The following is a 56,114-nucleotide window of genomic DNA, read 5'->3' on the forward strand; positions in this document are numbered from 1 at the left end:
GATCTGCCGCACCGCTTCCGGCGTGGAACGGGCGCGGTCGGTGTCCTCGATGCGCAGCAGGTACTGCCCGCCATGGTGGCGCGCGAAGAGGAAGTTGAAGAGGGCGGTGCGCGCCCCCCCGATGTGCAGATACCCGGTCGGGGAGGGGGCGAAACGGGTGCGTACGGTCATTGCTCGGCCAATTCCTTCGAGCCGACGCTTCTACCACCGCCGGGCGCTGCTGTAGAGTGCGCGCAATGGTTGATAAACCGTGACCGTCTTGATCGCCTCCATGCCGGTGCTGCGCGGCTTTGCCGCCTCCTGGCGTCGGGGAGCCTTGCTGGCGGCCCGTCTCGAGGCCCTGCTGGCGCCGGAATGGCAGCGCCTGCCGCTGTGGCTGCCGGTGGCGCTGGGCGCCGGGGTGCTGGCCTATTTCGCCGGGCGGGCGGAGCCGGGGCGGGGCTGGCTCTGGCTGCCCTGGCCGCTGCTGCTGCTGGCGGTGCTGCTGGGCTGGCGCGGCCGGCGGATGGCGGCCTGGCCGGTGGCGCTGGCGGGCATGGCGGCGCTCGGCTTCGCGCTGCCGCTCTGGCATGCCGGGCGCCTGCCGCCGCCGCTGGATCTGCCTTCCCGCGCCGTCATCCTGGAAGGCCAGGTGGATGCCGTGGAGGCCCTGCCGCAGGGCCTGCGCGTGACCCTGGCGGCGCCGCGCCTGGATGGCGCCGAGCCCCTGCCGCGCTGGCTGCGCGTGCGGCTGCGGGCGAATGATCCGCTGCGCCCCATCCCCGGCGACCGCATCCGCCTGCGCGCGCTGCTGCGTGCGCCCTCCGCCCCCGCCTATCCCGGCGCCTGGGATTTCCAGCGGGAGGCCTTCTTCAAGGGGCAGGGCGGCTCCGGCTTCGCCCTCGGCCCGGCCGAAAGGCTGGCGGAATCCGGGGCGCCGCAGCCTTTCGCCGCGCTGCGCGCCGGGATCGAGCAGCGGGTGATGGCGGCGCTGCCGGGCGGAGCCGGGGCCATTTCCGCCGCGCTGCTGACCGGTGGGCAGAGCGCCATCCCCCCCGCCGACATCGTGGCGATGCGCGATTCCGGGCTGGCGCACCTGCTCTCCGTCTCGGGCCTGCACATCGCCATCGTCATGGGGCTCGGCTTCGGCGTGCTGCGCTTCGGCGTGGCGCTGTGGCCCTGGCTGGCGCTGCGGATGGAGGGCACGCGCCTTGCCGCCCCCGGCAGCCTGGCGCTCGGTGGCGCCTACCTGCTGCTGACCGGGGCGCAGGTGCCGATGCAGCGCAGCTTCGCCATGGCCGCGCTGGTGACGCTGGGCCTGCTGGTGGGCCGGCGGGCGCTCTCGCTGCGGGCGCTGGCGGTGGCGGTGGCGGTGGTGCTGGCCTTCAACCCGGCCTCGCTGCTCGGCCCCTCCTTCCAGATGAGCTTCGCCGCCGTGCTGGTGCTGATCGCCGGGGCTGAGGCGATGGCGCCCTGGCTGGCGCGCCTGCGTGCCGCGCCCGGCTGGTGGCGGCGGCCGGCGGTGCTGCTGCTGGGCATGCTGGCCACCTCGCTGCTGGCCGGCATCGCTACCACCCCCTATGGCCTGCACCATTTCGGCCGGCTGCAGCTCTACGGCGTGGTGGCCAACATGGTGGCGGTGCCGCTCACCTCCTTCCTGGTGATGCCGGCCGGGCTGGTGGCGCTGGCGCTGATGCCCCTGGGCCTGGAAGCCTGGGCGCTGGCGCCGATGGGCTGGGGGGTGGAGGCGGTGCTGCTGGTGGCGCGCGGCGTGGCCGCCTGGCCCGGCGCCGCGCTCCAGGCCACGCCGATGCCGGGCTGGGGGCTGCTGCTGGCCTCGGCAGGTCTGGTCTGGCTGTGCCTGTGGCGCGCGCGCTGGCGGCTGCTGGGCCTGCCCATGCTGGCGGCCGGGCTGGCCAGCGGCGCCTTCGTCACGCCGCCCGACCTGCTGGTCTCGGCCGACGCGAAGCTGATCGCGCTGCGGACCCCGGCGGGGGTGGTGGTGCAGAAGGCCAGCGGCGGCTCGACCTTCGTGCGGGATGCCTGGCTGCGCGGCTGGGGGGAGGATGAGGCGGACACCCTGCGCGATGGCGAGGCCGCCCCCCCCGGGCTGGACTGCACGCCGCAAGCCTGCCGCTTCCAGCCATATCCGGAGGGGCCCGCGGCCCTGCTGCTGCGCGCGCCGAAGCCGCGCCGGAACGAGACGGCGCCGCCGCTGCTGGCCGCGCCGCATTGCGCCACGGGCGCCGCGCTGCTGGTGGCGGCGGAGCCGATCCGCGGCCGCTGCCCGGGCACGCCCTGGGTGGACCGCTTCAGCGTCTGGCGGGATGGGCCGCATGCCGTCTGGCTGCGGCCGGGCGAGGCGCCGCGGGTGGTCTCGGACCGCGCCTGGCGGGGGGCGCGGCCGTGGGTGCCGCCGCCGCCCCGTCCGCGCGCGTTTGCGGCTCAGTAGCGGCGCAGCAGCCCCACCAGCCGGCCCTGCACCTTCACCCGGTCCGGCCCGAAGATGCGGGTCTCGTAGCGCGGGTTGGCGGCCTCCAGCGCGATGGAGTTGTTGCGGCGGCGCAGGCGCTTCAGCGTCACCTCCGCATCGTCCACCAGCGCCACCACCACGTCGCCGCTGTCGGCGGTATCGCCCCGGCGGATGATCACCGTGTCGCCATCCAGGATGCCGGCCTCGATCATCGAATCGCCGGACACCTCCAGCGCATAGTGCTCGCCGCTGCCCAGCAGCCCGGCCGGCACGCCGACATTGGTGCCCTGGTCGCGCAGCGCCTCGATCGGCTGGCCGGCGGCGATGCGGCCATAGAGCGGCAGGCTCACCGCCGCCGCCTCGTTCGCGCCCTTGGCCACGCCGGCCAGGTTGGAGGCGAAATTGCCGCGGATGACATTGGCCGCGAAGCCCGGCCGGGGCGGCGCGGCCTCCTCCGGCTGGAGGATGGGCGGCAGGGGGGCGGGCGCCACGCCTTCCGGCAGGCGAATCACCTCCAGCGCGCGGGCCCGGTGCGCGCGGCGGCGCAGGAAGCCGCGCTCCTCCAGCGCCGTGATCAGGCGGTGGATGCCGGATTTGGAGCGCAGCTTCAGCGCGTCCTTCATCTCCTCGAAGGAGGGCGAGAAGCCGGTGCTGCGCAGGTGCCGGTCGATGAACATCAGCAACTCGTGTTGCTTGCGCGTCAGCATTGGAGGGCTCCCTGCAGCCAGAACAGTGTCGCGAACAAAGCGGCAACCATTCGGGTGTTCTACGAAGGTTCCAATACGTTGGTCAACAAGCGAATGCCGTATTTTCCGCCACTTGGTCCCGATGGCTGAGGTGCAGGTCGGCGCGGCGGCACTGACGTCGGCGTGGCGGAGCCGGGCGGAGGCGGGGCAGGAAGTGTTCTTCTTCCTGAAGTCCTTCCCGGATCTTCCGCAGCGGTCTCAGAAAGACCGCCTTTCGCGTTGTTCCTGAAGCTTTCCTGCCCGCATGCTGCTGACGGGGCGCATGCCCTCAGCCACGTTCGGACAAGGCGAGCTGTCCCGCCAGGCGGGCGTAGCGGTCGCGGCTTGCCGTCAGGTGGCGGCGCATGGCGGAACGCGCGGCAGCCGCCTGGCCAGCAGCGATGGCGGCGGCGATTCGCGCATGTTCCTCCCGCACCCGCACCAGATAGGCGGTGCGCGCCGAAGGCTCCTCCATATAGGGCCGCACCGTCTGGCGCGGGATCAGCATCGGCCCCAGGAACTCCAGGAAGCGCGGGAAGAAGCTGTTGCCCGTGGCGGCGAAGATGGCGCGGTGGAACTCCAGGTCCTGCGTCACCGCGCTCTCGCCCGCATCCACCGCCCGGTCGAACACGGCGGCGGCCTGGGTGATGCGCTCCAGCGCCGCCGGGTCGCGCCTCTCGGCCGCCAGACCGGCCGCCTCGGTCTCAATGGCGATACGCAGTTCAATGACTTGCAGCACGTCGTTGAGAGAGCGCATCTCGCCCGGATCGATGCGGACCTGGCCGCGCGCCGCCGGGTCAGCCACGAAGGCGCCGACGCCCTGGCGCGTCAGGACCAGCCCTTCGGCGCGCAGCGCGGCCACGGCCTCCCGCACCACGGTGCGGGAGACGCCGGCCTGCCGCATCAGCGCCTGCTCGGTGGGGAGGCGGTCGCCGGGGCGCAGCCGCCCGGCCCGGATCTCGGCGGCCAGCCGGCGGACGAGCTCCGCCGTCAGGTTGGCCGGCGGCGAGAGCGGTGCCAGCTCGATCCCAGGCGTGGCTTCAGCCTCGCTGCGTCCGTCCATGATGATGGCCTCCTCCTCCGGCCGTTCCGGCCAGGACGTCATCTTATCATATGAGAGAGTCGGCGGCGAGGGCACCCCATCGGCCGAAACCGCTTGCTTGCCGCATTCCCCTCTCCGGAGCAATGCCGGGGGGGCGGTGTGGCCGGGCGCGGCGGCCGGTGGCATGGTGGCCGGCCCATTCCGCCGCAGCCCGCAGGAGCCGCATGCCCACGCCCGAGGACCTCGCCCCGCTCGCCCCCGCCATGACCGCCTGGCGCCGCGATCTGCACGCCCATCCGGAGCTGGGCTTCGAGGAGCACCGCACCGCCGCCTTCGTCGCCTCCGAGCTGCGCGCCGCCGGCATCGAGACGGCGGAAGGGCTGGCCGGCACCGGCGTGGTCGGCACGCTGCGTGGCCAGGGCGGCGGCGCGGAGGGCGGCAGGGGCGGCAACCGCGCCATCGCGCTGCGGGCCGACATGGACGCGCTGGCCATGACCGAGGCCACCGGGGCGCCCTATGCCTCCACCGTGCCCGGCCGGATGCATGCCTGCGGCCATGACGGCCACACCGCCATGCTGCTCGGTGCCGCGAAGTGGCTGGCGGCCAACCGTCGCCGCTTCGCCGGCACGGTGCACCTAGTGTTCCAGCCGGCCGAGGAATCGCGGGGCGGTGGCCAGCGCATGGTGGCGGAGGGGCTGTTCTCGCGCTTCCCGGCCGATGCGGTCTATGCCCTGCACAACCTGCCGGGCCTGCCGCTCGGCCATGTCGCCGTGCCCAAGGGGCCGGTGCTGGCCTCCTCCGACACCTGGGAGACCGTGTTCCGTGGCCGTGGCACCCACGGCGCCAAGCCGCATCTGGGCACCGACGCCACGCTGGCGGCGGCGCAGTTCGTCGCCGCCCTGCATTCCATCGTGGCGCGCGAGCTGGACCCGATGGGGGTGGGGGTGGTCAGCGGCGGCCACATGGCGGCGGGCCATCCGGAGGCGCCGAACGTCATCCCGGCCGAGGTGCGCCTGCGCGGCACCGCCCGTGCCCTCACCGCCGCCAACCGCGACCTGCTGGAGCGCCGCATCGGCGGCATCGCGCGCGGCATGGCGGCCACGCACGGGGTGGCGGTGGACTATGCCTACACCCGCCGCCTGGGCCCGACGGTGAACCATCCGGCGCAGGCGGCGCTGATGCACCGCGCCGCCGCCGCCACGGTGGGCGCGGCCGCCGCGCTGGACGACTACCCGGCCATCACCGCCGGCGAGGATTTCTCCGCCATGCTGGAGGTCCGGCCCGGCGCCTATGCCTGGCTCGGCACCGGCGCGCCCGCCCACCCCGAGGGCTACCACCACAACCCGCATTTCGACTTCAACGACGATGCCCTGGCCGCCGGTGCCGCCTTCCTGGCCAGCATCGTCGAGACGGAGCTGCCCGCATGACCGCCGCACCGCGCACCATCCTGCTGGATTGCGACCCCGGCACGGATGACGCCATCGCGCTCTGGCTGGCGCTTGCGTCGCCGGAGATCGACCTGCGGCTCGTCACCGTGGCGGGCGGCAATGTGGGGCTGGAGAAGACCCTGCCCAACGCCCGCGCCGTGCTGGGGCTGGCCGGTGCGCGGGGAAGCGCCGTGCCGGTGGTGGGCGGCGCCGACCGGCCGCTGGTCGGCGCCTTCCGCTCGGAGACCCAGGTGCATGGCGAGGACGGGCTGGGCGGCGTGGTGCTGCCCGAGGGGCCGGCCGCCGCCCCCGGCCTCGCCGCCGACGTGCTGCGCGAGAGGCTGCGCGCGGCGCCGCCGGAGAGCGTCACGCTGGTGGGGCTGGGGCCGGCCACCAACCTGGCGCTGGCCCTGGCCACCGAGCCGGTGCTGGCCGGGCGGGTGGCGGAGATCGTGCTGATGACCGGCGCGGTGGGCGAGGGGAACTGGACCCCCGCCGCCGAGTTCAACGCCGCCATGGACCCCGAGGCGCTGGCCGTGCTGCTCGGCTGCGGCCGGCCCGTCACGCTGGCCACGCTGGACCTCACCGCGCAGGCGCTGGTGACGCCGGCGCGCGTCGCCGCCCTGCGCGCCTGCGGCGGCGGCCGCTGCCTGCGGGCGGCGGCCGACATCCTCGCCGCCCTGCCGCCCTCCCGCCGGTTCGACGGGCGCGGCGCGCCGCTGCACGACCCCTGCGCCGTGGCCTGGCTGGTGGCGCCGGCGCTGTTCACGCACCGGTCCGTCTCCGCCGCCGTGGTGCTGGAAGGGCCGGACCGTGGCCGCACCCGCATCGACCGCTGGCAGCGCGGCCCGGCCCCGGCCAATGCCCGGCTGCTGGAGCGGCTGGACGCCGACGCCTTCTTCGCCCTGCTCGGGGAGCGCCTAGCCACCCTGGGCTGAACGCCGCCGCCGGCGGAGGTCTCAGCCCTCCGCGGCGGGCTCGACCATGGGGTGGCCGAATTGCTGGGTCACCCAGCCGCGCAGCGCCGGCACCGTGGCGTCCAGCGTGGCCTGCACCCGGGCCAGCGGCTCGTTGAGGGAACCGGACTGCGCCACGGTGCGCTGCAGATCCTCCAGCGCCCGCGACAGGCGCCGCGCCCCGATGGTGCGGGCAACGCCCAGCAGGCGGTGCGCGGTGGGGCGGATCTCGCTCACGTCCAGCGTATGCAGCAGCGTCGCAACGCTTTCCTGGCCGCGCCCCAGCTCGGCCACGAACTCCCACAGCACGGCGCTCGCCGCCGGGCCGAGGTCCGCGGCCAGCGCGGCGCAGGCGGAGGTGTCGACCAGCACGGCCTGCTCCAGCGCCCCGTCCGCCTGCGGCGTGGCGCCGGGGCGGGTGCGCCGGTCGTCGGCGTATTGCTGCACCAGGCGCAGCAGCGTCTCGCGGTCGATCGGCTTGGCCAGATGGCCATCCATGCCGGCGGCGCGGCAGGCCTCCACCTGCTCCGGCATGGCCGAGGCGGTGACGGCGATCACCGGCACGCGGCCGCGCGGCGGCGGCAGGGCGCGGATGCGGCGGGTGGCCTCCAGCCCGTCCATCACCGGCATCTGCAGGTCCATCAGCACCAGGTCGAACTCGCCCTGCTGCACGGCCGACAGCGCCACCGCGCCATCCTCGACGCAGGTGACGTGGTGCCCGGCACTGGTGAGCATGGCGCGGGCCACCAGCCGGTTGGCCGGCACGTCGTCCGCCACCAGCACCTGCAGTGGCATCCGGCTGGCGGTGTCGGACTCGGCCGGCGCCGGCCCGGCATTGCCGGGCGGAGAGTGGGCGGGCGCGGGCAGGGCGGTGGGCAGCGGCAACTCCACCCAGAAGGTGGCGCCCTGGCCCGGCGGGCTGTCGCAGCCGATGCGGCCGCCCATCAGCTCCGCCAGCTGCGCCGCGATCGCCAGCCCCAGCCCGGTGCCGACGCCACCTTCCGGCGTCTGCGCGCCGGGGCTGGCGAGCTGCACGAAATCGCGGAACAGCAGGTGCTGCTGCTCGGGCGGCACGCCGGGGCCGGTATCCTCCACCTCGAGGCGGATGCCGTCCGCGCCGGGGAGGGACCGCGCCCGCAGCGTCACCCGGCCGCCGGAGGGTGTGAACTTCACCGCGTTGGACAGCAGGTTCAGGATCAGCTGGCGCAGCCGCATGGCGTCCACCAGCACGCTGGCGGGCGTGCCCGGCGCCAGCTCCAGCGCGAAGCGCAGCGATTTCCGCTGCACCTCCGGCGTCAGCAGCGCGGCGCTGCGCTCCAGCAGCGGCATCAGCTCGGTGGGGGTGGGGTGCAGCTCCAGCCGGCCGGCGGCGATCTTGGAGAGGTCGAGCAGCCCGTTCACCAGCTCCAGCAGGTGGCGCGCGGCCTCGTGCAGGGTGCGCAGCTGGTCGCGCTGGTCGGCGGCCAGGCGCGGGTCGTTCAGCAGCACCTGGGCGAAGCCCAGGATGCCGTTCAGCGGCGTGCGCAGCTCATGGCTCATCCGCGCCAGGAACTGGCTCTTGGCCTCGCCGGCGGCGGCGGCGGCGTCGCGCGCGGTGGCCAGCTCCTCCATCGCCTGCTTCAGCTCGGTGATGTCGGTGCGGATGCCCACCGTGCCGCCACCCGGCGTCGCCCGCTCGGTGATCAGCACCCAGCGCCCGTCGGGCAGCAGCCGCTCCATCGGCGGGTTGTTGCCGCGGTGCCAACGGCGCATCTCGGCCAGGAAGGCCTGCAGGTCGTCGCCCGCCTGCGGGTACTGGCCGCGCAGGAAGCCCTCCCGCATGATGTCCTCGAAATGCGCGCCGGGCTCGATGAAGGGCGCACTGACGCGGTAGAAATCCTTGTAGCGCGCATTGCAGGCGATGAGCCGGTCGTTCGCGTCCCACATGACGAAGCCGTCCGTCATGGAGTCCAGCGCATTCTCCAGCGTGGCGCGCCAGCGGATGCGCTCGGCCTCCACCTTCTCGCGCTGCCGCATCGCCATCGCCAGCGCGCCCCCCAGCGCCGCCACCAGGGCGGCGAAGCCAAGGGAGATCACCATCGCGCGGAAGCGTTCCTTCTCCCACTCGGCCAGGGCGGCGGAGAGCTTCATGCTCGCCGAGAGCGACAGGGCAGGGTAGAGCAGCGGCCGCACCGCCGAGATGACGCGCTCATTCTCGAAGCGGCTGTTCATCTCGGTGGCCGCGGTGCCGGTGGCTTCCTGCAGCCGCTGCGCCGCGCCAGGGCTGAGCCGCGTGCCAATGCGCGTCTCATCATGCGGCAGGCTGGCCAGCAGCGTGCCGTCGTCGCGCTCCAGCGTGATGCGCAGCCCCGCCCCTTCGCCGCCCACGGCCAGCAGCGTGCCGAGCACCGGCACCGGCATCTCCGCCACGGCCAGCAGCAGCCCATGGCCCGGCAGCGCGACCCGGCGCGCCATGAAGAGCGACCACTCCCCGGTGGCGGGGTTGCGGAACGGCCCGCCGATCAGCACGGCGCCCGGGCGCGGCGCGCTTTCGAAGAAGCTCTTGTCCAGCGCCAGCGGCAGCGGGCGGCGGCGCGAGACGGCGAGGCCGGTGGCCAGCGGCACCCCGTCCGGCCGCACCAGCAGGATGTCGCGGAAGGTGAAGTTCTGGTTGTTCAGCTCGCGCAGGATGCGGTCGAGCAGGGCGCTGTCCAGGCCGCCATTCGTGGCGAGCGGCGTGATGATGGCGGGCAGCCCCGCCAGCACCGCATCCACCTGCACGAAGTTGCGGTTCAGCGAGGCCTCGACGGCGCGCGCCACGCGCTGGACGGTGTCGCTGGCCACGCCGATGGCCGCCTCGCGGGAGCGGCCGATCAGCATGGCCGTGGCGAACCACTGCGCAAGCAGCAGGGCAACCGCGGCCAGCAGAATGGCCAGCCGGATCCGTCGGAATTGCAGCATGTCAGTCGGGCCGGGTCAGGATGCCCAGCGAGGGCCCCAGATAGGTATTCCAGGCACTGGAGCAGCTTTCGCCGCAGCGGTCGATCCAGCGGGGCAGCACCGTCTCGATCAGCAGCTGGCGGCGGCGCTGCTGGTCGGCCGGCGTCACCGGCACCACGGTCATGCGGCCGGGCCGCCCGGTGGTGCAGCCGGGCCGGCCGGCGCTGCAGTCGAGGCCCTCGCCCGTCTGCTGCGCGGCGGCGTCCCAGATGGAGGTCTCCAGCTCCGCCAGCCCCTGCCGGATGGTCTCCCGCAGATCGGCCGGCAGCGAGTCCCAGGTTGCCTTGTTGGCGCCGAACATCGAGACGCCCCAGGTCAGCGCCATGCTGTGCACATGGCTCGTCACCTCGTGCAGCCCGACGGTGTAGCCGGAGAGGGTGCCGGTGACGGCGCATTCCACGACGCCCGCCCGCAGCGCCGCCACCGTATCGGCGAAGGGGATCACCACGGAGGTGGCGCCGAGCGCCTCGAACATCTCGGCCTGCCCCACCGAGGAGGTCCGCACCCGCCGCCCGGAGAGATCGCTGAGGCCGTTGAAGGGCCGCGTGCACCAGGTGACCTGCGCGGGGTAGGTGTAGATCGAGAGCAGCTCGACCCCGTAGCGCTCCTGCAGGATGTCGCGCAGGTGCGGGCGGTAGAGGCGCACCGTCTCGCGCAGCCGGCCGATATCCGGGTTGAGCGCCGGCAGGTCGACCGCGTTGAACTCCGGCTCCTCGCTGGAGACGACGGCGACGAGCGCGGTGCCGAAGGGAACGACGCCGAGCCGCATCAGCGGCAGCACCTCCTCGGCACGGAAGCCGGCGCGGTCGAACGGTGTGATCTCGGCCGTGACGCGGCCCTTGGTCAGTTCCGTGACGCGGTGGCGCCAGAACGGCTCCTCGTACCGGGTGTACTGCGACACGCCGGCCAGGCCGCCCACCACCTTCAGGGTGATGGTCTCCTGCGGTTCGGCCGCCAGCGGGGGCGTGCACAGGGCGGGCGTGCAGAGGGAAAGCGCCAGGCCCAGCGCGGCCATCGCGGGGCGGAACGGACGGCGGCGCGGGGCGCGGCGCGCGAGCATGGCCGGCCCGGCCGAGCGCGGCTTCAAGCCAGCCTGGTGCGCAGCCACTCGCCGGCCTCCGCTGAGAGGCCATCCCAGTTGGCGCTGGTGACCGGCGCGACGAGCAGGGCGCCATCCAGGCCCGCCCGGCGCATCGCACCCTTCAGATGCTCCACCAGGTAGCGCGCCGAAACCGCGCTTTCCACCAGGAGCGAGCCAGGAAGGGCGAGGTGCGACTCCGCCAGTTGCCATACGGCGTCCTCCAGCGCGAGGGCGCCATCGGGCGACTGATCGTGGGCAACCAACAGCAGGGGCATGTCACGACCTCCCGGAGAGCTTCAACCAATGATACAAGGCTGCACACCGTTGCGCCAGAAGCCATGCTGCGGCAGAGAAGCGTGGCCATGACCGAACCCGCCCCCCGAACGGCCGCTCCGGCCGGCGCCGGCACCGCCATCGTCAGCCATCGCGGCGGCGCCTTCCTCTGGCCCGAGAACAGCCTCGAAGCCTTCCGCAACACCCTCTCCCTGGCTGTGGAGCAGGCGGAGTGCGACGTGCACCTCTCGGCCGACGGCGTGCCGGTGGTGATCCATGACGCGACGCTGAACCGCACCACGGAGGGCGACGGCCCCGTGGCGGCGCGCCCGGCGGCGGATCTGGCCGCGACGCGGCTGCGCGGGGCCGGGGCGGGGGGTGCCCGCGTGCCGTTGCTGGCCGATGTGGCGGCGCTGTTCCGGGAACGTCCGATGCAACTCCAGGTGGAGCTGAAGACGGCTCCCGGCGTGGCGCCGGACCCGGCCCTGCTGCCCCGCACCCTCGCTGTTCTGGATGCCGCCGGCATCCGCCCGCAGAGCCGCATCATCGCCTTCGAGGCGACGCTGGCGGCGGCGGCGATGCAGGCTGGCGGGCTTGCGGGAGTCATCTGGCTGTTCGAGCCGGCCCTGCTGCGGCAGATCGGCGCCGAGGGCGTGACCGGCGTCGCCCGCGCCTACGGGTTCGACATGGTGGAGACGCATGTCGCCGCCCTCGATGACGGGCTGATGCGCAGGCTGCGCGCGGCCGGGCTGAAGGTGGGGGTGTGGGGCGCCAACCATGCCGCCAGCATCGAGCGCGCCCTGGCCCTGGGCGTGGATGCGATGGCCACGGATGATCCGGTGCTGGCCCTGCGCCTGCGCGGCTGCTGACAGGCTGCCGGCGACAAGGCTGCCGGCAAGGCCGCGGATCCTGCCGGGAGGCAGGATCAAGAAAGCGCCACAAGCCGTTGATTACAAAATTTAAGGCGCAGCCAGGATGCCGGTGCAGGCGGCCGGCAGCGCGGGTGGCGGCGCCGGCTTGCCGGGGCGCGGCGCGGGCTGGCGGGCCTCGGGCGTGAACCACCAGGCCAGGCTGGAATCGCATCCGTCGCCGGGCGGCACCGGCGCCTGGGGCTGGCAGCCCGGCTGGCCGTCCGGGCAGCGCAGCCGGATGTGGAAGTGTGAATCATGACCCCGCCAGGGCCGCACGCGGCGCAGCCAGGCGGCGCCCGGCATGGCCTCGCACAGCGCCTGCTTGATCGCCGGGTTGACGAAGATGCGGTCCACCGCCGGGTGCTCCGCGGCGAGGCGGATCAGCAGCGCATGGGCCGGCGTGAAGCGCGCGGGGTCCACGCGCATCCCATCCTCCCGCACCACCGAGGGCACCTCGATCCGCTCGCGGGCGGCGGGGGGCAGGGCGGGCTTGGGCCGCAGTTCGAGCCAGATATCGGCGTCGAGCCCGATCTGGTGGCTGGCATGGCCCCAGGGCATGGGGCCGCCGCGCGGCTGGCCGAGATCGCCGACCCAGAAGGGCGGCAGCCCGGCGGCCTGGGCGCGTGCCCCCAGCCCGCGGAGATAGGCGATGAGGTCGGGGTGGCCCCAGAAGCGGTTGCGGGAGAGCCGCACCACCTGCCAGCCCGGCCCATCGGCCGGCAGCGCCACGGCGCCGGCGATGCAGCCCAGCCCGTAGCCGCCGGCGATGCGTGGCGGCCCGGCGGCGGGGCGGGAGGCTTCCGCCCAGTCCCGCGCCGCCTGTGCCACCGCGCCGCCGGGGAGGGCGGCCAGCAGAAGGCACGCCAGCAGCGCCGGCCGCACGCGCCGCATGGCCGCGCCGGCGCTCAGCCGGAGAAGCGGAAGGAGCCCGGCACCGCCTGCGGCTCCGGCGCGGCGGGCTCGGCGGGCGCCGCCTGCTGCTGCGCCTGCTTCACCTTGGCGTCGATCTGCTTCAGCAGCGCCACCACGCTGTTGGCGAAGGCCGGCAGCTGCACCACCGGGATCATCAGCTGCCCGCAGGGCACCGGCTTCCCGTCGGAGCCCGTCTGCGCCAGGGTGATGCGGGTCACGCCGTAGTTGACGCTGGCCTCGAGGACGCCATCGGCGAACAGGACGGGCTTGTCGGTCATCGGGTGGAATACTCCTGCGAGTCTGGGCTTACTGTTCGCGGAAGGCGCGGTGGAAGCTGTCGAGCACCGGCTGCATCATGTAGCGGAAGAAGCTGCGGCTCCCGGTCTGGATCTGCGCCTCGACCGGCATGCCGGGTCGCAGCGCCACATTCTCCAGCCGGGCCAGCTGATCCGGCTCGATGGCGATCTGCACCCGGTAATGGCTCATGCGGGTGCGTTCGTCCAGGGTGACATCCTCGGCGACATAGGTCACCTCGCCATGCAGGTAGGGCACCAGGCGCTGCTTGAAGGCCGGCAGCCGCACCTCGGAATGCAGCCCGGGATAGACCACGTCGATGTCGGTGGGGGAGAGGCGCACCTCGGCCACCAGCCGGTCCTCGGCGGGGACGATCTCCATCACCGGCTCGCCGGCGCGCACCACGGCGCCGAGGTTGAAGAAGCGGCTGCCGACGATGGTGCCGTCCTCCGGCGCGACGATCTCGCGCCGCTGCGCCACGTCGCGGGCGGCGCGCAGCTTCTCCTCCGTCTCGTTCAGGCGGTTGCGCGTCTCGCGCGCCTCGGCGGAGATCTCGGCCATGATCTGGTCGCGGGTCTGGCGGATCTGGTTGCGCGCCTCATCAACCGAGGCGTTGGCGCGCTCCACCTGGCCCATCAGGTCGACCATGTTGCCTTCCAGGGAAGCGACGTTGCGCTGCAGCGCCAGCAGGCGCGGCATCCGCTCCAGCCCCTGGCGCACCAGGGTCTGCACGTCCTGCTCCTCGCGCCGGATCAGCGCGAGCTGGCGCCGCTGGCTGGCGATCTGCCCCTGGGCGGAGGTGGCGGTCGCCTCGTGCTGGGAGATCCGTGCCTCCAGCACCTGGAGCTGGCTGTTCAGATGCGCCCGGCGGGCGGAGAACAGGGTGCGCTGCCCGGTCATCGCCTCCAGCACGCGCGGGTCGGAGCTGCCGGACAGGTCCGGGGGGAAGGTGATGTCGGGCGCGCCGGCGGCCTCGGCGCGGAGCCGCGCATCCTGCGCCAGCAGGGCCCAGCGCTGGGCGCGCAGCGCCTCCAGCCCGCTGCCGGACTGGACCTCGTCCAGCCGCATCAGCACCTGGCCGGCCTTCACCTTGTCGCCGTCCCGCGCCAGGATCTCGCGCACGATGCCGCCCTCGAGGTGCTGCACGGTGCGGCGGTTGCCCTCGCTGCGGATCTCGCCGGGGGCGATCGCCGCCTCGGCCAGCGGCGCCGTCACCGACCAAGCGGTGAAGCCGCCGACGAACAGCACGGTGGCCGCCAGCCCGAACAGCATCGTGCCGCGGGTGCGCGGGCGCGGCGCGTCCAGGGTCAGGTCGGGGGCGACGGGGGGAAGGGTGCTGGGGCCGGCCTTCTGCAGCTCGCCGCCCGGGGGAAGGGTGGTGACGCTCATGCCGCGCCTCCGCTGTTGGTGTTGGCCAGCCGGGGCTGGGCCGGGGGGGCGGCCACCTCGGCCGGGCGGGGCGGCGCCATCAGGCGCTTCAGCACCTCGGCGCGGGGGCCGAACATCTCCACGGCGCCGTCCTTCAGCAGCAGCACCTTGTCCACGCCCTGCACCAGGGCCGGGCGGTGGGAGACCAGCACCACCGTGGTGCCCTGGGCCTTCAGCGCATCGAGCGCGCGCTGCAGGGCGGCCTCGGAATCGCCGTCGAGGTTGGAGTTGGGCTCGTCCAGCACCACCAGCTTGGGCCGGCCGAACAGCGCGCGGGCGAGGCCAATCATCTGCCGCTGGCCGCCCGAGAGATGCTGGCCGCCCTCGCCGATCTCGGTGTCGTAGCCGGCGGGCAGGCGCAGGATCATCTCGTGGCAGCCGGCCATCTTGGCGGCCTCGAACACCGCGTCGGGCGTGGCGTCGCCCATGCGGGCGATGTTGCTCAGCACCGAGCCGTCGAACAGCTCCACATCCTGCGGCAGGTAGCCGACATGGCGGCCGAAATCCTCGCGCTGCCAGGTGTAGACATCGGCGCCGTCGAGCCGGACATTGCCGGCATTGGGCTGCAGCGTGCCGATCAGCAGGCGGATCAGCGTGGTCTTGCCGGCGGCGGAGGGGCCGATCACGGCCAGGCTCTCGCCCGGCTGGAGCGCGAAGTTGACGCCCTTGATGATGGCCACCGCCATGCCCGGCATGCCGTAGGAGACGCGCTCGACCGAGAGGCGGCCGACCGGCTCGGGCAGCGGCAGGCCGGGCGGGCGGATGCGCGGCAGGGCCAGGAAGGCGGAGAGGCGCTTCAGCGCCTGGCGCGCCTGCACCAGCCCCTTCCAGCCGCCGATCAGCTGCTCCACCGGCGCGAGCGCGCGGCCCATGATGATCGAGCCGGCGATCGAGGCGCCCGAGGTGAGCTGCTGCTGCAGCACGAGATAGGCGCCGACGCCGAGGATGGCGAGCTGCACGGCGAGGCGGAAGAACTTGGTGGCCGAGAGCAGCACGGCGGCGCGGTCGGCCGCCTTCTCCTGCGGCACCACGGTGTCCGCCACGGCCTGGCGCCAGCGGCGCATCACCGAGGAGGTCATGCCCATGCTGTCGATCACCTCGGCGTTGCGGGCGATCGCGTCGGCGCGGCGCTGGCCGGCCATGCTGGCGGTGTTGGCCTCGCGCAGCAGGGCGGAGGTGGTCAGCTCGTTCACCAGGGTCAGGATGAACAGCAGCACCGCGCCGCCGAGGGCGATGAAGCCCATCACCGGGTGCAGCATGAAGATGGCGGCCAGGTAGATCGGCACCCACGGCACGTCATAGAGCGCCAGCGCCCCGGGCGAGCCGAGCCAGGAGCGGCAGAAGCCCAGGTCGCGCAGCGCCTCCATGCGGTAGGGGCGGCCGCGGAGCTGGGATTCCAGCGCGCGCTCGAAGCCCTCCGGCGCCACGCGGGCCTCGATCCAGGCGGCGCTGCGCTGCATGATGCGGCTGCGCACCGCCTCCAGCAGCGCCAGCAGCAGCAGGGCCAGGATGGCGATGAGGCTGAGGAACAGCAGGGTGTCGATGCTGCGGGTGGCCAGCACCCGGTCGAACACCTGCATCATGTAGATGGAGACGGTCAGCTGCAGCAGGTTCACCATGCCGCTGAACAGGCCGACGGCGATGAATTCCTTGCGGCAGGCGGCGATGGCGCGCGAGAGCGGCGTGACCGGGGCGGCGCCGGGGCGGGGGGCGAGGGCCATGGCGCTCAGCCCTGCCCCTGCGGGAAGGGCAGCGCGGGAAGGTGCAGGCCGAAGGCCAGGGCCACCCAGGCCAGCGCGGCGAACAGCAGCAGCCCCGCCAGCACCGCGGCCACCAGGGTCAGGAAGCCCGGCGGCGGCCGCTGCCCGGCCAGCGCCTCGCGCGCCGCCTCGGCGCGGAGCCGCTCCAGGTGGTTGTGCAGGTGGCGGTAGGCCCAGTCCTGCATCAGCCGCTCGGCCTCGGCGCGGCGGGCGGGGGCGGCCTCGGCTGTGGGCGCGGTGCCGGATTCGACCGCCAGCGCATAGCTGAGCAAGGCAGGCAGCCTGTCCTCGCCGGCGGCGGGGCGGAAGCCTTCGGGAAGGCCGGAGGCGGGGCTCTCGGTCTGGTCGGCGGAATCCGCCTGGGTGGCCGACTCTGGCCGAATGCGCTGGGGCGCGGACATGTCCGGCTGGTACTCCAACATAAAAAAACGCGGCTTGGCAGTGTGCCGCAAGTGGACGCACCTTACCGTGATGCGCGCTGCGAGGCACGCATCAATCCATCATCTGTTTCATTCCTCATTTTACTGTAAAGCTGAAGTTGCAGCCGGCGCCGTGCTCTCCGGCGCCGGCGGCGCGGGTATGGCGAGATAGGCGATCCGCTTGGCCTCCTGCCGCCCGCGCGTCACCGTCTCCAGCACCAGCCCGACGGCCAGGGAGAGGAAGGACAGCAGCAGGAAGGCCACCGAGGCCAGGAAGGTGGGCAGGCGCGGCACCAGCCCGCTCTCCAGGTAGGTGGAGAAGACCGGCAGGAAGAAGCCGAGCGAGGCCAGGAAGAGCAGCCCCCCCAGCCCGCCGAAGAAGGGCAGCGGCCGCTCCCGCTGCAGCAGGCCGAGGATGGTGCCGAGGATGCGCCAGCCGTCGCGCAGCGTCCGCAGCTTGGAGGCCGAGCCGGCGGGCCGGGCGGCGTAGGCCGTCACCATCTCGCCCACCGGCATGCGCAGCTCCAGCGCGTGGACGGTGAACTCCGTCTCCGTCTCGAAGCCGGTGGCCAGGGCGGGGAAGGATTTGACGAAGCGGCGCGAGAACACCCGGTAGCCGGAGAGCATGTCGCTGACGCGGCGGCCGAAGACCAGCCCCACCAGCCCGGTGAGCAGCCGGTTGCCGAACTGGTGGCCCGGCCGGTAGGCCGCCGTCTCGTGGCTGACGCGCAGCCCCGTCACCATGTCGAGCTGCCGCTCGCGCAGCAGGCGGATCATGGCGGGCGCGGCGGTGGGGTCGTAGGTGCCGTCGCCATCGACCAGCACATAGATGTCGGCCTCGATGTCGGCGAACATGCGGCGCACCACATGCCCCTTGCCCTGCAGCGTCTCGCTGCCGACCTGCGCGCCCGCCGCGCGGGCCACCTCCCGCGTCGCGTCGCTGGAATTGTTGTCATAGACATAGACGCAGGCCTGCGGCAGCGTCCGGCGGAAGCCGGCCACCACGCCGCCGATCGCCACGGCCTCGTTGTGGCAGGGCACCAGAACCGCGATGCGCGGCGCCGGGGCGGCGGGAAGGGTGGCGTCTCTGGACATCGGGGCGTTTCCGCAAAGCCCATCGCAGATGGGGCGGCTCAGGCGCCGCGGAAGACAAAGCGGCGGCTCAACAGGAAATTCCCCGTCATGCCGGCGAGAGACCCGGCAGCCACCGCCACCACCGGATGCGCCGCGGCAAGCGGCCACAGCGCCACGAGGGTGGCGTAGGTGCCGTAATTCGCCACGAAGCCCACCAGGTTCACCAGCAGGAACAGCGCCCATTGCCGCGCCGCGCCGGCGCGCCCGGCGGGGCGGCCGGCGGCGCGGAAGGTCCAGGCGCGGTTCAACGCCCAGTTGCCGCTGGCCGCCGCCAGGTAGGAGAGCACCCGCCCGCCATACAGCCCGGCGCCCAGCCACAGCGCCAGGTAGAGCGTGGCGGTATCGACGATGAAGCCGATGACGCCGACGACGCCGAAGCGCAGCGCCTGCCCGAGCAGCGCGCCATGCCGGGACCGGGCCTGCCGGAGGCGTCGGGTGAGGGCGGGAAGCATGTGGCGCGGGATAGGCCGGCCCGCTCCGCCTGCCAAGAGTTGGCCGGCGGCGCCGCTTCCGCACATCGCCTCTTGCACAGGAGCGGGGCCTCGGCTTCCCTTCGCGCACAGGATGGGCCGAACCCTCCGGGGAGACCGAAAGACATGTATCGACGCCACTTGCTGGGCGCCACCGCGGGCCTCGCCGCCGCCACCGCGCTGCCGCGCTTCGCCATCGGGCAGGGAACCGGCGGCAGTGCCGCGCGGGTGCTGAAGTTCGTGCCCCAGGCCGACCTGGCCGTGGCCGACCCGATCATCACCACCGCCTATGTGACGCGGAACCACAGCTACCTGATCTGGGACACGCTGTACGGCTTCGACGAGGACTACAAGCCGCAGCCGCAGATGGTGCAGGGCCATGTCGTCGAGGAGAATGGCCGCCGCGTCACCATGACGCTGCGCGACGGGCTGAAGTTCCACGATGGCGAGCCGGTGCGGGCGCGCGACTGCGTCGCCTCGATCCAGCGCTGGGCGAAGCGCGACGCGCTGGGCCAGGTGATGATGACGGTGGTGGACGAGCTCTCCGCCCCCGACGACAAGACCATCCTGTTCCGCCTGAAGCAGCCCTTCCCGCTGCTGTTCGAGGCGCTGGGCAAGCCCTCCACGCCGGTCTGCTTCATGATGCCCGAGCGGCTGGCCAAGACCGACGCCACCACGGCGGTGAAGGAGATGATCGGCTCCGGCCCGTTCCGCTTCAAGCCGGATGAGCGGGTGCCGGGCGCGCGCGTCGTCTATGAGCGATTCGCCGACTACGTGCCGCGCGCCGACGGCCCGGTGAGCTGGACGGCCGGCCCGAAGAAGGTGAATTTCGACCGCATCGAATGGCATGTGATGCCGGATGCGGCGACCGCCGCCAACGCCCTGCAGAACGGCGAGGTGGATTGGTGGGAGCAGCCGCCGGGCGACCTGCAGGCGCTGCTGCGCCGCAACCGCAACGTCAACCTGGAGATTCAGGACCCGACGGGCCTGATGGGCATGGCGCGGTTCAACCACCTGCACCCGCCCTTCAACAACCCGGCCATCCGCCGCGCGCTGCTCGGCGCCGTCAGCCAGGCCGATTTCATGACGGCGGTGATCGGCACCGACAAGAGCCTGTGGCGCGAGGGGGTGGGCGTCTTCCCGCCGGACACGCCGCTGGCCACCGATGCCGGCATGGAGGTGCTGACCAGCCGCCGCGACTACGACAAGGTGAAGGCCGACCTCGCCGCCGCCGGCTACAAGGGCGAGAAGGTGGTGCTGATCGCCGCCTCGGACTTCCCCTCGCTCAACGCGCTGGCGCAGGTCGGCCACGACATGCTGAAGAAGTGCGGGCTGAACGTCGAGTTCGTCTCGACCGACTGGGGCAGCGTGGTGCAGCGCCGCGCCAGCAAGGAGCCGCCGGAGAAGGGCGGCTGGAGCATGTTCTTCACCTTCTGGTCCGGGGTGGACATGTTCAACCCTGGCGTGCAGCAGGCGCTGCGCGGCAACGGCCAGTCCGCCTGGTTCGGCTGGCCCACCGCGCCGCGGCTGGAGGAGCTGCGCAATGCCTGGTTCGAGGCGCCCGACCTCGAGGCGCAGAAGGCCATCGCGCGCGATATCCAGCTCCAGGCCTTCCAGGACGTGCCCTATCTGCCCTGCGGCCAGTATTTCCAGGCCTGGGCCTATCGCCGCAACCTGACGGGTGTGCTGAAGGGCCTGCCCATGTTCTGGAACGTGCAGCGCAACGCCTGAGCACAATTTGGCTTTGCGCCGGAAAGGCCCCGACCGGGGCCTTTTTGCGTTTTTGTGGCCTTTTCGCGGCAAGGGCGCTTGCAGCCGCCGCCGCCGCCTGTTCCACTCGCGAAGGGGAGAGCACGGGCAGGCGGGGGTGACGCTCCGATCCCGTGCGGGAGAGGCGGAGGCGTTGCGCCATCCGCCCGGCCGGCCATGCGCCGGCGCTGCCAGCACGCAGGAGGAGAGGGCGCCACGCGCCCGGAACCCGAGGGGGATGGCAATGACGGAACTGTCTCGCAGAAACATGCTGGGGGCCGGTGCGGCCCTGGCGGGAGTGGCGCTGGCGCGCCCCGGCCTGGCGCAGGGCGTGGCGGCGCGTACGCTGCGCGTGGTGCCGCAGGCCAACCTCACCAGCCTGGACCCGTTCTGGACCACCGCCGTGGTGACGCTGAACCATGGCTACCTGGTCTATGACACCCTGACCGCCGTCGATTCCCGCAACCAGCCGCGGCCGCAGATGGCGGAAGGCTGGGTGGTGGAGGATGACGGGCGTAGCTGGACCTTCACCCTGCGCCTCGGCCTGAAGTTCCACGACGGCGAGGCGGTGCGGGCGAAGGATTGCGTCGCCTCCATCACCCGCTGGGCGCGGCGCGACGCCTTCGGCCAGGTGCTGTGGATGTCGCTCGACGAGCTCTCCGCGCTCGACGACCGGCGGTTGCGCTTCCGGTTGAAGCAGCCTTTCCCGTATCTTGCCCTCGCCCTGGGCAAGAGCCCGTCCCCCGCCTTCATCATGCCCGAGCGGCTGGGGCAGGTGGACGCCTTCACCCAGATCCGCGAGGCGATCGGCTCCGGCCCCTTCCGCTTCCTGCCGGATGAATGGAACCCGGGGCAGAAATCGGTGTGGGAGAAGTTCGCCGGCTACGTGCCGCGCGACGACGCGCCGGATGGGCTCGCCGGCGCCAAGCGGCCGCTGCTGGACCGCGTGGAATGGACCGTGATCAGCGACCCGGCCGTTGCCTCCAGCGCCATGCTGACCGGCGAGCAGGATTACTGGGAATATCCGCTGCACGACCTGCTGCCGCTCCTGAAGCGCAACCGCGACGTGGTGGTGGAGCAGCGGCTGAGCGAGGGCACCTATGGCTGCCTGCGGCTGAACCACCTGCACCCGCCCTTCGATAATCCTGCCATCCGCCGCGCCGTGGCCATGGCGGTGGACCAGCGTGACTACCTGCGCGCCGTGGCGGGCGAGGCGCCCGAGGCCTGGGGCGAGTGCCCCGGCGTGTTCACCTGCGGCTCGGCGCTGGAGACCGAGCAGGGCAGCGGGATCCTGAAGACGCGCAACCTGGAGCGCGCGCAGGCCGCCCTGAAGGAAGCCGGATATGCCGGCGAGAAGGTGGTGCTGCTAGCGCCAGGCGATTACCCGCAGATCAACGCGCTGTCGCTCGTCACCGCCGACCTGCTGCGGCGGCTCGGCATGAATGTCGAATTTGTTTCAGTGGATTGGGGGACGTTGGTGCAACGGCGCGCGAACCGCGAGCCGGTCGAGAAGGGGGGCTGGAGCGTGTTCCACACCACCTCGCTCGGCACCTCCTTGAACCTTCCGCCGATCCATCTGATGCTCCGTGCCAATGGAAAGGATGCATGGTTCGGCTGGCCGGACGATCCGGAGATCGAGCGGCTGCGCGCCGCGTGGCTCCGCGCGGGCGACCCGGCCGAGGCGAAGCGGATCGGTGATGCGCTGAATGAGCGGGCGATGCAGACCATCCCCTACGTCCCGCTCGGCTATTACTGGCAGCCCTCCGCCTGGCGCCGGACCCTTCGCGGCGTGCAGCGCTCGCCCTCCACCGTGTTCTGGAACATCGAGAAGGCCTAGCCGCGCCGGACCGGCGCGTTCCGGCCCGGATGGCACCGGCTTGGATGGCACCGGCTCGGATGGCACAAAACATGCTGGCCCGCCGCCAGCATCTCCCGGGCACAGGGCCGGGGGTCGGCGGGCCGGCAAACGGCCGGAACGGCCAAATGCTGGAAGACGAAGGATCATGACGATGGAACGCAGGTCTTTCCTGAAGCTCGCGGCGGGGGCGGGCGGCGCCACGGCGCTGGGCGGCGGCCTCGCCGCGCCGGCGCTGGCGCAGGGGGCGGGCGCGCGCACGCTGCGCTTCGTGCCGCAGGCGAATCTCGCCAATTTCGACCCCATTTGGGGCACGCAGTATGTCGTCCGCAACGCCGCCATGCTGGTGTGGGACACGCTCTACGGCTTCGATTCCAAGCTGCAGCCGCAGCGCCAGATGGTGGAGAGCGAGGAGGTCTCGGCCGACGGCCTGACCTGGACCTTCAAGCTGCGCTCCGGCCTGAAGTTCCACGATGGCGAGCCGGTGCTGGCCAAGGACGCGGTGGCGAGCATGGCCCGCTGGGCGGTGCGCGACCCGATGGGGCAGATGATCCGCGCCATCCAGAACGAGCTGGTGGCGGTGGACGACCGCACCTTCCGCTGGTCGTTGAAGCAGCCCTACCCGAAGATGCTGCTGGCGCTGGCGAAGAACAACTCGCCCTGCAGCTTCGTCATGCCCGAGCGCATCGCGAAGACCGATCCGTTCCAGCAGATCACCGAGTATGTCGGCTCCGGCCCCTTCCGCTTCGTGAAGGACGAGTGGGTGCCGGGCGCCAAGGCATCCTTCGCCAAATTCGATGGCTATGTGCCGCGCGAAGAGGCAGCCGACTGGATGGCCGGCGGCAAGCGCGTGATGGTGGACAAGGTGGAGTGGGTCATCATGCCCGATCCGGCCACCGCCTCCTCCGCGCTGCAGAATGGCGAGGTGGACTGGTGGGAGAACCCCATCGCCGACCTGGTGCCGCTGCTGAAGCGCAACCGCAACGTCAATGTCGACATCGCCGATCCGCTGGGCAATGTCGGCAGCTTCCGCATGAACCACCTGCACGCGCCGTTCAACGACCCGCGCGCCCGCCGCGCCGTCATGATGGCGCTGAGCCAGGAGGACTACATGCGCGCGCTCGTGGGCGACAACCCCGAGCTGTGGAAGTCCATGCCGTCCTTCTTCACCCCCGGCACGCCGCTCTACACCGAGGTGGGGGGCGACATCCTGAAGGGCAAGCGCGACTACGAGGGCGCCAAGAAGCTGCTGAAGGAGGCCGGCTATGACGGCCAGCCCATCACCATCCTGGTGGCGCAGGACCAGCCGATCACCAAGGCCTTCGGCGATGTCAGCGCCGACCTGCTGAAGCGGATCGGCATGAATGTCGATTTCGTCGCCACCGACTGGGGCACGGTGGGCAGCCGCCGCGCCATGAAGAACCCGCCCGGCCAGGGTGGCTGGCACATCTTCCACACCTGGCATGCCGGCGCCGACTGCATCAACCCGGCCGCCTACACGGCGATCCGCGCCAATGGCGACGGCGCCTGGTTCGGCTGGCCGAAGAGTGAAGCCATCGAGGCGGCGCGCGATGCGTGGTTCGCCGCCCCCGACATGACCGCGGAGAAGGCCGCGATCGACAAGCTGAACAAGGAAGCCATGGATTTCGGGCTCTACGCCCCGACCGGCTTCTTCCTCTCTTACCAGGCCTGGCGGAAGAACGTGTCCGGCGTCGTGAAGGCGCCGATCCCGTTCTTCTGGGGCGTCACCAAGAGCTGATCGAAAAGCATGTTCGCCTACATCGTCCGACGTGTCCTGGCGACGATCCCCGTGATGGCGATCGTGGCCCTGTTTGTCTTCAGCCTGCTCTACATCGCCCCCGGCGATCCGGCGGCGGTCATCGCGGGTGACCAGGCCACGCCGGCCGATGTGGAGCGGATCCGCGCCAGCCTCGGCCTCGACCGCCCCTTCCTGGTGCGGTTCGGGGAGTGGGTGTTCCGCATCCTGCGGGGCGACCTCGGCGTCTCCATCTTCACCAACCTGCCGGTGACGCGGATGATCGCCCAGCGCATCGAGCCGACGCTCTCGCTGATGGTGGTGACGCTGTTCCTCGCCATCAGCATCGCCGTGCCGATGGGCGTGGTCGCCGCCTGGAAGGCCGGCTCCTGGATCGACCGCGCGGTGATGGCCTTCGCCGTGCTGGGCTTCTCGGTGCCGGTCTTCGTGGTGGGCTACCTGCTGGCCTACTACTTCGCGCTGGAACTGGACTGGTTCCCGGTGCAGGGCTACACCCCCTTCGCGGAGGGGCTGGGGCCGTGGCTGTCCAACCTCGTGCTGCCCTCCGTGGCGCTGGGCGGCGTCTATATCGCGCTGATCGCCCGCATCACCCGCGCCACCATGCTCGAGGTGCTGCAGCAGGACTATATCCGCACGGCGCGCGCCAAGGGCGCGGGGCAGGGCACCATGCTGTTCGTGCACGCCCTGAAGAACGCCGCCGTGCCGATCGTCACGGTCATCGGCATCGGCGTCGCGCTGCTGATCGGCGGCGCGGTGGTGACGGAGAGCGTCTTCGCCATCCCCGGCCTCGGCCGGCTGACGGTGGACGCCATCCTGCGCCGCGACTACCCGGTGATCCAGGGCGTGATCCTGCTGTTCAGCTTCGTCTACGTGCTGGTCAACCTCCTCATTGACCTGAGCTACACCCTGTTCGACCCGAGGATCCGGTATTGAGCACCACCATCCTGCCCCCGGGCGCCGTGTCGCGTCGGGACGTCGCCGCGGCGGCGCCCACGCCGGACGTCATGCAGCCGAAGCAGCCGCGCAAGGGCTTCCTCGGCTACCTGATGCGCCACCCCACCATCGCCTTCGGCGGCGCACTGCTGCTGCTGATGATCGGCGTCGCCGTCTTCGCCCCCTTCCTGTGGACGAAGGACCCGACCGCGCTGGCGCCGGTCATGCGCACGCGCGACCCCTCGGCCGCCCACTGGTTCGGCACCGACATGCTGGGGCGCGACGTCTATTCCCGCGTGCTCTACGGCACCCGCGTCTCGCTGATCGTGGGCTTCGGCGTGGCCTTCTTCGCCTCGGTCATCGGCCTGTTCATCGGCCTCGTCTCCGGCTTCGTCCGCTGGGCCGACAGCATCATCATGCGCGTCATGGACGGGCTGATGTCGATCCCCTCCATCCTGCTCGCCATCGCGCTGATGGCGCTGACGCGCGGCTCGGTCGGCAACGTCATCCTGGCCATCACGGTGGCCGAGATCCCGCGCGTCTCGCGCCTGGTGCGCGGCGTGGTGCTTTCGCTTCGCGAGCAGCCCTATGTGGATGCGGCGGTGGCCTGCGGCACCCGCACGCCGGTCATCATCTGGCGCCACATCCTGCCCAACACCCTGGCGCCGATGACGGTGCAGGCCACCTATATCTGCGCCAGCGCCATGATCACGGAGGCCATCCTCTCCTTCATCGGCGCGGGCACGCCGCCCATCATCCCCTCCTGGGGGAACATCATGGCCGAGGGCCGGGCGCTGTGGCAGGTGAAGCCCTACATCGTGTTCTTCCCCGCCATCTTCCTTTCCATCACCGTGCTGGCGGTGAACCTGCTGGGCGACGGCCTGCGGGATTCGCTCGATCCGCGCGCGGCGAAGCGGGTGTAACGCCATGGCGCTGCTCGAAGTCGAGAACCTCCAGACGCATTTCCGCACCCCCGATGGCGGCGTGAACCGCGCCGTCGACGGGCTCTCCTTCTCGGTGGAGGCGGGCGAGACCGTCGCCATCGTGGGCGAGTCCGGCTGCGGCAAGTCCGTCACCTCCATGTCCATCCTGCGGCTCATCCCCGAGCCGCCGGGCAAGCTCGCCGGCTCCATCCGCTTCGAGGGGCGGGATCTGCTGAAGCTGTCGGAGCGCGAGATGCGCGCCATCCGCGGCAACGAGATCAGCATGATCTTCCAGGAGCCGATGACCTCGCTGAACCCGGTGCTGACCATCGGCCAGCAGATCGGCGAGGCGCTGCGGCTGCATCAGGGGCTCTCCAAGTCCCAGGCCGAGGCCAAGGCGGTGGAGATGCTGACGCTGGTCGGCATCCCGGCGCCCGCCAAGCGGGTGAAGGAATATCCGCACCAGCTCTCGGGCGGCATGCGCCAGCGCGTGATGATCGCCATCGCGCTCGCCTGCAATCCGAAGCTGCTGATCGCCGACGAGCCGACCACCGCGCTCGACGTGACGATCCAGGCGCAGATCCTCGACCTGATGCGCGACCTCAAGCGCACCGTCGGCGCCGCCATCGTGCTGATCACGCACGATCTCGGCGTGGTGGCCGAGGTGGCCGAGCGCGTCATCGTCATGTACGCCGGCCGCAAGGTGGAGGAGGCGCGGGTCGAGGACCTGTTCCGCACGCCCAAGCACCCCTACACCCAGGGCCTGCTCGGCGCCGTGCCCAAGCTCGGCTCCTCGCTCGATGGCACCACCGAGCGCCTGGCCGAGATCCCCGGCCTGGTGCCCAGCCTGAAGCAGAAGATCCAGGGCTGCGTCTTCGCCAGCCGCTGCCCGTACGCCACCGATCTCTGCCGCGAGGTGGCGCCGGCGCTGGAAGAGAAGGCGCCGCGCCATGTCGCCGCCTGCCACTACGCGGTGAAGGAGGCCGTCGCCGCATGAGCATGACCATGGGTACCCACCCCGCCCACGCGAACGCCCACCCGGCTGCCCAGGCGAACGCCCACCGGGGCGCCCGGCCGCTGCTGGAGGTGAACGACCTCAAGAAGCACTTCCCCATCAAGGGCGGCTTCTTCGGCGGCACCACCGGCCAGGTCTATGCCGTGGATGGCGTGACCTTCCACATCGACAAGGGCGAGACGCTCTCGCTGGTGGGCGAATCCGGCTGTGGCAAGTCCACCGTCGGCAAGGCGCTGCTGCGGCTGTTCCCGCCGACGGCCGGGCAGGTGGTGCTGGACGGCCAGCGCATCGACGACCTCAGCGCGGGCAAGCTGCGGCCGCTGCGCCGGCGCATCGGCGTGGTGTTCCAGGACCCCTTCAGCAGCCTCAACCCGCGGATGCGGGTGAAGGACCTGCTGGCCGAGCCGATCCGCAATTTCGGCCTGGCCAAGAACAGCGCCGACCTCGACGAGCGGGTGGCGAAGCTGATGGACACGGTGCGCCTGCCGCGCGACGCCGTGAACCGCTGGCCGCATGAATTCTCGGGCGGGCAGCGGCAGCGCATCTGCATCGCCCGCGCCCTGGCCGGCGAGCCGGACCTGATCGTCTGCGACGAGGCGGTCTCGGCGCTCGACGTCTCGGTGAAGGCGCAGATCGTCAACCTGCTGCAGGACCTGCAGAAGGAGCTCGGCCTGGCGATGCTGTTCATCAGCCACGACCTGGCCATCGTCGAGCACATGACGCACCGCGTGGCGGTGATGTATCTCGGCAAGATCGTCGAGATCGCGCCGCGGCGGGAGCTGTTCGGGGCGCCGAAGCACCCCTACACCGAGGCGCTGCTCTCCGCCGTGCCGGTGCCGGAGCCGGGCGCGGCGCGCGAGCGCATCGTGCTGACGGGCGACGTGCCGAGCCCGATCAACCCGCCCACGGGCTGCCGCTTCCACACCCGCTGCCCCTATGCCTTCGACCGCTGCCGCAGCGACGAGCCCAAGCTGCAGCAGACCACGCCGGGGCAATGGGCCGCCTGCCACCTGCATGATCTGCCGGCGGAGAAGAACCCGCTGGCGCGCGGCGTCTCGGCCACGCTGGCCTGAGGCGCGGGGAAGGGGGCCATGGCCCCCTTTTTCCCGGCCATGAGATGAGAACGATTCTCAATCGCGTCGTGCTGTGCTAAACGTCACGCCCAGGATACATGCGCCCGCTTGACGGGCTGCCCGTGCTTGGATGACCCTTCCCCCAGGGACGCCGCGTCGCGCGGCGCCGTCTGCATGGGGGAGACGCGGCATGCCGCAAGTCACGCTGACCGTGAACGGCAAGAGCCACACCGTTGAAGTGGAAGCCCGCACGCTTCTGGTCGAAGTGCTGCGCGAGAAGCTGCGCCTGACGGGCACGCATGTCGGCTGCGACACCAGCCAGTGTGGCGCCTGCGTGGTGCAGATGGGCGAGGACAGCGTGAAGTCCTGCACCATCCTGGCCGTGCAGGCCGATGGCGCGCAGGTCACCACCATCGAGGGGCTGGCCGCCGCCGATGGCACGCTGCACCCGATGCAGGAGGCCTTCCGCGAGTATCACGCCCTGCAATGCGGCTTCTGCACGCCGGGCATGGTGATGAGCGCCATCGACCTGGTGAAGAAGCACCCGCAGGGCCTCTCCGAGCAGGAGATCCGCGAGGGGCTGGAGGGCAACATCTGCCGTTGCACCGGCTACCACAACATCGTCAAGGCGATCGCCGCCGCCGCCGATGTGATGCAGGGCCGCACGCCGGAGCTGGCGCGCGCCGGCTAGGCCGCGCGCAGCCGCCGCTGACGACGATGACCGGCCACATAAGGCCGGCGCGAGACAGAAGCGTTCCGCACGCCTTTGGGAGGCGAAATCCATGAATGTCACCACCCACCCCTCCGAGGGGATCGGGGCCAGTGTCCGCCGCCGGGAGGATCTGCGCTTCCTCTCCGGCCGCGGGCAGTACACGGACGATCTCAACCGTCCCGGCCAGCTGCATGCCTGGATTCTCCGCAGCCCCTATGCGCATGCGCGGATCGACGGCATCGACACCGCCGCGGCCGCCGCCATGCCGGGCGTGCAGGCCGTCTACACGGCGGCCGACATCGAGGCGGCCGGGCTTGGCGGCATCCCCTGCGGCTGGCAGGTGACGGGCAAGGGCGGCCAGGTGATGGCCGAGCCGATGCACCCGGTCCTCGCCAGCGGCAAGGTGCGCCATGTGGGCGACCCGGTGGCCGTGGTGGTGGCCGAGACCCGCAACCAGGCGCGGGACGCGGCGGAGGCCATCGCCGTCTCCTACACGCCGCTGCCGGCGCTCTCCACCATGGCGGCGGCGCTGGCGCCCGGCGCGCCCCTGCTGCACGACGACGCGCCCGGCAATGTCTGCTTCGACTGGGAGATCGGCGACGCCGCGGCGACCGACGCCGCCTTCGCCACGGCGCACAAGGTGGTCCGCTTCGAGACCACCAACAACCGGCTGGTGCCGAACGCCATGGAGCCGCGCGCGGCCATCGGCGACTACGACCCGCACAGCGGCGAGCACACCCTCTACACCACCAGCCAGAACCCGCATGTCATCCGGCTGCTGATGGGCGCCTTCGTGCTGAAGGTGCCGGAGCACCGGCTGCGCGTGGTGGCGCCCGATGTGGGTGGCGGCTTCGGCAGCAAGATCTACCACTATGCCGAGGAGGCCATCGTCACCTGGTCGGCGGCGCAGCTGAAGCGGCCGGTGAAGTGGACCTGCGAGCGCAGCGAGGCCTTCCTCTCCGACGCGCATGGGCGCGACCACGTCACCACCGCCGAGCTGGCGCTGGACCGGGAGGGGAAGTTCCTCGGCCTGCGCGTCTCGACGCTGGCGAATATGGGCGCCTATCTCTCCACCTTCGCGCCCGCCGTGCCGACCTATCTCTCGGCCACGCTGCTGGCCGGCGTCTACACCACCCCGGCCATCCACGGGCAGGTGAAGGCGGTGTTCACCTCCACCGTGCCGGTCGATGCCTATCGCGGCGCCGGGCGGCCCGAGACGACCTACCTGCTGGAGCGCCTCGTCGACGTCGCGGCGCGCGAGATGGGGATGGACCGCATCGAGATCCGGCGGAAGAACTTCATCCGACCCGACCAGTTCCCGTACCAGACGCCGGTCGCCCTGCAATATGACAGCGGCGACTACGAGGCGACGTTGCGCGAGGCGCTGCGCGGCGCCGACTATGCCGGCTTCGAAGCCCGCCGCGCCGAGGCGAAGGCGCGCGGCAGGCTGCGCGGCATCGGCGTCTCGACTTATCTGGAGGCCTGCGGCATCGCGCCCTCCAAGCTGGTGGGGCAGCTCGGCGCGCGGGCGGGGTTGTACGAGGTGGCCAATATCCGCGTCCATCCCACCGGCAGCGTCTCGGTCTTCACCGGCACGCACAGCCACGGGCAGGGGCATGAGACCACCTTCGCCCAGCTTGTCTCGGAGCAGCTCGGCGTGCCGCTCTCGCAGGTCGAGATCGTGCATGGGGATACCGGCAAGATCCCCTTCGGCATGGGTACCTACGGCTCGCGCAGCCTGGCCGTCGGCGGCAGCGCCATGGTCAAGGCGATGGACAAGATCATCGCCAAGGGCAGGAAGATCGCCGCCCACCTGCTGGAGGCCTCGGTCGAGGATATCGAGTTCAGCAACGGCCAGTTCCGCGTCGCCGGCACCGACCGCGCCAAGGCCTTCGCCGAGATCAGCATGGCGGCCTACGTGCCGCACAACTACCCGATCGAGGAGATCGAGCCCGGGCTGGAGGAGACCGCCTTCTACGACCCGAAGAACTTCACCTATCCCGGCGGCTGCCACATCTGCGAGGTTGAGATCGACCCGGAGACGGGGGAGGTGGCCGTGGTCGCCTTCACCGCCTGCGACGATGTCGGGCGCGTCATCAACCCGATGATCGTCGAAGGGCAGATCCAGGGCGGGCTGGCCCAGGGCATCGGCCAGGCGCTGATCGAGAACACGGTCTACGATGCCGAGGGCCAGCTGCTCTCCGCCAGTTTCAACGACTACGCCATGCCGCGCGCCACGCAGATCCCCTCCTTCGGCGTCTCCACCAGCACCACGCTGTGCACGCACAACCCGCTCGGCGTGAAGGGCTGTGGCGAGGTGGGCGCCATCGGCTCGCCGCCCGCCGTCATCAACGCGGTGGTGGACGCGCTGCGTGATTATGGCGTGACCCATGTCGAGATGCCGGCGACACCGCTGAAGATCTGGTCCATCATCCATGCCAAGGACGGCGCGGCCCTGCCCGCCGCCGCCGAGTAGGGAGCCCCTCGCGATGTATGATTTCGCCTACCACAAGCCGAGCAGCCTCGCGGATGCGGTGAAGCTGCTGGCCGAGGATCCGGATGCCAAGCCGATCTCCGGCGGCATGACCCTGCTGCCGGCGCTCAAGCACCGGTTGAACATGCCGACGGCGCTGATCGACCTCTCCGGCATCGCCGAGCTGCGCGGCATCAAGCGCGAGGGCGATGCCATCGTCATCGGCGCGATGGTCAAGCATTTCGAGGTTGCGACCGACCCGCAGATCATGGCGGCGATCCCGGCGCTGGCGCGCATGGCGGCGACGATCGGCGACACCCAGGTGCGCAACCGCGGCACCATCGGCGGCAGCCTGGCCAACAACGACCCGGCGGCCGACTACCCCGCCGCCGCGCTCGCCCTCGGCGCCACCCTGATCACCGACCGCCGGCAGATCCCGGCCGACGATTTCTTCGTCGGCATGTTCACCACGGCGATGGAGCCGGGCGAGCTGCTCATCGGCGTCTCCTTCCCGATTCCCGAGAAGGCCGGCTACGCCAAGCTGCGCAACCCGGCCAGCCGCTACTCGATGACGGGCGTCTTCGTCGCCAAGGGGCCGAAGGGCGTGGGCGTCGGCGTCAACGGCGCCGCCTCCTGCGCCTTCCGCCAGAAGGAGATGGAAGCCGCACTCGCCGCCAACTGGTCGCCCGAGGCCGTGGCCAATATCCGCCAGCCGGCCAACGACCTGAACAGCGACATCCATGGCAGCGCCGAGTACCGCGCCAACCTGGTGACGGTGATGGCCAAGCGCGCCGTGGCCGACGCCGGCTGAGGCGATTCCGGGCCGGCCCTATGGCCGGCCCCCTTTCGCCCGCGCGCGTGCTGCGGCACGCTGCACCTCCTGGTTCCTGGCAGCGGAGGGGTGCTCGCGTGCAGATCGACGATCCGGCGGTGATTGCGGAAGTCCGGGCGGTGTTCGACCGCTACGAGGACGCGCTGATGAACAACCGCACGGAAATCCTGGACGGCATCTTCTGGGCCGATCCGCGCACCGTGCGCTTCGGCATCGGCGAGATCCTCTACGGGCACGACGCCATCCGCGCCTTCCGCGCCTCGGTGAAGGCCTATGCGCAGCGGGTGCAGCGGACGGTGCACATCGTCGCCTTCGGGCAGGATTTCGCCGCCACCCATCTGGAATATGAGCGCGTCGGCACTGGCCTGATCGGGCGGGAGACCAAGATCATGGCGCGGCTGCCGGAAGGCTGGCGCGTCGTCTCCGCCCATGTCTCGCTGCTCGGGCGCGACGCCGCGCTGCAATCGCGGTGAGCGGCGCCATGCGGGGCCATGCCGCGATCATCGGCGCCGGGATCGTCGGCGCCGCCACCGCGCTGGCGCTGCGGCGCGAGGGCTGGGATGTCACCCTCATCGATCCTGGCGAGCCGGGCGGCGAGCAGGCGGCGAGCTATGGCAACGGCGCCTGGCTCTCGCCGCAATCCGTCATCCCGCCCGCCATGCCGGGGACATGGAAGAAGGTGCCGGGCTTCCTGCGCGATCCGCTGGGGCCGCTGGCCATCCGCTGGGGCTACCTGCCGCGCGTGGCGCCCTGGCTGCTGCGCTATCTCTGGGCCGGCTGGACCGAGGCCAAGGTGCTGCGCACCGCGCGGGCGCTGAAGCCGCTGCTCGACGGCGCGCCCGCGCTGCACCAGGCGCTGGCCGAGGAGGCCGGGGTGCCGGAGCTGATCCACCGCACCGGGCTGATGTACATCTATCCCAGCCGCGCCGCCTTCGAGGCGGAGGCGATGGCCTGGCGCATCCGCGCCGAGGTCGGCCTCGCCTGGCGCGAGGTGGGGGAGGAGGAGCTGCGCCAGCGCGAGCCCACCCTCGACCGCCGCTACACTTTCGGCATCCTGGCCGAGCAGGGTGGCCACTGCGCCGACCCCGGCGCCTATGTGGCGGCGCTGGTGGCGCTGGCCGAGCGGGAAGGGGTGCGCCGCGCGCGCAGCGCCGCCACCGGCTTCCGCGTCGAGGGCGGAAGGCTGCGCGCGGTGACGACGCAGGGCGGCGAGATCGCCGCCGACCGGGCGGTGATCGCCGCCGGTGCCCATTCCAGGGTGCTGGCCGCCGCCGCCGGCAGCCGCGTGCCGTTGCAGACCGAGCGCGGCTACCACGCGGTGATCGCGAATCCCGAGACGGGGCCACGCATTCCGCTGATGCCGTCGGACGGCAAGATGGCCATCACCATGACCCGCGCGGGGCTGCGCGTCGCCGGGCAGGTGGAGATCGCCGCGCTCGACGCGGCGCCCAACTGGAAGCGCGCCGAGATCCTGCGCGACCACCTGCTGCGCTGCTTCCCCGGTCTGCCGCGCGACCTGCCGGCGGAGCGGGTGAAGGTCTGGATGGGCAACCGTCCCAGCATGCCGGACGGCCTGCCCTGCATCGGCCCGGCGCGGAATTCGGGCGATATCGTGCTGGCCTTCGGGCATGGCCATGTGGGGCTGGTGGCCGGCCCGCGCACGGCCGCGCTGGTGGCCGCGCTGCTGGCCGGCCGGCGCCCGGATATTGCGCTGGAACCCTACGATCCACGGCGATTCGACTAGCAATCGGGACGCTCTGGTGCGAGGATGGACCATGCCGGCCCTGCATCCCGTCGGGCCGCACACTTTTACGGATACGAGACGCAGTGTTTCCGGATAACGATTCGCAGGGCGGCGCCGGGCCCATCGAGGCCGAGGTCAAGTGGTACAACGGCCGTAAGGGGTTCGGCTTCGTACTGGGCCCGGACGGTCAGGACGTGTTCTTCCACGCTTCGGCGCTCACCGAGGCCGGGATCGAGCCGCCCGAGACCGGTGACAAGCTGGTCTGCGAGATCGGCGCGGACCGCCAGGGTCGCCGGCTGGTGACCAAGATCCACGAGCGCAAGCTCGGCCCGGGCGCCCCGCCCGGTGGCGACCGTCCCCGCCGCGACTTTGGTGCCGGTGGCTTCGGCGACCGTCCGCCGCGCCGCGACTTCGGCGACCGTCCGCCGCGCCGCGATTTCGGTGCGCCCGGTGGCTTCGGCGACCGTGGCGGCTTCGGCGACCGTCCGCCGCGCCGCGACTTCGGTGCGCCCGGTGGCTTCGGCGACCGTGGCGGCTTCGGCGACCGTCCGCCGCGCCGTGATTTCGGCGACCGTGGCGGCTTCGGTGGCGGCGGCGGCGGTGGTGGCTTCGGCGCGCCGCGCAGCTTCGGCGACCGTCCGCCGCGCCGCGACTTCGGCGGCCGTGACGAGGGTGGCCCGACCTACGCCGTGAACGGCACGGTGAAGTGGTTCGACCAGGTGCGCGGCTTCGGCTTCGTCACGCCGGATGATGGTGGCCAGGACGTGTTCCTGCACTCTTCCGTGCTGCAGCGCGCCGGCAAGCAGGATGTCCAGCAAGGCGAGAAGCTCAACCTGGAGGTCCGCGACGGCCAGCGTGGCCGCCAGGCGGTGGTGCTGAAGGGCAACTGAGCCCCCGGCGCCGTCCCGCGACGGAATGAATGGAGCCCCCGGCGCAGCCCGCGCCGGGGGCTTTTTCGTGCCTTAGCGATATCTTCAATGCTGCGGGTCCAGAACATATCCCGAGCGCCGGCCGGAGCCGGCTGAAGGGAAACCCTTGCATGTCGCTGGATTCTGCTCCCCTGCTTCCCACGCCATCCCCTGGCCTGCGGCCCACGGAGATGGACGAACTCGACAGCATCCTTGCCGCCGGGCGCCAACTCAGCAGCGCCAAGGCAATGCTCGACCTGCTGCGCCAGGTGCTAGAAGACATCGACATGCTGGCCAGCGAGGCCGGCCGCATCCTCGTCCTGATCGCAGATCCCGCCTTGCCCGGGGAGGAGGGCCGCGCCGCCCTGGCGCGCTACCAGCGGAACTTCCAGGAGATCCTCTCGCTGCTGGCCGCTTCGCGCCATGTCAGCCAGCTGCTGATGAGCAACGCGGAGGATGGCAACCCGGGCATGCTTCGCTCGCTGGACCTGCTGGAGCGGATCGCCAGCCGGCTGCCGCGCCCGCCCGCCGATTCGGCCGCCGCCCGCGCCATGCTGCCGGATCTCAGCGCCTTCACCCTGGCCGTGCTGGAAGCGCGCGACAGCTTCGCCGCCGACCGTGGCGCCATCGAGGCCCAGCTTTCGCTGAACCTGGAGCAGCTGGACGACCAGCAGGCCACGCTCGGCGCGCTGGAGGACACGGACCTGCTGAAGGAGGCGGCGCGGCTGCAGGCGCTGCAGATCCGCCAGCAGCTTGCCGGGCATGCCATCGGTTTGGGCGCATTGGTGCCCCGTTGCCTGCTGGATTTGCGCAGCGTCTGAACGCGGCGTGGAAAGGGGGCGCTTTCCGGGTTCCCCCCATTGCCGGCGCAGGGATAGCTTCGGTGCTGCACACAGAAGGAGAGCCACCGACAATGCGCCGATTGCTGCTTGGCCTCGCACTGGCCGGCCTATGGGCCCCTCTCGCCACGGCACAGGCACAGGACGCCGCGTGGCCCAACCGGCCCATCACCCTGAGGGGCGGCTTTCCGAACGGCTCCGGCGTGGACATCTACCAGCGCAAGCTGGCCGAGCCGCTCTCCCAGGCCTTGGGCGTGCCGGTGGTGGTGGACAACCGCAGCGGCGCCGGCGGCAACATCGCCAGCGATCATGTGGCCAAGGCGAAGCCGGATGGCTACACCTTCCTCTTCGGCACGGCCGGCACCCACGCCATCAACGCCACGCTCTACCGCAGCCTGCCCTTCGACCCGGTGAAGGACAGCACGCCCATCGCCCATCTGGGCGACGTGCCGAATGTGCTCACCGTCAGCGCGGAGCGGCGGCCCGGCCTCGCCACCTGCCAGGACGTGATCCGCACGGCGAAGGCGCAGCCGGGCAAGCTGAACTACGCCTCCACCGGCAACGGCGCCTCGACCCACTTGGCCGGCGCGCAGTTCGCGCAGGTGGCGGGGCTGGACATCGTGCATGTGCCCTTCCGCGGGCAGCCCGGCGCGCAGACGGCGCTGCTGTCCGGCGATGTGGACCTGTTCTTCAACCAGTCCGGCCCCTCCATCGGCTACATCAAGCAGGGGCAGGTGAAGGGGCTGGCGGTGACGACGGCCAAGCGCCTGGAGGCGTTGCCCGAGGTGCCCACCGTGGCCGAGGCCTGCGGCCTGCCGGGCTTCGACAGCAGCACCTGGTACGGCATCTTCGCGCCGCCCGGCCTGCCGGAGCCCATCCAGGCGCGGATGAACGCCGAGATCCAGCGCATCATCACCACGCCCGAGTTCCGCCGCTGGCTGATCGACACCCAGGGCATCACGCCCAGCACCCTCTCCACCCCGGCCGAGTTCCGCGCCGTGCAGGAGCGCGACATCGCCCGCTGGGGCGAGGTGGTGCGCCGCTCCGGCGCGCAGGTGGACTGACGCGGCAGGGCCGGGGTTGTGCCCCGGCCCGCCTGGCTCAGCCGCGCCCGACGAAGGGCATCTTCGTCGCCATCACCGTCATGAACTGGATGTTGGCGTCGAGCGGCAGCGAGGCCATGTGCAGCACGGCCTCGCCCACATGCCGCACATCCATGCGCGGCTCCACCATCATGGTGCCGTTGGCCTGCGGCACGCCCTTGGTCATGCGGTCGGTCATCTCGGTCGCGGCGTTGCCGACATCGATCTGTCCGCAGGCGATGTCCCATTTCCGCCCGTCGAGGCTGAGCGACTTGGTCAGGCCGCCGATGGCGTGCTTGGTGGCCGTGTAGGGGGCCGAGCCGGGACGCGGCGCGTAGGCGCTGATCGAGCCGTTGTTGATGATGCGGCCGCCGCGCGGCTCCTGGTGCTTCATCATGCGGTAGGCCTCCTGCGCGCAGAGGAAGGCGCCGTTCAGGTTGGCCGCGACCACGCCGAACCAGTCCTCGTGCGAGATCTCGTCGAAATCGACGGCCGGGCTGCCGCGCCCCGCATTGTTGAACAGCAGGTCGCAGCGGCCCCACTTCTCCTTCACGGCGGCGAACAGCGCGGCCACGGAGGCGGCGTCGCCCACATCCGTTGGCACCGCCAGGCAGCGCGCGCCGGCCTCGCCCGCCTGGGCGATGGTGGCCTCCAGCGCATCGGCGCGGCGGCCGGCGAGGGCGACATGCCAGCCTGCGCCCAGCAGGGCGAGCGCGGCGGCGCGGCCGATGCCGCTGCCCGCGCCTGTGACGACGGCGATCTTGCTCATGGGCGTTCCCCTTCTTAACTGAATCGTGCCGCAGCCTGCGGCGGCCGGAGCGGAAGCGCAAGCCAGCTCCGGCGCGGCTGTCCGGCCTGGCCGGTAGGGGGATTTCCGATGCGACGCACCGCCATCCTGGCCCTGGCCCTCGCGGGGACCGGCGCCGGCGCCGCCATGGCGCAGAACGCCCCCGCCCAGCTCTGGCCCACCCGCGACGTGGCGGTGACCTACACGGCCCGCGGCGGGCGCGAGGCACCGCGCACGGTGCAGGCGGCATGGCTCGCCGCCGAGCGGCGGCTGCGGGTCGAGCCGCCGGAGGCGCCGGGCTGGGTGCTGGTCGACCTGCCGCGCGGCCAGGCGATGATGGTGATGGATTCGATGCGCACCGCCATGCAGCTGCCGGACGAGCAGAAGCTGCCGCTGACCGGTGGGCTTCCGCCGGGCACGACGATGACGCCGGCCGGCAGCGCCACCGTAGCCGGCCACCGCTGCGACATCTGGCGCGTCAGCAATCCGGACGGGCAGGGCACCGTCTGCCTGACGCCGGATGGCGTGCTGCTGCGCGCGCAGGGCAAGCATGAGGGCAAGCAGGGCATGCTGGAGGCCACCGCCGTCTCCTACACCCGGCAGGACCCGGCCCGCTTCCGCCTGCCGCCCGAGTACCGCAGCGTCACGCTGCCGCCCGGCCTGCTGAAGAACCTGCCGCCGGGCCTGGCGCAGAGCATTCCCGGCCTCTCGCGCTGAGGCACCGCCTCACCAGGGGCAGGGCGGAAGACGCAGGGCGCGCTCCAGCAGGTGCGAAGGCAGCAGCCCGGCCATGGTGCTCCGGCGGCTCAGCCCATGGTCCAGGCCCAGCTCCGCCTGGAAGGTCTCGCCCAGCCCTTCCACCAGCAGCGCCGCGAAATCGGGGTCGAACTGGGTGCCGGAGCAGGCCTGCACCTCGCGCAGCGCCTCGGCCACGCTGAGGTGCCGGCGATAGGCCCGCCCGGGCTCGATCATCGCGACGAAGGAATCGGCCACGCAGATGGCGCGCGCCAGCGGTGACAGGGCCGTGCCCGCGCGCCCGCCGGGATAGCCGCCGCCCTGCCAGCGCTCATGGTGGTCCCGCGCCGCCGCCTGCACCGCTTCCGGGTAGCGCAGCGCGGCCAGGGCCTCGGCGCCGGTCAGGGGATGGGCGCGCATCATGTCCGTCTTGCGGGCGCTGAGGCCGCGGGCGGCATCGAGCAGGCTGGTCGGCAGGAAGACCTTGCCCAAATCATGCAGCAGGCCGGCCGCCACCACCTCGGCCATGTCGCCCAGCCCGTCCGGGCGGTGGCTCCACATGGCCAGCAGCACCGTGGCCACCCGCACCGAATGATCCGCCGTCGCCGGATGGTGGCGCCGGATGGCCGCCAGCAGGCGCAGGCTCTGGCGGGAGAGGTTGCCGGGCGTGGCGCCCGGCCCGAGCACGTCACAGGCACTCTGAATCATCGCGCATCATCGCCCTGCCGGGTGGATGCGGCGAGGCTACCACACCAGCCGGTAGCCGCGCCCGCGCACCGCCAGAAGCTGGATGGCGCCATTCGAGGACTGTTCCAGCTTCTGCCGCAGCGAGGAGGCGAACTGGTCCACGCCGCGTTGCTGCGGCCGCCGCCGATAGCCCAGCACGTGCTCGGCGATCATGTCCCGCTCGGCGGTGAGGGAGGGGTCGCGCAGCATCATCGCCAGCAGCCCGGCCTCGGCGCCGGTGAGATGGATCTCCGACCCGCCGGGGGGGACCAGCCTCTGCCGGGCAGGGTCCAGCAGCACGCCCATCGCCATGCGCGGCGGCAGCGGCTCCGACGTGGCCGGCGGCGCCGGCAGGCGGCGGGAGAGCGCCCGCAGCCGGGCCACCAGCTCCCGCGGGGAGACGGGCAGGGGCAGATGGTCATCGGCGCCCAGCTCCAGGCTGGCCACGCGCTCCGCCTCGCCGGCCTGCCGGCTCAGCACCACCAGGCCGCGCCCACGGCCGGGAATGCGGCGGAGCATCTCGGGGGCCGAGCCCGCGGCCCAGTCGAGATCCAGCACCACCACCCGCGCCGGAGCCTGCTCCAGCGCCGCGCAGAAATCATTCAGGTCGTCGATGAGGTTCGGCTGGTAGCCGGACTGCATCAACGCTTCTGAGAGCGTCGCGGCCGTGCGAGGGCAACCCAGCCCCAGCAGGATGCCTTCGACGCGGGCCTGCTCCGCCAAGCTTCGCGGGCGGCGCAGCGGGGGTTCTAGGGTTGTGGTTTCGTTTACCATTGCTCGCTATGATAGCAGAGCAATTTGCGGAATCTACTGGAATGTGAGTTTTTCTCCTGAAAGTGGATCGGATGCCAGAACTTTCTGCGTGAGCGCCGATTGCAGCGCCGCCGCCAGCTCATCGCCTGTGCAGGGCTTGAGAAGAAGCGGCGGCTGGCCGGGCGTGGCGCCCGCCTCCACGGCATAGGCGGAGATCAGGAGCACCGCGCAGGATGGCTGCCAATGCCGGGCCTTCTCAGCCAGGTGCAGGCCGCTGAGGCCGCCAGGCAGCATCACATCGGTCAGCAACAGGTCGGGGCGCAGCCCTTCTTCGACCAGCTGCAAGGCGGCCGGGCCGTCCTCCGCCGCATGCACCGCGCAGCCCAGCGCCTGCAACTGCGCTGTCAGCCGCTGGCGCAGCGATGGCTCGTCCTCAACCAGCAGGATGCAGGGGCTGCCCTCCAGCCGTGGCGGCGGCAGCGTCTTGGAAGGGGCGGGCAGGGGGAGCGGAGACCAGGGCAGCAGCAATTCGGCCAGGCATCCGCCGCCGGCAGCATCGCTCAACCGGAAGGCACCGCCCTGCCGCCGCGCGAAGGCGGCGATCGCGGCGAGGCCGAGGCCATGCCCGCCGGGCTTTTCGCTGAAGCCGGCCTCGCCCGCCCTGCCAAGGGCCGCCCCGTGAAACCCGCTGCCGGAATCCCGCACCGCAAGCCGCAGGCACGGCCCCGGCGGCAGCGGCGCCGGGGCCGCCTCCAGGCGGTGCAGCGTGAGCCGCAGCGATCCCCCCTGCGGCATCGCCGCGCGCGCGTTCAGCACCAGGTTCACCGCGGCGCTTTCCAGCTGGCCCGCTTCCAGCGGCAGCGGCGGCAGGCTTGGCGGAATCTCGGCCTCCAGCGCCACGGCGGGGCCGGCCAGACGCCGCAGGAGGCCCAGCAGGCCGCGCAGGAGCGCCGCCGGATCGGCCGGCCGGGCTTTCGTCCGGCCGCTGCGGATCAGCCCCAGCAGCGCGCCGCTGAGCGCCTGCCCGAGCGCGCCGGACCGGCGCAGCGCCTCCGCCGCCTCCGCCGCCTCGGGTGGCAGACGGGAGGCCGTCTCCTCCATGGCGGCCATCAGATGGCCCAGATCATGCGCCAGCCCGGCGGCCTGGATGATCGCCGCGCCCGGCAGCGCGCCGCCCGCCAGGGCCTCGGGCGCCGCGGCCTGACGCTGGCTGGTTTCCCGGAACTGCAGGGCGATGCCATCCCCGGCGGGATAGGAGAGCATGCGGAAGCTGCGGTCGCCGCCCTCACAGGGCAGGGTGATGTCGAACTCGGCCCGGCCGCCGCGCGCGGCCACGGTGTGCAGCTGCTCCACCAGCGCGGTCTCCAGCAGGATGGGGTAGCGCTGCCACAGGGTCTGGCGGGGCAACGCGCCCTCCGCCAGCTTCAGCATCCGGCGGGCGGCGGTGTTGGCATAGGCGAAGCGCCATTCCGAATCGAGCGCGATGAAGCCGTCGCTGATCGACTCCAGGATGAACTCGACCCGGCCCCGGGCGCTTTCGGCCTCCTGCGCCGCGTGGTGCAGCGTGCCGATCAGGCGCCGGTTGCGGATCGCGATGCCGGCCAGAACGCCCAGCTGCGACAGCATGGCGATGTCGTCGGCGTCGAAGGCATGGTCGGCATCGCCTACCAGAAGTGTGCCGAGCGGCGCGCCATCCGCCCCGCGCAGCGGCACCGACAGGGCGGCGGGACGCTCCGCCTGCGCCGGCCAGAGGCAGGGCGCGTCACCGGCGAGACCGGGTTCGAGCGCCAGCCGGCGCAGCGCGGCCAGGGCGGGCGGCGCGTCGCCGGGCTTCAGGTCGATCACCGGCTCATGGCTTGCCGGCTCGTGCAGGCGGATGGCGGCGAAGCGCGCTGCAGCCGCCTGCCGCGCCAGCTGCCCGACGCGGTGCAGCAGGGCAGGCATCTCGGTCATGGCGGCGATCTGCGCCGAACCCCGCGCCAGCGCCTCGAGCCGCGCGGTGGCGGCCTGCCGGGCCGCCAGCCGCCGCGCCATCTCGCGCAGCACCAGCACCGTGCCCGCGCCGATGGCGAGGGTGGCCAGGAGAGCCAGCCCGATCAGCAGCCAAGTGCGCTGCCACCATGGCGCCATCACCTCCTTCTGGCTCTGGAGGGCGATGAGCATGACCGGCTGGCCCTGCACCGGCACCGCCGCATAGTAGCGTGGCGTGCCGTCGGCCGCGGCACGGTCCATGCCCGAGGCACGCCGGCGCTCGCGCAGGGCCCGCACCACCTCCTCCGCGCGTGCCGGCTTCTCGCCGGCCGGCCAGGGCCCGGGCGGATGCACGGCGAGGCGGTGCCCCTCCGCGTCGAACAGCAGCAGGCGGGCACCCTTGGCGAGCGGCAACCGCGCATACTGTCCGGCCAACCCCTGCAGGGGCAGCAAGGCCATGCCCACGCGGTGCGCATCCAGCCGGCGCAGCAGCGGCAGGATGCTGCCTTCGCGGCCGCGCAGCGGCGGCGCGACATGCAGCGCCGGCTCCCCGGCCGGCAGGCTGGCGAGGGAGGCGGCATAGCCCTGCTGCAGCCCCGCGATGTGCTCCCGGCCCCGGGCGGTCGCCAGCTTCACCGCCCCGGCGGCATCGAGCACAAACAGGCCGGTTCCCTCCGGCGCGAGCGCCTCGTGCCGCTGCAGCCGCCGGACCCCTTCGGCATCCTCGTCGAGTCCCTCCAGGCCGAGCAGCGCCTGGTCCAGGCCGTTCAGCATCGCCGCGGCCTGGGCGGCGGCGGCCTCCGCCAGCGCACTGACGCCGCGCAGCACGCGATCCTCCGTCCGGCGCCGGTCCAGCGACAGGTTGAGTCCCAGTGCGGTTGCCAGGAGGCTGGTCATCAGCAGGGCCAGCACCGCCGCGCGGCCTGCCCTCACGCGGCGCGACCGCCTTGGCGGCTAACAGGGTTCAGGCCGGTCGGCGCTTCCGCCATGCTGATCCATGCTGCTCTCAGGGTGCGCCTCCACGCAAAGCCTCATGCTCCAGGCTGAGCTGGACGGTCTAGAGAAGCATCGTGCGCTCGAAAGCGGCCAGGCGGGCCAGAAGCGTCAGGGCGGCGGCATAGTAGTGCGGCGCGGCGAGGACCTGGGGCAGGTCGGCGACACGGGCCTGCGGATCGAGGACCAGCCGCATGATGGCCTGCATGCCGCTGTCGGCCGCATAGGGCGCCACGGTGTCCTGCGCAAAATCGGTCCAGGCCGGCGTGTAACCCGCCGGATGACGGGTGCTCCAGAAGCGGGCGGCAGCGCGGGCGGCCGGCTCGTCCAGCAGCCCTGCCCAGGCCATGTAGAGCGGGATGCGGACGGCATCGTAGGAGAAGCGGGCGGGCCAGCCGACGGCCGGGCTGGGCGGTTCCTCCGGCTTGCCGGTCAGGCGGATCCAGTCCGCCGGCAGGTTCCAGGCGCCGAAGCCGCTCTCCCGCAGCAGCGCCAGCCCATCCTCGCGAAGCGGCCGCCACAGCCCCTCAGGATGCAGCCGCGCCATCGCGTCCAGGGCGGGGAAGACATAGTAGGAAGGATTGATGACCGTATAGCTGGGATGTTCGAAGCCGAAGGCAGCGGGCAGCAACACGATCCGCCCGCCCACTCTCCGCACGCAGCGCTCATGCAGGTCCCGGGCGATCGCGGCAGCCCGCTCGGTGAGCTCCGGCCGGTGCCAGCGGCGGCCGGCCCGTTCCAGCGCCCAGGCGATGAACAGGTCGCCATCCGCTGCGTTGTTGGTGTCTTCCACCGGATTTCGCCGGTCCGGGCGCCAGCTCCAGACATGCAGCGAATCCTGCGGGCGGCGCAGATTCTGCTGTGTCCAGGCCAGCACGCGGTCGAACACCGGCTGGTCGTCGAACGCCTCCGCCATCAGCAGCGCCCAGCCCTGGCCCTCGGAATGGGAGGCGTTGTTGTTGCCGGTGTCGATGATGCGGCCGACGGGCAGCAGATAGAGGGCCTTGAAGCCCTCCCATTCCTGCCGGTCGGGCATGACGGAGGCGGAGCGGAAATCCGCATACCCCGGGAAGCGAGGCACCACGGCCAACAGGCCGGCGCAGAGCGCCACCCATTTCCGCCGTCCGAAAGCCCCCTGCATTGCGTGATGCCCACCCATTCCTGAAGGACCAGTGACTACCTTCAATAGCAAAGCATTTAGCTATGCGCGCAATACGCGCACAAGCCCGATGATTTGCAGGGTTCAAGAGAATTTGTCCGGCACTCCCGGGAACAACACGCGCAGCGACATGGCGGCTTCACCGTTTATAAACCAGAGGTTGATTTGCCCGGCAGAATTGTATGTGCAGTGGCGTTCGCCTCATTCGTCAAGCGCCTGTCATGTGACGGTCACGGCTCCGTCGCATGGCTCGGATACTGCCGCCCTGGTCGAAACATCCCGGTCCGGCAGCCACGTCAGAAGCCCGGGCCCAGCCAAGGGAAGCCGGAATGCCCAACAGCACCGCGCCTGATCCCCGCCCCGCCCTGCGCCGCTACCGGGCCCTGTTCATCTCCGACACTCATCTCGGCATGCGGGGCTGCCGCGCGGAGCTGCTGCTCGACTTCCTCAACCAGGTCGAGTGCGACCATCTCTACCTGATCGGCGACATCATCGATGGCTGGCGCCTCCGCCGCTCCTGGTACTGGGAGCCGGGGCACGACCTGGTCATCCGCCGCGTGCTGGCCATGGCCCGCGCCGGCACCCGCGTCACCTACATCCCCGGCAACCACGACGAGGTGTTCCGCGACTGGGCCGGGCCGGAGTTCGAGGTGGCCGGCGTCGCGCTGCTGCGCGAGGCGGTGCATGAGGCGGCCGATGGCCGGCGTTTCCTGCTGATCCATGGCGACGAGTTCGACAGCGTGGTGCGCTACGCCACGCTGCTCGCCCATCTGGGCGACTGGGCCTATGACGCGGCGCTGGTGGCCAACCGCTGGTTCAACGCGGCGCGGCGCCGCCTCGGCTACCCGTACTGGTCGCTCAGCCAGTGGCTGAAGCGCCAGGTGAAGGAGGCGGTGAAGGCGATCGACCGATTCGAGGTGGCGCTGGCCGAGGAGGCGCGGCGGCGGGGCCTGGACGGCGTGATCTGCGGCCACATCCACCACGCCGAGATGCGCATGGTGAACGGCGTGCTCTACATGAACGATGGCGACTGGGTGGAAAGCTGCACCGCGCTGGTGGAGAACGCCGATGGCCGCTTCGAGCTGATCGACTGGGCCGCCGAGCAGCGCCGGCGCCACGCCGCGCCGCCTGCCCTGCCGGCGCCCGTCGCCTTGCCGGCGGCATGAGATGCGCATCCTGATCGTCTCCGACGCCTGGGCGCCCCAGGTGAACGGCGTGGTGCGCACCCTTGGCATGGTCTCCGCCGCGCTGCGGCGCGGCGGCGACACGGTGGAGGTGCTGGGGCCGGACCGCTTCCGCGGCCTCGCCGTGCCCGGTGAGCCGGGCCTCCGCCTGGCGCTGGGAGCGGGGCCGCAGCTGGGTGCCCTGGCCGGGGTCTTCGCGCCGGACGCCGTGCACATCGCCACCGAGGGGCCGCTCGGCTGGAGCATGCGCCGACTCTGCCGGGCCCGCGGCTGGTCCTTCACCACGGCCTTCCACACCCGCTTCCCGGATTACCTGCGGGCGCGGCTCGGCGTCCCGGCGGCGATCTCCTGGCATGTGCTGCGGCGCTTCCATGCCGCTGCCGCCGGCACCTTCGTCGCCACCGAGGCGCTGCGGCAGGAGCTGGCGGGGCAGGGCTTCACCCGCCTGCGCCCCTGGTCGCGCGGCGTGGACACCGCCCTGTTCCAGCCTGGCCCGCGCGACGCCTTTGCCGGCTTGCCGCGGCCCATCTTCCTGTGCGCCGGGCGCGTCGCGCCGGAGAAGGGGGTGGAGGACTTCCTGGCCCTGCCGCTCCCGGGCAGCAAGGTGGTGGTGGGGGACGGACCGCTGCGCGCCACGCTGGAGCGGCGCTACCCCGAGGTGCGCTTCACCGGCTTCCTGCACCGCGAGGCGCTGGCGGCCGCCTACGCGGCGGCCGACGTGATGGTGTTCCCCTCCCGGACCGACACCTTCGGGCTGGTGCTGCTGGAGGCGATGGCCTGCGGCACGCCGATCGCCGCCTACCCGCAGCCCGGGCCGCGCACCGTGCTGGGCAACGCCGAGCCGCCCCTGAACATCGGGGCGATGGACACGGACCTGCGCGCCGCCTGCCTGCGCGCCCTCTCGGCGGACCGGGCCGCCTGCCGCGCACGGGCGGAGTCCTTCTCCTGGGAGGCCTGCGCGGCACAGTTCCGCGCCCAGCTCGTGCCGCTACGGGCATAGGCAAAAGGGCCGGGGAGGGGCCACACCCCCCCCGGCATGCCTCTCATTGCGGCGTGTAGCGCCAGACGCTGGCGGGCGGGAAGTTGCGCGGCGTCCAGGCCTCGCGCCGGGCGCTCAGGCCGAGCCTGCGCCAGGGCAGGGGCGAGGTGATGCAGTAGCTGTAGAGCAGGAAGCCGAGCCCCGGCGCCACCGCCTCCAGGCTCGCCAGGAAGCGGCGCTGGCGCTCCAGCGGCAGCAGCACCAGCGGGATGCCGCAGATGGCGGTGCCGATCCGCCCCCGGGCCTCGGGCGGCAGGCAGCCGGGCAGGTCGAAGGCGTCGCCCTGCACCACGCGCACGCCGGGCAGCACCCGGCGCAGATGCGCCGCCATCTCCGGCACGATCTCGACGACGATCAGCCGCTCCGGCGGCACGCCCCGCTCCAGCAGGGCGCGCGACAGCACTCCGGTGCCCGCCCCCAGCTCCAGCACGTACTCCCCGGGCCCCTGGCTCGTCAGCGCCGCGATGCGGCGGCAGAGGGTGGGGGAGGAGGGCACCACGGACCCCATCTGCAGGGGATTGGCCAGCCAGCGCCGCAGAAACAGACCGGCATGGGCGACCTTCCCGGGCGGAACCTCGGCATGCGGGGGCAGTGCGTCGGGCATGCGGAACCTCAGCTTGATGATCCGCATTCGTTAACCCGCGGCCTGCGACAGATGCGTGGCGGCGGCATGACGTTCCGGCGAAGCAGGGCGGCCGCCACGGCTGCCCGCGGTGGTCCTCCGCCCCGTCACATCGCGCCGCGCCCTCTCAGGCCGGCAGCGGGCACCTAATGAACGGAGGGCCGCAGCTTGCGCAGCAGCGCCAGGAGCCGCGGCGGCAGCGGCTCCTCGGCCGCGTCCTGGTATTCCTCGCGCAGGCGCTCGTCGAGCCAGTCCCGCCGCGTGTTCCCGGCGTCAGGGCTGGCGATGCCGGCCGCCTTGTCCTCGGGTGCCGTTTCGCTGGCCTGATCTTCCTCGGCAGGCACGGGCGCAGGGACGGATTTAGCCACGCGGGGGCTCTCTTCTCACGAAGTGGTGTGCCATCGTAAAGGCATAGGCCTGTGCATTTCGACAGGGAAGTTGTAACGGTGAGGCCTTCGGTCTGAAATTCAAGCGCGCCCCGCCGGCCGAAAACCCGCCGGCACGGAGGTTGGTTGCCAGGAGCAGGAAGGTCACGCGAGCATGGGCTCTGACCCCGCCGACCTGTTACCCGTCCTGCGGGCCCTGCGCCGCTACACCCACGCCGCACTCGGGTCCCGCGTGCTGGCCGACCGCGTGGTGGAAGTCGCGCTGAATGATCTGCTGACCGACGAATCGCGCCGCCCTTCGAAACGCTCTCCGGGGCGGCTGCGGCTCTACCGCGCGGTGCAGGACCGGCTCTCCAGCCTCCTGGACTGCCCGCCTCCCCATCCGGGCCGGCTCGTGGAAGCGCTGCCGGAAGAGGCCGAATCGCAGGCGCATGCGCTGGTCCGGCTCTGGCTGCGGCGCCGGCTGCGGCGGCTGACGGCGCCGCAGCGCCACGCCTTGCTGCTGTGCCACCTGGAAGGCTTCACCCCGTTGCAGATCGCCCGCATCCTCCGGGTCGATCCGGGCGCCGCGCGCACCCTGCTGGCGCAGGCCTGGGCCATCACCGTGCCGCCCTGCCCGGCGGAGATCCTGATCATCGAGGACGAGATGCTGACGGCGCTCGACATGTCGATGACGATGCGCGACCTCGGCCATACCGTACTGGGCATCGCCAGCTCGGCGCGGGAGGCCGAGATGCTGCTGAAGGACGGGCGGCCCGACCTGATCCTGTCCGAGCTGCGGCTGGCCACCGGCGCCGGCCAGGCGATGCTGCGCCAGCTCGGCGCGGCGGACGCGGCGCCCATCGTCTTCGTGACGGCGAGCGAGGAGCCGATTCCCCTGCCGGGGCAGCGCGCCCCGGCCTTCGTGGTGCGCAAGCCCTTCTGCGCCCGGCACCTGGCGATGGCGGTGTGCGACGCCCTGGCCGCCGGGCGCGAGCGCCGCCTGACGCTCAGCGCCTGAGTCTCAGCGCCTGACGCGCGGCGTCAGGCGCCAGCGGCCCCGGCTTCGGCGGCCCCGGCTTCCTGGCGGGCCTCGGCCAGGGCCTGCGCCTCCTGCACGCGGGCGATCTCCTCGTTGAAGCCCATCAGCCGGAAATCGGTCATCCGCGTCGGGTAGAGGATGCCGTCGAGATGGTCGTTCTCGTGCTGGACGACGCCGGCATGGAAGCCGCCCACCTCGGCCGAGATGGTGCGGCCATCGCAATCCTGCCCGGTGTAGCGCACCCGCCTGTAGCGCGGCACGGCGGCGCGCAGGCCGGGGATGGAGAGGCAGCCTTCCCAGCGGAGATGCTTCTCCTCGCCCAGCGGCTCGACCACCGGGTTGATCAGCACGGTGTTGCCCACCGGCACGTCGTCCGGCGCGCCGGTGGCGCGGTTGGGCAGGACGCGGAAGACGAAGAGCCGCAACGGCACATGCACCTGCGGCGCGGCGAGGCCGGCACCCGGCGCATCCTCCATCGTCTCGAACATGTCCTGCACCAGTCGGCGGATCTCCGGCGCGCCGGGGTCCGGCACCGGCTGGCACCGCTCCAGCAGAACGGGGTGGCCCATGCGGGCGATCTTCAGAATGGCCATGCCGGTTCCTGCGGAGAAAGGGTTTCTGGCGGGCACCGAATGTGCGGGAGGCGCCGCCCGGCCGCAACACCGCCCCTCGCTTCCGCCGGCCCGGTCCGGCCGCGGCCCTTCAGCCCAGGAGGTCGTCCGTGCGGCCTTCCTGGGAGCCGTACAGGATGTAGTGCCGTGCGGCCGCGTCCTGGTCGGCGCCGAAGGCGACCTGGAGATCGACATAGTTGGTCAGGTACTGCACGGCGTCGAAGCTGACCTTGCGGCCCTCGAACCGTCCGTACTGGAGGTAGTGCAGGGCGCCGGCCTCGCGGTTGGCGCCGAAGGCGTCGATCAGGTCGTCATGGGAGGCGATGTAGTCGAGGGCGTCGAACAGCACCGTCCGCCCTTCGTGCCGGCCCTGCTCGATATAGTGCGCCGCCGCCCTGTCCTGGTTGCTGCCGAAGGCCAGGATGAGGTCGGTGTAGGAGGCGGTGTATTCGAGGCTCTCGAACCGCGTCACGCGCCCCTCGGCCCAGCCATGCGTCATCTGGTGCAGGGCGCCGGCCTCCCGGTCGGTGCCGAAGGCGTTCATCAGGTCCGCGTAGGAGGCGGTGTATTCGAGGGCGTTGAAGGTGACCGCCCGTTTCTCCGCATGGCCCTGCCGGATGTAGTGGGCGATGGCGGCCTGCACATCGATGCCGAGGTTCAGCTGCAGGTCCGCGTGGGAGGCGAGGTATTCCGCGCCCTGGAAGGCCACCGGCCGCCCCTCGCGGGCGCCATGATGCAGGTAATGCTCGAATCCGGCCGCCGCATCGGCACCGAAGGCGCGGATCAACTCCGGATTGGCGGCGATGTAGGCCAGCGGCGCGAAGCTCTCGCCGATGGCGGGGCGGAGCTCGCCGCTGGTGAACTGGAGGCGCTCGACGCCGATCAGCCGGTCGCTTCCCTCCAGCGCCAGGGCGGAGGCGGTCAGCGGGATGGTGGCCAGGGTGCCGCTCCACGCCACCAGCCGGTACTCGGCGGCCTGGCCGTTCAGCACCACCGTGTCCAGCCCGGCTCCGCCATCGATCACGTCGTCGCCGGGGCCGGGCAGGGCGGTGTCGTTGCCGGCGCCCAGCCGCAGCACGTCGTTCCCCGCATAGGCGCGCACATGGTCGTCGAGCGGTGAGCCGGACAGGATGTCGTCGCCGGCCAGAAGGGCGGCGCGGGCGGCCTCGCTCATGCCGTGCCAGGTGCCGCCCAGCAGCTGGCCGACCGGCATGGAAAGCCCCTCCACCCTGAGGGTGGTGATGCCGTCCCGGCTCTCCTGGAAGCCGGAGACGGTGCCCTGCGCGGGAGCGCCATAGGCATCGTACTGGAAGCCGCTGCCGAAGAACTCGAGGGCGTAGGAGGCATCCCCGGTGAATCTCAGATCCGCCCGGGCATAGCCTGCCTGCCGTGAACTAAACGTCAGGTAATTCCAGGAAACAGCCTCCGGATTCCGGAAATCGAGGCTGGTCCGGCTTCCGGCTGTGATCTGCACCATTGGTCTGTTCCTGGGCCACGGCTTCCTGAGTTTCTTGTTGTTAACACAGAGGCCGCAGGCTGGCCCAGCCGAGTCGCAGGTTGCGGCGCCGCTGAACGGGAAGGGAAGGCTGCGGAAATTCGCACGTTGCAAAAGGCGAATTTTCTGCTAGGTTTTCCATCACGAAAAATTGATTAACACATGACAGGGCGCTCAGATGCAGCGGAAGCCGACCGATTTTTCGGACGCCATGGCGGGGATCGACCAGGCCATGCTCGATGACGTCGCCGAGGCCGGCGAGGTGCGGAGGATGTCCAGCGCCGCCTTCCTCAAGATCGGCGCCATGCATGGCGTGACCGTCGAGATCGAGCCGCCGCTCGGCGCCGACGGGGATGTGCCGCTCCTGGTGCGGCAGGGGCTGGTGATTCGCTGCATGCTGCCGCGCGGCATCTCGGCCGCCTGGCTGGCCGCCGCGCTGGCCGAGGGCCCGGTGGCGCAGCTGGTGCAGAAGGTGCTGGATGGCCACCGGCTGAACCTGACCGCCGATGGTGGCACCGGGCAGCTGAGCCGCGGGGCGGAACTGGCCCGCAGCCGGCTGCTGGAGACCCTCTCCGCCATGTCGCCGCTGCTGCCGGCCATGGCTCCCACCAGGAGCCGCCGCCCGCGCAAGGCCCCGCTGCAGCTGGCAGCGGCCTGAGGAGGCTGATGGCCGGCGTGCCGGCCGCGAGGGTTCCGCCCGCGCGGGGAGCGCGGGGCTGATCGAAGCGTGTCTTGAGCTTGCGCTTGGCGACCGCCACAACTCTGCCCTATGGCAGGGTTAATCGAACGGAAAGGCTGGCCTCCCTCGGCGGGGGGCGGCCTTTTCATGCCATGACCAAGCGCGCGCGCGAGACAGCCGGAGACCCGAGATGAACGACATGCTGCCCCCCGGCCAGAAGGCCCCGACCAAGCTTCGCCCGGGCGTGGTGACCGGCGCCGACTACCTGGCCCTGCTGGATGCCTGCCGCGACGGCGGCTACGCCCTGCCGGCGGTGAACGTGGTCGGCACCAACAGCATCAACGCCGTGCTGGAAGCCGCGGCCAAGAACAAGTCCGACGTCATCATCCAGCTCTCCAACGGCGGCGCCCGCTTCTTCGCCGGCGAGGGCTGCCCCGATGCCGCCGCCGCCCGCGTGCTGGGCGCCGTCTCCGCCGCGCAGCATGTGCACACCGTGGCCGCCGCCTATGGCATCTGCGTCGTGCTGCACACCGACCATGCCGACCGCAGCCTGCTCCCCTGGGTCAACGCCATGATCGACCATGGCGAGGAGCACATGAAGCGCACCGGCAAGCCGCTCTTCTCCTCGCACATGATCGACCTGTCGGCCGAGCCGCTGGACGTCAACATCGAGGAATGCGCCAAGGTCCTGAAGCGGATGGCGCCGCTCGGCATGAGCCTGGAGATCGAGCTGGGCGTGACCGGCGGCGAGGAGGACGGCATCGGCCATGATGTTGAGGAATCGGCCGACAACGCCCACCTCTACACCCAGCCCGAGGACGTGCTGAAGGCGTGGGAGGTGCTGGCGCCGATCGGCCATGTCACCGTCGCCGCCTCCTTCGGCAACGTCCATGGCGTCTACGCCCCCGGCAACGTCAAGCTGCGGCCGGAGATCCTGAAGGGCTCGCAGGAGGCCGTCTCCGCCAAGTTCGGCGGTGGCGAGAAGCCGATGAGCCTGGTCTTCCACGGCGGCTCCGGCTCCGAGAAGGACAAGATCACCGAGGCGGTGTCCTACGGCGTGTTCAAGATGAACATCGACACGGACACGCAGTTCGCCTTCGCCGAGCCGGTGGGCGCCTATGTGCAGGCCAGCCCGGTGGCCTTCACCCACCAGATCGACCCCTCCAACGGCAAGCCCACCAAGAAGCTCTACGACCCGCGCAAGTGGCTGCGCGCCGGCGAGAAGGGCATCGTCAAGCGGCTGGACGAGGCCTTCGCCGATCTCGGCTCCGCCGGCCGTACCCTGGCGGGCTGAGCCACGGAAACCGGGCGGCGGTGGCGCGCCGCCGCCCGGCCTTCCCGGGGCGCCCCGCCACCCCGGTTGCGGCACGGGCATGGCCGGGCGCCGCCGGCATCTCGCTGCTTTCCCTGCGCGGGTGCCGTTCTGGCCATCTTCCGGCCTGCAATCCAACCACCGCCCCCGGCATGGCGGCGCTGACACCGGCGCCCGCCGCGCTGCCGGTTTGGCCGCTGCGCGGCATCTGCCCGGCCTGTGCCCGAAGCACCCCCAAGGGTGCTGCGGGTTCCCGGCATGGCGCCGTCCCACGCCTGAGGCACGGGCAGCCGGCAATCTTTTTTCAACCTCTGCCGTAACCTTGACCTTGGCGCTGCGTTGCGGCGGCTGTGACACAGCGCCTTACGACCGGCCGCGCCCTGGCGGCGGACCCTCTCGCCGCCGCGCAGCGCGTGGCCTCGCTGGCCCGGGCCCTAGGCGCCGCGCGCGACGCCGACGGGGCCTTTCCGGATTCGGAGGTGGCCGTGCTGCACGATGAAGGCCTGCTGCTGGCGCCACTCCCGGCCGGGCTGGGCGGGGCGGGGCTGCTGCAGGGCGCGGACGGGCTGCGCCGGCTGGCGCGGGTTCTGGCCGCCATCGGGGCCGGCAGCCTGCCGCTGGGGCGGCTGTACGAAGGTCACGTCAACGCCCTCGGGCTGATCCAGGCCTATGGCACCGAGGCGCAGCGCGCGGCCATGGCCGAGGATGTGCGGGCCGGCCATCTCTTCGGCGTCTGGGCGACCGATGACGGTGCCGCGCCGCTCCGTCTGGAAGATGCGGAAGGCGGCGGGGTGCTGCGGGGCCGCAAGATCCTCGCCTCCGGGGCAGGCCGGGTCACGCGCCCGCTGGTGACGGCGCGTGCCGCGGACGGGCTGCGCATGGTGCTGCCCCATCTCTCCCCACGCGAGCGCGCCGACCTCTCCGGCTGGACGGCACAGGGGATGCGCGCCTCCGCCACCGGGGCGGTGGATCTGGAGGGGCTGCCCATCGCCACGAGGCAGTGCCTGGGCGCGCCGGAGCAGTATCTGGCGGAGCCGCATTTCGCCGGCGGCGCCTGGCGCTTCCTCGCCGTGCAGTCGGGTGGCATGGCGGAGGCCGTCGCGCTGCTGCGCGAGCAGCTGCGTGCCCGTGGCCGCGATGCCGATCCCTACCAGCTGCACCGCGCGGGCGAGGCCGCCATCGCGCTCGGGACCGCCCGGCTCTGGGTGGACCGTGCCGCTGCCCTGGCCGGCAGCGACGCGGCGCCCGATGCCATCGCCGGCTTCGTCAACCTCGCCCGCCGCGCCGTGGAGCGCGCGGCGCTGGAGGTGCTGGAGGCGGCGCAGCGCTCCGTGGGACTGATGGCCTTCATGCGGCCGCAGCCGCTGGAGCGCGTGGCGCGCGACCTGGCAACCTATCTGCGCCAGCCGGCGCCGGACCGGGCGCTGGCGCAGGGCGCCGCCCATTGGCTCGAGAGGGACCCGTTGCCATGGCCGTGACCGCCGACGCCTTCTTCCATGCCGCCGAGGCGCTCCCCTTCGCCGCGCTGGACGAGATCCTGGCGCCGGGAGGGCTGCTGGTGCTGGCGCCGCACCCCGACGACGAAAGCCTGGGCTGCGGCGGGCTGATCGCCCTGGCGGCCCGGCAGGCGCGGCCGGTCTGCGTGGCGTTCATCAGCGATGGCGCAGCCTCGCACCCGGGCTCGCGCGACTACCCGCCGGAGGCGCTGCGGGCGCTGCGCGAATCCGAGGCGCTCGGCGCGTTGGCGCTGCTGGGGCTGCCGCCGGGCATGGTGCGCTTCCTGCACCTACCGGATGCCGCCGTGCCGCATGAGGGGATGCGGTTCCTGGCGGCGGTGGAGCGGCTTTCCGGGCTGGTGCGGTGTATCGGCGCCGGCACGGTGCTGGCCAGCTGGGGGCACGACCCGCATTGCGACCATCAGGCAACCCACGCCATGGCGGCGGCGCTGCGGCGGCGCCACCCGGGGCTGCGGCACCTGGCCTATCCCGTCTGGGGCCATACCCTGCCGCCCGAGACCGAGATCGGCATGGCGCCGCGCGGTGCCCGGCTGGCAATCGGCTCGATGCTGCCGCACAAGCGCGCCGCCATCCGCGCCCACCGCTCCCAGCTTGGCGAGGTGATCCTGGACGACCCACAGGGCTTCGTGCTGGACGCTTCCATGCTGGCCCGCTTCGACCGGCCCTATGAGATCGTGCTGGAGGTGGAGCCCGAGGCATGACCCATCCCACGGGATCGCTGCCCGCAGCCTATTTTGAGGCGCTCTATGCCGCCGACCCCGACCCCTGGCGCTTCCGCGACAGCGCCTACGAGGCCGCCAAATATGCCGCCACCCTGGCCGCGCTGGAGCGCCCGCGCTACGGCCGCGTGCTGGAGGTGGGCTGCTCGATCGGCGTGCTGACGAAGCAGCTGGCCGGGCGCTGCGATTCGCTGCTGGCGATCGACGGCTCGGCCCGCGCCATCGCGTCGGCGCGGCGCCATTGCGGGCCTCTGCCCGGCCTGACCCTGGCGCAGCGCGAGGTGCCCCGGCAGTGGCCGCGCGCCCGCTACGACCTGATCCTGTTCTCCGAGGTGCTCTACTACCTGGACGAGGCCGACCTTGCGCGCGTCGCTGCGCTTACGCGGCGGGATCTGGCGCCGGGCGGCGAGGTGCTGCTGGTGCACTGGACCGGCACGACGGACTATCCGCTCTCGGGCGATGCCGCGGCGGAAGGCCTGATCGGCGCGCTGGCCGGTGTCATGCCGGCAGTGCGGCAGGAACGGGCGGAACACTATCGGCTGGACCTGCTGCGCCGGCCGGGCTGAGGCCGGTCAGCAGCAGCGCCGCGGTGCGGATCTCGCCCGGCAGGGCCTGCGGCAGCAGCGGCTCGGGCCGCAGCAGCGGGCTGGCATATTCCACCATGGGCCACAACGCCACGAAAGGCAGGGCGGCGCGGCTGGTCAGGAAGCCGAGCGGCAGGTCAAGCCGTGCCTCCCAGCGCGGCGCCTCCACGATCCGTTCCAGGGCCCCTCTCTCCCAGGCCCCGCGCAGCGCCGCCCGCAGCGAGAAGCGCCGCGCCGCGCCCTCCGCCGGCTCCAGCATCGGGTCGCAGGGCAGTTCGGGGCAGAGGGCCTGCTGGCGCAGCGTGTCGGCGGCGCCGCCCACGGCGCGGCCCTGCAGGCGGCAGGCGGTGCGCACCCGCACATCGGTCGCGTGGCGGATGCGGGCACCGCTGGCGCGCAGGGCGGCCGCCAGGGCGCGGTCCTCGCCCACCGGCCAGCGGGGCAGGCCGCCGGCACGGCGGTAGGCCCGCAGCGTCACCGCCAGGCTGGCGCCGGAGGCCCCGCGGTGCCGTGGCCAGGGGTCGTGCGGGCAAGGGTCCTGCCGCGCCTCCAGCCGCGCCAGCAGGGCGTGGTAGCGCTCCTCCAGCAGCATCCGCCGGCGCAGCATGGCGGGCAGCCGCCGCCGCTCCGCCGGGTCGTAGCGCACCGCGCCGGCCACGGCATCGGCGCCGGCGGCGAAGGCGGCGCGGGTCGCCTCCAGCCAGTCCGGCGCCACGCGGCTGTCGGCGTCGGTGGTCAGCAGCAGCCCGTCCGACGCGCCGCGCGCCTCCAGCAGCGCGGCGGCGGCATCGAGCGCCAGGCCGCGCGCCTCGCCGGCATGCGCCTGCTCCGGCGGCAGGCTGACGCGCAGCGCCAGCAGCGCGAAGGGCAGGGCGGGGCGCAGCCGGCGCACCCGGTCCCGCGTGCCGTCGGTGCAGTTGTTGAGCAGGAGCAGCACCGTCAGCCGTGCCAGCGCGGTCTGTGCCGCCAGGGCCGCCAGGCAGGCGCCGATCTTCGCCACCTCGTTGCGGACCGGAATGGCCAGGACGGCGTCCGGCTCCTGCGGGGCGGACAGGGGATCGTGGCACGGCGCGGCGCGCTGCCAAGGTGACGGTACGGACATGGGAAGCTGTAACGTCGCCGAGGCCCCGCCCGTTGCCGCGCGGCGCCGGCTTCCCGGTGCTCAGACCCCCTGCGGGGAGGTGGCGCCGGGAAAGCGCCCCGCCGTCTCCAGCACGGGCGCACCAAGCGGCTGGCCGCGCGTCGCGTGCCAGCGCCGCAGCGCCGCGTGCACGGTGGGGAAGGCCAGCTGTTCCCACGGGATCTCCGCCCAGTCGAACAGCCGCACCTCCAGGCTTTCCGGCCCCGCCGCGAAGCCGGGCACGGCCAGATGGGCGCGGAAGATCACCTGCACCTGCCCGATGCGGGGAATGGAGTAGAGGGCCAGCACCCCCTCCGTCGCGATGCGCGCCTGGGCTTCCTCCCAGGCCTCGCGCAGGGCGCCTTCCTCCACCGTCTCGCCCAGCTCCATGTAGCCGGCGGGCAGGGTCCAGAAGCCCCGGCGCGGCTCGATGGCGCGGCGGCAGAGCAGCACCCGCTCCCCCTCCGCCACCACCGCGCCCACCACGATCTTGGGATTTTCATAGGCAATGAAGCCGCATTCG

At 72.1% G+C, this 56,114-nt stretch carries 52 protein-coding genes (2 of these 52 running past the window's edge); 28 read left to right on the forward strand and 24 right to left on the reverse strand.

All coding sequences use genetic code 11. The features are described 5' to 3' along the window. Positions 1–171: the 5' end (the start) of a glutamate--tRNA ligase gene (gene gltX / locus CR165_RS14425; RefSeq protein ID WP_109517695.1), read on the reverse strand. It extends 1,224 nt beyond the left edge of the window; the window shows 171 of its 1,395 coding nt (coding positions 1–171); the start codon lies at positions 169–171; the stop codon falls past the left edge of the window. Between the two features lie 79 nt (positions 172–250). On the opposite strand from gltX, the gene CR165_RS14430 reads away from it, so the two are divergent. Next, a complete protein-coding gene (locus CR165_RS14430; protein WP_245906433.1) occupies positions 251–2,431 on the forward strand; it encodes a ComEC/Rec2 family competence protein in 2,181 nt (726 codons plus the stop codon). On the opposite strand, the gene CR165_RS14435 is transcribed toward CR165_RS14430, so the two are convergent. Both CR165_RS14435 and CR165_RS14440 read right to left on the reverse strand, forming a co-directional pair. After that, complete coding sequence (locus CR165_RS14435; protein ID WP_109517696.1) at positions 2,425–3,159, reverse strand: LexA family protein; 735 nt, start codon at positions 3,157–3,159, stop codon at positions 2,425–2,427. The genes CR165_RS14430 and CR165_RS14435 overlap by 7 nt on opposite strands. Positions 3,160–3,466: 307 nt before the next feature. After that, entirely contained in the window at positions 3,467–4,282 is an 816-nt protein-coding gene (locus CR165_RS14440; RefSeq protein WP_245906435.1) for a FadR/GntR family transcriptional regulator, read from the reverse strand. A 161-nt stretch (positions 4,283–4,443) separates the two neighbouring features. On the opposite strand from CR165_RS14440, the gene CR165_RS14445 reads away from it, so the two are divergent. Together CR165_RS14445 and CR165_RS14450 are read left to right on the forward strand one after the other, a co-directional pair. Then, the gene (locus CR165_RS14445; RefSeq protein ID WP_245906436.1) at positions 4,444–5,646 is read left to right on the forward strand and encodes an amidohydrolase; all 1,203 of its coding nucleotides are present in this window, start codon (positions 4,444–4,446) and stop codon (positions 5,644–5,646) included. Next, entirely contained in the window at positions 5,643–6,584 is a 942-nt protein-coding gene (locus CR165_RS14450; protein WP_109517697.1) for a nucleoside hydrolase, read from the forward strand. The genes CR165_RS14445 and CR165_RS14450 overlap by 4 nt, the downstream gene beginning before the upstream one ends. A 21-nt stretch (positions 6,585–6,605) precedes the next feature. Here the strand turns inward: CR165_RS14450 and CR165_RS14455 are convergent, their stop codons facing one another. From CR165_RS14455 to CR165_RS14465, 3 genes are read right to left on the reverse strand one after another with little or no spacing between them, the layout of a single operon-like run. Next, positions 6,606–9,542 carry an ATP-binding protein gene (locus CR165_RS14455; RefSeq protein WP_109517698.1) on the reverse strand — a complete coding sequence of 979 codons (2,937 nt, stop codon included), beginning with the start codon at positions 9,540–9,542 and terminating at the stop codon, positions 6,606–6,608. A 1-nt stretch (position 9,543) separates the two neighbouring features. Beyond that, on the reverse strand, positions 9,544–10,641 hold the full coding sequence (locus CR165_RS14460; RefSeq protein WP_109517763.1) for a TRAP transporter substrate-binding protein: 1,098 nt from the start codon (positions 10,639–10,641) through the stop codon (positions 9,544–9,546). 23 nt (positions 10,642–10,664) lie between these two features. Further along, positions 10,665–10,937: a hypothetical protein gene (locus CR165_RS14465; RefSeq protein WP_109517699.1), complete on the reverse strand. Its 273-nt coding sequence runs from the start codon at positions 10,935–10,937 to the stop codon at positions 10,665–10,667. Positions 10,938–11,024: 87 nt separating this feature from the next. Between CR165_RS14465 and CR165_RS14470 the strand changes: the two genes are divergently transcribed. Further along, a complete protein-coding gene (locus tag CR165_RS14470; RefSeq protein ID WP_109517764.1) occupies positions 11,025–11,804 on the forward strand; it encodes a glycerophosphodiester phosphodiesterase in 780 nt (259 codons plus the stop codon). Positions 11,805–11,894: 90 nt separating this feature from the next. Here the strand turns inward: CR165_RS14470 and mepA are convergent, their stop codons facing one another. The 7 genes from mepA to CR165_RS14505 all read right to left on the reverse strand — a co-directional run bounded on the left by mepA (position 11,895) and on the right by CR165_RS14505 (position 18,245). Continuing rightward, a complete protein-coding gene (gene mepA / locus CR165_RS14475) occupies positions 11,895–12,737 on the reverse strand; it encodes a penicillin-insensitive murein endopeptidase (RefSeq protein ID WP_109517700.1) in 843 nt (280 codons plus the stop codon). A gap of 14 nt (positions 12,738–12,751) precedes the next feature. Continuing rightward, positions 12,752–13,036: a hypothetical protein gene (locus tag CR165_RS14480; protein WP_109517701.1), complete on the reverse strand. Its 285-nt coding sequence runs from the start codon at positions 13,034–13,036 to the stop codon at positions 12,752–12,754. Between the two features lie 28 nt (positions 13,037–13,064). Further along, positions 13,065–14,441, reverse strand: coding sequence for an HlyD family type I secretion periplasmic adaptor subunit (locus CR165_RS14485; RefSeq protein WP_109517702.1), 1,377 nt, complete (start codon positions 14,439–14,441; stop codon positions 13,065–13,067). Continuing rightward, a complete protein-coding gene (locus CR165_RS14490) occupies positions 14,438–16,201 on the reverse strand; it encodes a type I secretion system permease/ATPase (RefSeq protein ID WP_109517703.1) in 1,764 nt (587 codons plus the stop codon). Before CR165_RS14490 ends, CR165_RS14485 begins: the two co-directional genes overlap by 4 nt. A 5-nt stretch (positions 16,202–16,206) precedes the next feature. Continuing rightward, positions 16,207–16,641, reverse strand: a complete 435-nt coding sequence (locus CR165_RS14495) for a hypothetical protein (RefSeq protein ID WP_109517704.1) — start codon at positions 16,639–16,641, stop codon at positions 16,207–16,209. A gap of 120 nt (positions 16,642–16,761) precedes the next feature. Continuing rightward, complete coding sequence (locus tag CR165_RS14500; protein WP_109517705.1) at positions 16,762–17,754, reverse strand: glycosyltransferase; 993 nt, start codon at positions 17,752–17,754, stop codon at positions 16,762–16,764. Positions 17,755–17,792: 38 nt separating this feature from the next. Then, positions 17,793–18,245, reverse strand: coding sequence for a GtrA family protein (locus CR165_RS14505; RefSeq protein WP_109517706.1), 453 nt, complete (start codon positions 18,243–18,245; stop codon positions 17,793–17,795). 144 nt (positions 18,246–18,389) lie between these two features. Here CR165_RS14505 and CR165_RS14510 point away from each other — a divergent pair, with 144 nt between their 5' ends. From CR165_RS14510 to CR165_RS14585, 15 genes are all read left to right on the forward strand, one after another. After that, on the forward strand, positions 18,390–19,994 hold the full coding sequence (locus CR165_RS14510) for an ABC transporter substrate-binding protein (protein ID WP_109517707.1): 1,605 nt from the start codon (positions 18,390–18,392) through the stop codon (positions 19,992–19,994). A gap of 286 nt (positions 19,995–20,280) precedes the next feature. Continuing rightward, a complete protein-coding gene (locus CR165_RS14515) occupies positions 20,281–21,849 on the forward strand; it encodes an ABC transporter substrate-binding protein (RefSeq protein WP_245906437.1) in 1,569 nt (522 codons plus the stop codon). Positions 21,850–22,021: 172 nt separating this feature from the next. Then, complete coding sequence (locus CR165_RS14520; RefSeq protein ID WP_109517765.1) at positions 22,022–23,626, forward strand: ABC transporter substrate-binding protein; 1,605 nt, start codon at positions 22,022–22,024, stop codon at positions 23,624–23,626. Positions 23,627–23,635: 9 nt separating this feature from the next. Continuing rightward, the gene (locus tag CR165_RS14525) at positions 23,636–24,577 is read left to right on the forward strand and encodes an ABC transporter permease (protein ID WP_109517709.1); all 942 of its coding nucleotides are present in this window, start codon (positions 23,636–23,638) and stop codon (positions 24,575–24,577) included. Then, positions 24,574–25,500, forward strand: coding sequence for an ABC transporter permease (locus CR165_RS14530; RefSeq protein ID WP_219929758.1), 927 nt, complete (start codon positions 24,574–24,576; stop codon positions 25,498–25,500). The genes CR165_RS14525 and CR165_RS14530 overlap by 4 nt, the downstream gene beginning before the upstream one ends. Before the next feature lie 4 nt (positions 25,501–25,504). Continuing rightward, positions 25,505–26,497, forward strand: coding sequence for an ABC transporter ATP-binding protein (locus CR165_RS14535; protein ID WP_109517710.1), 993 nt, complete (start codon positions 25,505–25,507; stop codon positions 26,495–26,497). After that, entirely contained in the window at positions 26,494–27,588 is a 1,095-nt protein-coding gene (locus CR165_RS14540; protein ID WP_245906438.1) for an ABC transporter ATP-binding protein, read from the forward strand. The genes CR165_RS14535 and CR165_RS14540 overlap by 4 nt, the downstream gene beginning before the upstream one ends. A gap of 190 nt (positions 27,589–27,778) precedes the next feature. Continuing rightward, positions 27,779–28,279 (forward strand): (2Fe-2S)-binding protein, encoded by a 501-nt coding sequence (locus CR165_RS14545; RefSeq protein WP_109517711.1) that lies wholly within the window; start codon positions 27,779–27,781, stop codon positions 28,277–28,279. Between the two features lie 91 nt (positions 28,280–28,370). Then, on the forward strand, positions 28,371–30,776 hold the full coding sequence (locus CR165_RS14550; RefSeq protein WP_109517712.1) for a xanthine dehydrogenase family protein molybdopterin-binding subunit: 2,406 nt from the start codon (positions 28,371–28,373) through the stop codon (positions 30,774–30,776). Positions 30,777–30,789: 13 nt separating this feature from the next. Further along, positions 30,790–31,584 carry an FAD binding domain-containing protein gene (locus CR165_RS14555; protein ID WP_109517713.1) on the forward strand — a complete coding sequence of 265 codons (795 nt, stop codon included), beginning with the start codon at positions 30,790–30,792 and terminating at the stop codon, positions 31,582–31,584. 98 nt (positions 31,585–31,682) lie between these two features. Beyond that, positions 31,683–32,078, forward strand: a complete 396-nt coding sequence (gene hpxZ, locus CR165_RS14560; protein WP_109517714.1) for an oxalurate catabolism protein HpxZ — start codon at positions 31,683–31,685, stop codon at positions 32,076–32,078. An 8-nt stretch (positions 32,079–32,086) separates the two neighbouring features. Next, positions 32,087–33,349 (forward strand): NAD(P)/FAD-dependent oxidoreductase, encoded by a 1,263-nt coding sequence (locus tag CR165_RS14565; protein WP_109517768.1) that lies wholly within the window; start codon positions 32,087–32,089, stop codon positions 33,347–33,349. Positions 33,350–33,432: 83 nt separating this feature from the next. After that, positions 33,433–34,239, forward strand: coding sequence for a cold-shock protein (locus tag CR165_RS14575; RefSeq protein WP_146201911.1), 807 nt, complete (start codon positions 33,433–33,435; stop codon positions 34,237–34,239). A gap of 149 nt (positions 34,240–34,388) precedes the next feature. Next, the gene (locus CR165_RS14580) at positions 34,389–35,078 is read left to right on the forward strand and encodes a hypothetical protein (RefSeq protein ID WP_146201912.1); all 690 of its coding nucleotides are present in this window, start codon (positions 34,389–34,391) and stop codon (positions 35,076–35,078) included. 92 nt (positions 35,079–35,170) lie between these two features. Further along, positions 35,171–36,160, forward strand: coding sequence for a Bug family tripartite tricarboxylate transporter substrate binding protein (locus CR165_RS14585; protein WP_109517716.1), 990 nt, complete (start codon positions 35,171–35,173; stop codon positions 36,158–36,160). 37 nt (positions 36,161–36,197) lie between these two features. Here the strand turns inward: CR165_RS14585 and CR165_RS14590 are convergent, their stop codons facing one another. After that, positions 36,198–36,947 carry an SDR family oxidoreductase gene (locus CR165_RS14590; RefSeq protein ID WP_109517717.1) on the reverse strand — a complete coding sequence of 250 codons (750 nt, stop codon included), beginning with the start codon at positions 36,945–36,947 and terminating at the stop codon, positions 36,198–36,200. A gap of 108 nt (positions 36,948–37,055) precedes the next feature. Here CR165_RS14590 and CR165_RS14595 point away from each other — a divergent pair, with 108 nt between their 5' ends. Then, the gene (locus CR165_RS14595) at positions 37,056–37,682 is read left to right on the forward strand and encodes a hypothetical protein (RefSeq protein WP_109517718.1); all 627 of its coding nucleotides are present in this window, start codon (positions 37,056–37,058) and stop codon (positions 37,680–37,682) included. 9 nt (positions 37,683–37,691) lie between these two features. Here the strand turns inward: CR165_RS14595 and CR165_RS14600 are convergent, their stop codons facing one another. From CR165_RS14600 to CR165_RS14615, 4 genes are all read right to left on the reverse strand, one after another. Next, positions 37,692–38,408, reverse strand: a complete 717-nt coding sequence (locus tag CR165_RS14600) for an HD-GYP domain-containing protein (protein WP_109517719.1) — start codon at positions 38,406–38,408, stop codon at positions 37,692–37,694. Positions 38,409–38,444: 36 nt separating this feature from the next. Then, positions 38,445–39,068 carry a response regulator transcription factor gene (locus tag CR165_RS14605; protein ID WP_181378174.1) on the reverse strand — a complete coding sequence of 208 codons (624 nt, stop codon included), beginning with the start codon at positions 39,066–39,068 and terminating at the stop codon, positions 38,445–38,447. Between the two features lie 165 nt (positions 39,069–39,233). Next, positions 39,234–42,083, reverse strand: a complete 2,850-nt coding sequence (locus CR165_RS14610) for a response regulator (protein WP_146201913.1) — start codon at positions 42,081–42,083, stop codon at positions 39,234–39,236. Positions 42,084–42,207: 124 nt separating this feature from the next. After that, the gene (locus CR165_RS14615) at positions 42,208–43,254 is read right to left on the reverse strand and encodes a glycosyl hydrolase family 8 (RefSeq protein ID WP_245906439.1); all 1,047 of its coding nucleotides are present in this window, start codon (positions 43,252–43,254) and stop codon (positions 42,208–42,210) included. A 377-nt stretch (positions 43,255–43,631) separates the two neighbouring features. Here CR165_RS14615 and CR165_RS14620 point away from each other — a divergent pair, with 377 nt between their 5' ends. Further along, complete coding sequence (locus CR165_RS14620; protein WP_109517723.1) at positions 43,632–44,468, forward strand: UDP-2,3-diacylglucosamine diphosphatase; 837 nt, start codon at positions 43,632–43,634, stop codon at positions 44,466–44,468. A gap of 1 nt (position 44,469) precedes the next feature. Continuing rightward, on the forward strand, positions 44,470–45,486 hold the full coding sequence (locus CR165_RS14625; protein WP_109517724.1) for a glycosyltransferase family 4 protein: 1,017 nt from the start codon (positions 44,470–44,472) through the stop codon (positions 45,484–45,486). A gap of 43 nt (positions 45,487–45,529) precedes the next feature. On the opposite strand, the gene CR165_RS14630 is transcribed toward CR165_RS14625, so the two are convergent. Further along, a complete protein-coding gene (locus CR165_RS14630; RefSeq protein WP_109517770.1) occupies positions 45,530–46,129 on the reverse strand; it encodes a class I SAM-dependent methyltransferase in 600 nt (199 codons plus the stop codon). 164 nt (positions 46,130–46,293) lie between these two features. Then, entirely contained in the window at positions 46,294–46,515 is a 222-nt protein-coding gene (locus tag CR165_RS14635; RefSeq protein ID WP_146201914.1) for a NepR family anti-sigma factor, read from the reverse strand. A gap of 172 nt (positions 46,516–46,687) precedes the next feature. On the opposite strand from CR165_RS14635, the gene CR165_RS14640 reads away from it, so the two are divergent. Further along, positions 46,688–47,533: a sigma factor-like helix-turn-helix DNA-binding protein gene (locus tag CR165_RS14640; RefSeq protein ID WP_109517726.1), complete on the forward strand. Its 846-nt coding sequence runs from the start codon at positions 46,688–46,690 to the stop codon at positions 47,531–47,533. 23 nt (positions 47,534–47,556) lie between these two features. Here the strand turns inward: CR165_RS14640 and def are convergent, their stop codons facing one another. Both def and CR165_RS14650 read right to left on the reverse strand, forming a co-directional pair. Further along, positions 47,557–48,147, reverse strand: coding sequence for a peptide deformylase (gene def / locus CR165_RS14645; protein WP_109517727.1), 591 nt, complete (start codon positions 48,145–48,147; stop codon positions 47,557–47,559). 109 nt (positions 48,148–48,256) lie between these two features. Continuing rightward, complete coding sequence (locus CR165_RS14650; protein ID WP_109517728.1) at positions 48,257–49,642, reverse strand: calcium-binding protein; 1,386 nt, start codon at positions 49,640–49,642, stop codon at positions 48,257–48,259. A gap of 196 nt (positions 49,643–49,838) precedes the next feature. Here CR165_RS14650 and CR165_RS14655 point away from each other — a divergent pair, with 196 nt between their 5' ends. The 5 genes from CR165_RS14655 (at position 49,839) to CR165_RS14675 (ending at position 54,453) form a co-directional block, all read left to right on the forward strand. After that, positions 49,839–50,318, forward strand: coding sequence for a hypothetical protein (locus CR165_RS14655; protein ID WP_109517729.1), 480 nt, complete (start codon positions 49,839–49,841; stop codon positions 50,316–50,318). Positions 50,319–50,538: 220 nt separating this feature from the next. After that, positions 50,539–51,633, forward strand: a complete 1,095-nt coding sequence (gene fbaA / locus CR165_RS14660; protein WP_109517771.1) for a class II fructose-bisphosphate aldolase — start codon at positions 50,539–50,541, stop codon at positions 51,631–51,633. 368 nt (positions 51,634–52,001) lie between these two features. After that, a complete protein-coding gene (locus tag CR165_RS14665) occupies positions 52,002–53,129 on the forward strand; it encodes an acyl-CoA dehydrogenase family protein (protein WP_109517730.1) in 1,128 nt (375 codons plus the stop codon). After that, positions 53,120–53,869 carry a PIG-L deacetylase family protein gene (locus CR165_RS14670; protein WP_109517731.1) on the forward strand — a complete coding sequence of 250 codons (750 nt, stop codon included), beginning with the start codon at positions 53,120–53,122 and terminating at the stop codon, positions 53,867–53,869. The genes CR165_RS14665 and CR165_RS14670 overlap by 10 nt, the downstream gene beginning before the upstream one ends. Then, positions 53,866–54,453 (forward strand): class I SAM-dependent DNA methyltransferase, encoded by a 588-nt coding sequence (locus CR165_RS14675; protein WP_109517732.1) that lies wholly within the window; start codon positions 53,866–53,868, stop codon positions 54,451–54,453. Before CR165_RS14670 ends, CR165_RS14675 begins: the two co-directional genes overlap by 4 nt. Here CR165_RS14675 and CR165_RS14680 read toward each other — a convergent pair. Then, positions 54,386–55,573 (reverse strand): glycosyltransferase, encoded by a 1,188-nt coding sequence (locus tag CR165_RS14680; protein WP_109517733.1) that lies wholly within the window; start codon positions 55,571–55,573, stop codon positions 54,386–54,388. The two genes, CR165_RS14675 and CR165_RS14680, sit on opposite strands and share 68 nt — an antisense overlap. 60 nt (positions 55,574–55,633) lie before the next feature. Then, on the reverse strand, positions 55,634–56,114 hold the 3' portion of the coding sequence (locus CR165_RS14685; RefSeq protein WP_408887537.1) for an NUDIX hydrolase. 113 nt of this gene lie beyond the right edge of the window; the window shows 481 of its 594 coding nt (coding positions 114–594); its start codon lies beyond the right edge, outside the window; its stop codon occupies positions 55,634–55,636.

Source organism: Teichococcus aestuarii (assembly GCF_003116135.1).
Classification (GTDB): Bacteria; Pseudomonadota; Alphaproteobacteria; order Acetobacterales; family Acetobacteraceae; genus Pseudoroseomonas; species Pseudoroseomonas aestuarii.

Coding starts and splice junctions, on each gene's coding strand:
- CR165_RS14435 (WP_109517696.1), bottom strand. CDS start 3,159: ATGCTGACGCGCAAGCAACACGAGTTGCTGATGTTCATCGACCGGCAC.
- CR165_RS14440 (WP_245906435.1), bottom strand. CDS start 4,282: ATGACGTCCTGGCCGGAACGGCCGGAGGAGGAGGCCATCATCATGGAC.
- CR165_RS14445 (WP_245906436.1), top strand. CDS start 4,444: ATGCCCACGCCCGAGGACCTCGCCCCGCTCGCCCCCGCCATGACCGCC.
- CR165_RS14450 (WP_109517697.1), top strand. CDS start 5,643: ATGACCGCCGCACCGCGCACCATCCTGCTGGATTGCGACCCCGGCACG.
- CR165_RS14455 (WP_109517698.1), bottom strand. CDS start 9,542: ATGCTGCAATTCCGACGGATCCGGCTGGCCATTCTGCTGGCCGCGGTT.
- CR165_RS14460 (WP_109517763.1), bottom strand. CDS start 10,641: ATGCTCGCGCGCCGCGCCCCGCGCCGCCGTCCGTTCCGCCCCGCGATG.
- CR165_RS14465 (WP_109517699.1), bottom strand. CDS start 10,937: ATGCCCCTGCTGTTGGTTGCCCACGATCAGTCGCCCGATGGCGCCCTC.
- CR165_RS14470 (WP_109517764.1), top strand. CDS start 11,025: ATGACCGAACCCGCCCCCCGAACGGCCGCTCCGGCCGGCGCCGGCACC.
- mepA (WP_109517700.1), bottom strand. CDS start 12,737: ATGCGGCGCGTGCGGCCGGCGCTGCTGGCGTGCCTTCTGCTGGCCGCC.
- CR165_RS14480 (WP_109517701.1), bottom strand. CDS start 13,036: ATGACCGACAAGCCCGTCCTGTTCGCCGATGGCGTCCTCGAGGCCAGC.
- CR165_RS14485 (WP_109517702.1), bottom strand. CDS start 14,441: ATGAGCGTCACCACCCTTCCCCCGGGCGGCGAGCTGCAGAAGGCCGGC.
- CR165_RS14490 (WP_109517703.1), bottom strand. CDS start 16,201: ATGGCCCTCGCCCCCCGCCCCGGCGCCGCCCCGGTCACGCCGCTCTCG.
- CR165_RS14495 (WP_109517704.1), bottom strand. CDS start 16,641: ATGTCCGCGCCCCAGCGCATTCGGCCAGAGTCGGCCACCCAGGCGGAT.
- CR165_RS14500 (WP_109517705.1), bottom strand. CDS start 17,754: ATGTCCAGAGACGCCACCCTTCCCGCCGCCCCGGCGCCGCGCATCGCG.
- CR165_RS14505 (WP_109517706.1), bottom strand. CDS start 18,245: ATGCTTCCCGCCCTCACCCGACGCCTCCGGCAGGCCCGGTCCCGGCAT.
- CR165_RS14510 (WP_109517707.1), top strand. CDS start 18,390: ATGTATCGACGCCACTTGCTGGGCGCCACCGCGGGCCTCGCCGCCGCC.
- CR165_RS14515 (WP_245906437.1), top strand. CDS start 20,281: ATGCTGGGGGCCGGTGCGGCCCTGGCGGGAGTGGCGCTGGCGCGCCCC.
- CR165_RS14520 (WP_109517765.1), top strand. CDS start 22,022: ATGGAACGCAGGTCTTTCCTGAAGCTCGCGGCGGGGGCGGGCGGCGCC.
- CR165_RS14525 (WP_109517709.1), top strand. CDS start 23,636: ATGTTCGCCTACATCGTCCGACGTGTCCTGGCGACGATCCCCGTGATG.
- CR165_RS14535 (WP_109517710.1), top strand. CDS start 25,505: ATGGCGCTGCTCGAAGTCGAGAACCTCCAGACGCATTTCCGCACCCCC.
- CR165_RS14540 (WP_245906438.1), top strand. CDS start 26,494: ATGAGCATGACCATGGGTACCCACCCCGCCCACGCGAACGCCCACCCG.
- CR165_RS14545 (WP_109517711.1), top strand. CDS start 27,779: ATGCCGCAAGTCACGCTGACCGTGAACGGCAAGAGCCACACCGTTGAA.
- CR165_RS14550 (WP_109517712.1), top strand. CDS start 28,371: ATGAATGTCACCACCCACCCCTCCGAGGGGATCGGGGCCAGTGTCCGC.
- CR165_RS14555 (WP_109517713.1), top strand. CDS start 30,790: ATGTATGATTTCGCCTACCACAAGCCGAGCAGCCTCGCGGATGCGGTG.
- CR165_RS14565 (WP_109517768.1), top strand. CDS start 32,087: ATGCGGGGCCATGCCGCGATCATCGGCGCCGGGATCGTCGGCGCCGCC.
- CR165_RS14580 (WP_146201912.1), top strand. CDS start 34,389: ATGTCGCTGGATTCTGCTCCCCTGCTTCCCACGCCATCCCCTGGCCTG.
- CR165_RS14585 (WP_109517716.1), top strand. CDS start 35,171: ATGCGCCGATTGCTGCTTGGCCTCGCACTGGCCGGCCTATGGGCCCCT.
- CR165_RS14590 (WP_109517717.1), bottom strand. CDS start 36,947: ATGAGCAAGATCGCCGTCGTCACAGGCGCGGGCAGCGGCATCGGCCGC.
- CR165_RS14595 (WP_109517718.1), top strand. CDS start 37,056: ATGCGACGCACCGCCATCCTGGCCCTGGCCCTCGCGGGGACCGGCGCC.
- CR165_RS14600 (WP_109517719.1), bottom strand. CDS start 38,408: ATGATTCAGAGTGCCTGTGACGTGCTCGGGCCGGGCGCCACGCCCGGC.
- CR165_RS14605 (WP_181378174.1), bottom strand. CDS start 39,068: ATGCAGTCCGGCTACCAGCCGAACCTCATCGACGACCTGAATGATTTC.
- CR165_RS14620 (WP_109517723.1), top strand. CDS start 43,632: ATGCCCAACAGCACCGCGCCTGATCCCCGCCCCGCCCTGCGCCGCTAC.
- CR165_RS14625 (WP_109517724.1), top strand. CDS start 44,470: ATGCGCATCCTGATCGTCTCCGACGCCTGGGCGCCCCAGGTGAACGGC.
- CR165_RS14630 (WP_109517770.1), bottom strand. CDS start 46,129: ATGCCCGACGCACTGCCCCCGCATGCCGAGGTTCCGCCCGGGAAGGTC.
- CR165_RS14640 (WP_109517726.1), top strand. CDS start 46,688: ATGGGCTCTGACCCCGCCGACCTGTTACCCGTCCTGCGGGCCCTGCGC.
- def (WP_109517727.1), bottom strand. CDS start 48,147: ATGGCCATTCTGAAGATCGCCCGCATGGGCCACCCCGTTCTGCTGGAG.
- CR165_RS14650 (WP_109517728.1), bottom strand. CDS start 49,642: ATGGTGCAGATCACAGCCGGAAGCCGGACCAGCCTCGATTTCCGGAAT.
- CR165_RS14655 (WP_109517729.1), top strand. CDS start 49,839: ATGCAGCGGAAGCCGACCGATTTTTCGGACGCCATGGCGGGGATCGAC.
- fbaA (WP_109517771.1), top strand. CDS start 50,539: ATGCTGCCCCCCGGCCAGAAGGCCCCGACCAAGCTTCGCCCGGGCGTG.
- CR165_RS14670 (WP_109517731.1), top strand. CDS start 53,120: ATGGCCGTGACCGCCGACGCCTTCTTCCATGCCGCCGAGGCGCTCCCC.
- CR165_RS14675 (WP_109517732.1), top strand. CDS start 53,866: ATGACCCATCCCACGGGATCGCTGCCCGCAGCCTATTTTGAGGCGCTC.
- CR165_RS14680 (WP_109517733.1), bottom strand. CDS start 55,573: ATGTCCGTACCGTCACCTTGGCAGCGCGCCGCGCCGTGCCACGATCCC.